This window comes from Schaalia hyovaginalis (assembly GCF_014208035.1).
In the GTDB taxonomy this organism is placed as follows: Bacteria; Actinomycetota; Actinomycetes; order Actinomycetales; family Actinomycetaceae; genus Pauljensenia; species Pauljensenia hyovaginalis.
The window spans coordinates 341989-399659 of the sequence record NZ_JACHMK010000001.1 but is presented as its reverse complement, the minus strand read 5'-3'; the positions used below and the strand labels follow the sequence as shown (position 1 = coordinate 399659).

The following is a 57671-nucleotide window of genomic DNA, read 5'->3' as shown; positions in this document are numbered from 1 at the left end:
GAGTTTTCTGAAAAATGGTTTCATCTTTAGAGGTATTGCATACGAACGCGGAGGACGCCCGACTCGGTGCCGGCGCGATCGGCTTCGCCGCTCATCCTTTCTGAACTCTTCGGCTCCGCCCCTTGCGGAGCCGAGACCGTCATGAACAGGGTCAATCCCTCGGCGTCGATGCGGCGCGCGCACCAGAGAAGATCCGGCATGCACTCCTCGTCGATCGCCCATCCCGTCCTCGTCGCCTTGGCCCGCAGTTCATGCGAGAGCCCGTCGGCCGTGGCGGGGACTCCGGATCCGGGGGACGGGGCGATCTCCGCTTCGACCCATTGGGGGCGAGGCTTGTCCAGAAGGGCCCGATGCGGTGAGCGATCAACGATGCGGCTGGCCAGCCCTTCATCGGAGGCGATCACCTCCTGGCTGGACAGACGGGCGAGCTCGTCCGACGTCCCCCAGTACCCTTCGTGACGACCCCAGTCCCATGCGCCGTAGATCCCGGTCAGGGCGACGCAAGCACTGACCACTGCGATGAGCGGCATCGCCCTCACAGCCCGTCGCCCCTCACCCATGGCGCGCGGCTCACCGGGGGCGTTCCGCTGCGGCGAAAGGGGTATTCATCGTGTACGGCATGGGGTCCACCTCTGTCGTGCCGGGCGAAGGACTCGGCGTGCGCCGCACACCGATACGCCATTCCTAACACGTCCATCGTGCTCAGCGCCGGCACTTCCCCAACTTCTTCAATATTTGGATTACATGACGGGGAACACGCCATCATTCCATCCCCATCACCCGATGGGCTCGGCACCAAGATTCAGGACTCCGAGCCGCAGAAGGCGAGAAGTCGCCACCTTCGCAGAAGGCCCGCGCGGGCAAACCCGGAACCGCCGCCCCGACCAGCACGCGGCGCCCGCCCGTGCGCGCCGCGCTCAAGACCGTCGCCGGCGGCCGAGGGCGGTGAAACACTTCGGCCCGGCGCCACTCATTCGCGTGACGCCGGGCCGAAGCAAGGGCGGAGGATGGGGGATTCGAACCCCCGAGGGCTTGCACCCAACACGCTTTCCAAGCGTGCGCCATAGGCCACTAGGCGAATCCTCCAGCACGCACCGAAGTGCGCTCGACCATCCTAAACGCTAGGAGCGCCAAAACGCTAACCAGCGGCGAGCGGCGGAGCATGGGGTGCCTCACGCCGCCCCGGCTCAAGAAGCGGAGCGATAGCGGTTCACGAAGTTCGCCACGACCCTGCCCGCCTGATGGCGCCCCCTCCCCTCTCGACCGATCACGACGAGGTAGTCGACGTCGTCGGTCCCCGGATAGCCCGCATCCTCCCAGCGCTGAAGGGCATCCGAAATGAGGTCCGAGTCCAACTCGGGGTTGAACTGCGTCGCATAGAAGTTCTCGGCGAACTTCACGATCTGCGCCGGGCAGGTGATCGACTTGGCGAGCACAGTCGCGCCGGGAGGGAGCGAGGACACGGCCTCGCGATGATTGACGAAGGTGGGGAAGGTCCGCGGGAAGTCCTCGAGGAGCGGGTCCGCGATGCCATCGGCGGTCAGGAGGATCTCGACGAGCTGCGACTCCTCCGCGCATTCCGTCGACATGCTCCCCCCCATGAGGACGGTGGCGATCTCCGTGCCGTATCCGGTCGTCAGGCAGGGCGCACCCGCTTCGAGGATGTCTGCGAGGAGGTGGCGCAGCTCCGTCTCGACCCTGCGCTGCGAGGGCGTCTTGAAGTCGTCGAGCGTCGTCGCGCCAAAGGGCGAGCCCGCGACGATGATCCCCGAATAGGCCCGCACATCGATCTCCGGCAGGCCGAGCATGTCGAGCCTGACCTGCTCGAGCTCCTGCTCCTCGAGACCCGAGACGCTCAAGAAGGCGGAGTACTCCGCCTCGATCGCCTCTTCCTCAGGACGAGTAGAAACCAAGAGAAAGGATGCCATGTCTCAAGTCTAAGTAAAGTCGACTCGAGGGGTCGGGCGTTCCGCCAAATGGCGCTCCGCCCTCGTCGATTCGGACGAGGGCGGAGCGCGAGGGCAAGGGCCGCCGGGCACCCGCCCCGCCAGGACGCCGCGCCGCGGCGGGCGGCCTCAGCGGCGGCGCATGGGGGAACGGGGCTTGGGATAGCGCCGATCCTCGCCCTTCCACCACGGCATCCAGGAGGCGTATCCCTCGGCCGGAGGCACGGGCGATTCGGGCTGGAATCCCAATTCCTCCGGAGTCTCGGGAATTCGGTCGACGATGAAGTACTTATCCCGATCATCACAATGATCCAGGACGATGGTCCTAAATTCCGAAAGTTCCGGATAAAGAACGCCGGTAATCGGGTTCCGCTTGAATGCGACGATCTTGTACAGCCAATAGACGAAGAGCGCCACATTCGCGATGAGAGCGACCGCCGCACAGGCGATATTCGCCCTCGGATCCATTGTTGCAAAATTGAAAATATCCGAGGGGGGCACGAGAATCTCCGGAAGCAGCGTGTTCATCGAAATCCAGAAGACCAGGGTGAAGCACCGGAACCAGATCCACTGCCCCTTCGCCCACGTGAAGGCCGGAATCGTGCAGGCCAGCAGCAGCGCGAGCGTGCAGTACCACGTGTAGTCGGCCAGAGAGTTGTAGAGGAAGGCGTGGTTCCACAGGTCGTAGGCGATCACCCAGGGCCACACCATGTCGACCCAGATGAGACCGCGAACCTTCTGCTTGCCGGGCGAGGTCGCGATGATCTTGCCGAGGCCGGTGATCGTGATGATGTTGAGCAGGCCCGCGGCCGCGGAGAGCAGATTCCAGTAGCCGCCGATCGTGCGGAACCCGGTGGCCGGATCGATGCCGACGTGGCGCTCCTTCAGGTTCGCCGCAACCGCCTCGTACCAGGCCTGCGAATGGAGCTCGGCGCTGACGCCCCGCGCCTCGGGCAGGCCCGCGATCATGTCGATCGTGTGGGAGTCGTTCACGCCCTTCAGGCACTGCCAATCGGCGCCGCAGGCGTAGTAGGCGTCCGCGTTCCACCAGATCGTGAGGTCGCGGACGTTCGCCTCCATGATGTTCACGGCGAGCCCGATCCACAGCGCGACACCCAGCCAGATCGCGTACTTGTGGGCCTTGACCGGATTGCGCTTCGCATAGACGAGGACGATCCCGGTCATCGTCGCGGTGAGGATCATGATCGCGTACTTGCCGAAGGGGAACCACCCGACCATCGGCGTTCCGTGGATCCAGGCGTAGGGCATGAGCGCAATGCCCCCGATGGTCCAGACCGCGAAGATCGTCCAATTCCAGCGCCGATTGATCTCGGCGACGAGAATCTGCGCGAGCAGTACGACAATCCACAAAAGATAGACTTTCGGCGAACCGAGTTCCCACAGGAACAAAGAATCCACTGGTTTCCTCCTTGAAACCGCCTCGAGGCTCAATATGACCGATTATGGTAGTGGGTCAACCACAAAAAAGTGGCAATTCGGAAAAAAGTCCGCGGAAATGGATCGCATGAGGGCCCCGAAGACGAGGCCGATGCGCCGCGACGCATACACGACGACCCCACAAGGAGGATCGACGATGACTTCTTCATCCGCTCGCAGCAACAGGCTCGGCAAGCTCGTCGCCCTGGGAGGCCTGGGCCTCCTCGGAGGCATGTACGCCTTCAGCCAGCTGTCCGGCAAGGCGACGCCCGAGGAGCAGGCATGGCGCTACCCGGGTGATGACCTCATCGACGCGAACTACGACAACGGCTACTCCTCGACCTACGCCATCACGATCGACGCCCCGGCCTACGCGGTGTGGAGGCTCTTCAAGCAGATCGGGGCCGAGAAGTCCGGATCCTTCTCCTCGGAGTTCCTCGAACGGACCTTCGCCCGCCTCCCCTTCTTCAACTCCTACGAGATCCAGGAGGAGTTCCAGCAGCCCGACTCGATGATGCCGGGCGACATTGCCGCCTTCGACTTCCACGGCATGTCGATGGAATGGGCCGATATCGTCCCCGGCAAGTACATGGTCCAGTGGGTCGACACGAAGAACCCGCCGAAGGCCCCGGGCTCCTACGCCTTTCGCTTCCCCGGCATGACGCACTTCGCCGCGGCCTGGTGCTTCTACGTGGTGCCGCTCGAGGGCGGGCGCACGCGCCTCATCAACCACTGGCGGATCGGCTACGAGCCGGGCTCCGCCGCGATGACCGCGCTCAACTGGGTGAACATCGAGTTCATCGGCGGCTGCATGACGCACCTGCAGAACCTCTACGTCAAGCGCGTCCTGGAGTTCCGCAAGAAGCAGCACTTCACGGGCCGTTTCATGAGGGGCATGCTCGGCGGCCGCTTCTTCGGCTCCTCGACTCCCGCGGGCCGCTACGACGGCACGCCGCTCTTCGAGGACACCTACACCCAGTGGTTCCGCTACGGCCGCTCGGCGCCCGCCGTCGCCGAGATCCGCCCCCCGGTGACCGAGGATCCCTCGTGGCCGCCGACGGGCCCCGGCACGCCCTGGGAGCACGATGTCGATGCCGACTACTTCGAGGGCTGGAGCGAGCCCGAGTTCTCCTGGGATGAGCAGATCCGTCAGAAGATGGAGCGGAGCTACCTCCCCGATTGGGGCAAGGAGCAGCGATGACGGGCGGAATCATCCCTCCGGAGTATCCGACGCTCTTCTTCTTCGAAGTCGGCGAATGGTGGGACTACGCGACGCTCGCCGTCGTCGTCGCGGCTCTCGCCTTCACCGCCTGGCTCGCTCAGCGCAACATGTGGGCCGTCCTCGCCGTGTTCATCGTCATCCCCGTCGCCCTCACGATCTTCTGGTGGCCGACGTCGACCGCGGGCACGGCTTCAGCCGGGTGGTTCCCGATCGTCAAGCAGTACTCCGCCCTCGCGGGCTCCCTGTGCCTCGTCGCGCTCCAGGTCTTTCCGAGGCTGCGGCACAACAGGTGGTATCTGCTGATCCCTCCCGCGATCCTCGCGCTCAACATCGCCGAGGCCGTGGTGCGCGATTTCCAGTGCTATTTCATCCACGGCGTCGATCCCTCGCAGGGCATGGTCACCTGGGGCGGGCCCTGGAACATCATGAACGGCATCGCGGGCATCCTCAATCTGCTGGCGATCTCCGGCTGGATCGGCATCTTCGTGTCGAAGGGCAAGGAGCGGGCGCTGGTATGGACCGATCTGACGATCTGGTGGATCGTCGCCTACGACGTGTGGAACTTCGCCTACGTGTACAACTGCCTGGCTGATCGGGCCTGGTACTCGGGCGTGGCGCTCCTCGCCTCGTGCACGATCCCGGCCTTCATGAAGTTCGGGCGCGGGGCGTGGATCCAGTACCGGGCCTACACGCTGACCTTCTGGTGCGCGGTGGTCCTCACCTTCCCGCATTTCATGCAGGACTCCATGTTCGCGCACCGCAGCGCGCACAACCCCTACGCCCTGTTCCTCGTGTCGGCGGCGGCCCTGGCGATCAACGTCTTCGTCTTCGCCCGGCACATCCACAGGATCGCGACGCTTCGCCGCAACCCCTTCGTCCAAGAGGTCTATGCGGATACGCCCGAGTCCATCGGATGGATCCGCGATCTCGCCTCGGACGAGGACAAGCGGCTCATCGCCGGGCGCCTGGGCACGACCCCTGAGAAGGCGGGGTTCTTCGCCTCGGCCTGAGGCGGCGGATCCCGGCCCCTCGGCGGGGCGCTCCCCGGAAGCCGGACGGCGCGGACCGTCCTTCTTCCGGGGAGTCGTCGTGTTCCGGCGGGGTTCTTCGTCCGGGGGTCAGGCCCCGGGCTCCGTCCGGTTCAGCGCCGGTCCTCGGCCCAGAGGCTCTCGGGCGTGGCAGCCGGGAAGAAGTCGGCGCCCTGGACGATCGCGTCGAGCCGGTCGAGGATGTCGTCGAGGGCGAGGCGGATCCCCCCCTGGACGACGGCGTCCGCTCCGAGGGTCGATACGACGACTTCGGGCGCGAAGGGGCAGAGCCGATCGAGCGCTTCGGTCAGGCGCGGGAGGAAGAGGTCGGCGTCGGCCGAGTACTGTCCGCCGACGACGAGGCACTGGGGGGCGAGGGCGAGGATCATCGCGGCGGCCCCCAGGGCGAGGACTTCGGCGTATTCGTCGAGGGCGCGCAGGGCGCGTGAATCCGATCGGCGGGCGGCGCGGATGAGGTCCTCCCTCGTGGGGCTCGCCCCCTCGTAGAGGGCGTCGGCGAAGACCTCTTCTTCGAGTTCGCGCCAGCGGAGCTGGGGGAGTTCGCCGATGAGGCCGGCCGCTCCGAAAAGGCCCTCGTGGACGCGGTGGTTGATGACCGAGGCCGCGCCGGTGCGCCTGCCCGCGAGGATGTAGACGACGTCGTCGAAGGCCGCGGCGGCGCCCCTCCAGGATTCCCCTCGCGCGCCGAGGGCGCAGTCCCCGGCGCTGCGCACGCGGGTGCCGAGGGCGGCGCCGACTTCTTCGTCGAGGCGGACGCCCTTCCATCCGGGCATGCCCTCTCCGCCGAAGTAGGCGACGACGCCCTCGTGGACGACGCCGGGGGAGGCGAGGGTGCAGGTCCACACGGGCAGGCCCGGGTTCCTCGCGAGGACCCTGCGGCCGAGGCCGATGGAGGCGTCGAGGCGGTCCGGCGCGATCAGGTCCTCGGCGAGTTCGATCCTCTCGGCGGCGAGGATCGCGCCGGAGAGGTCGGCGGTCATGGCGGTGGCGTGGTGGGCGCCGATGTCGATGGAGAGGACCTGGCCGAGGGCGGAGTGGAGGCCGATGTGGGCGGCCGGCCTTCCGAGCCTCGGGGCGGCCGGGGTGACGGCGACTTCCTCGAGCCATCCGAGTTCGACGAGGTCGGAGACGACGGCTTCGGCGGCGACGCGCGTCACACCCGTGGCGGCGGCGATATCGGCGAGCGTGCGGGGACCGTCGATGCAGCTCTTCAGGGCTGCGGACATGTTGGCCCTGCGCTGGATCCGTCGCGGTGCTCTCATGCTCCCCTCCTCCTGGGCTTGACTTAATTAAGAAACTTACGTTATATTCGAAGAGATTTCACAGCGAATGAGGATTCAATGATGAACCACTCGACAGCACCGTCGACCTCCGCGCCCCGCACACCCGGGGCCTCCTCTCGCGCGCGCCGCACGACGATCACCGCCTATCTCTTCCTGGCACCCGCCCTCATCGGCTTCCTCGTCTTCTACCTCGTGCCGATGGTCAAAGGGCTGCAGATCTCGCTCACCGACTGGGACCTCATCACGGCGCCCGAATTCGTCGGATTCGGCAACTACGCGAAACTCCTCGCCGACGAGAACTTCGGCCACAGTCTAGCGATCACCGCCGTCTACGTGATCGTCAACATCACCACCCAGACGGCCGCCGGACTCGCCATCGCCGTCCTCATGCAGCGGATCAGCCACTCCACCCTGATCCGCTCCCTCCTCCTCGTCCCCTGGCTGGTCCCGAACGTCACCATCGCCGTCATCACGCTCTTCATCCTCGACCCCAACGTCGGGCTCCTCAATCACGGGCTCGAACTCCTCGGGACCGAGCCCATCGCCTTCTACGGCGACCCCGACATCGCGATCCTCACCGTCGCCCTCGTCAACTCCTGGCGGAACATGGGCTACACCGCACTGCTGATCTTCGCCGGAATGCAGACCATCCCCCAGATGGTCTACGAAGCCGCAGCCCTCGACGGGGCCTCGGCCGCCCGCACCTTCTTCCGGATCACCCTGCCCCTGACCCGGCCGATCCTCGTCATGGTCGTCATCGTCTCGATGATCGGATCCTTCCAGATCTTCGACACCGTCGCGGTCGCCACCAAGGGCGGGCCGATCGGCTCCACCAGGGTCATCTACTTCTACATCTATCAGAAGGCCTTCGAACAGGGGCAGATGGGCTACGCCGCCGCCATGTCCGTCGTCCTCCTCCTCATCATCCTCCTCATGACACTTGTCCAACTGCGCTTCTCCCGCGCAGAGCAATCGGATCTCGGGTGACGCCATGAATTCCACCGGTCGAATCGAACGCATCATCGGATGGGCCCTCATGGCCCTCCTCCTCGCCATCACGCTCATCCCCTTCGCCTGGGCGATCCGCACGGCCCTCATCCCCAACGCCGACGTCTTCAACGGCGACTACTCGCCGATCCCCCAGCGCCTCACCGACGTCAACTTCCGCAGGGTCCTCGGCCTCGTCTCCCTCGAGGAGGACATCGCCGCCGGAGGCACCGGCGCGAAGATGTACTTCTGGCTCTACCTGAGGAACTCCTTCATCTTCACCGGCATCCTCGTCATCGGGCAGGTCGTCACATCAACGATGGCCGCCTACGCCTTCGCGCGCCTGCGCTTCCCCGGACGCGACCTCGTCTTCGGGATCCTCCTCACCGGCATGATGATCCCGCCGATCTTCATCGTCCTGCCCAACTTCGTCCTCATCAAAGACCTCGGGCTCCTCAACAGCTTCGCCGGCCTCCTCGCCCCCTACGTCCTCGTCAGCCCCTTCGCGATTTTCTTCCTCCGCCAGTTCATGCTCGGCCTCCCCAAGGAAGTCGAAGAAGCGGCCATGCTCGACGGGGCGGGCTCATGGACGACCTTCAGAAAAGTCATCGTGCCCATGACCTCGGCCCCCATCACGACCGTCGCGATCATCCAGGCCGTCTTCGCCTGGAACGAATACCTCTGGCCCCAACTCGTCGGCCAGCACCACACGGTCCGCCTCCTCAACGTCGCCCTGGCCGCCTTCCAGCAGAGCTCCCCCTCCACCCGCCCCGACTGGACCGGCCTCATGGCCGCGGCCACCCTCCAGACGATCCCGATGTTCATCATCCTCATCGTCCTCGGACGCAAGCTCGTGTCCTCCATCAGCCTCACCGCAGCCAAGTAATCCATCCCGCGCACACCGCGCACTTCTCGAAGGAGAGAACACAATGAGACGCCACCTCGCATTCCTCGCAGCAGCGGGGCTCACGGCAGGAGCCCTCGCCGCCTGCACCCCCGCCGAACTCACCGAGAACGGCTCCGAGTCCTCAGCCGCCTCCACCGGGATCACCTACTCCCTCTGGGACCCCAACCAGCAGACCGCCTACCAGAAGTGCGCCGACGCCTTCGAGAAGGAGAGCGGCATCCACGTCACCATCGACCAGAAGGGCTGGGACGACTACTGGAAGAACCTCACCGTCGGCATCAACTCCGGAACCGCCCCCGACGTCATCACCAACCACGTCGCCCACTACCCCGAGCTCGCCTCCAAGGGCGTCCTCACCGACCTCAAGCCGATGATCGACAAGGACGGGATCGACCTGTCCCAGTACACCGGCGACCTCGCCTCCCTGTGGGACTACGACGGCAAGACCTTCGGCATCCCCCAGGACTGGGACACCATCGCCCTCGTCTACAACGTCAAGGACGTCACCGACGCGGGCCTGAGCGCCGCCGACCTCGCCGACCTCGACTGGAACCCGCAGGACGGCGGCTCCTTCGGCAAGCTCGTCGCCCGCCTGACGATCGACGAGAACGGCGTGAGGGGCGACGAGCCCGGCTTCGACAAGACGAAGGTCGCCACCTACGGATGGGGCCTCGAGACCGGCGGCGGAGTCGTCGGCCAGGGCCCCTGGTCGTGGCTCGCCCTGTCCAACGGATTCACCTACCTCGACAAGAACCCCTTCGGCACCCACTACAACCTCGACGACCCGAAGCTCGCCGAGGCGCTCACCTGGTGGCAGAAGCAGATCGACGCCGGATACGTCACCCCCGTCGAGAAGGCCGGCAACCTCGGCCTCCAACCGATGATGGAGCAGAACAAGGCCGCCCTCGTGCCCGACGGCTCCTGGAGGATCAACACCTGGTCCCAGTCCGAGGCCCAGGAATTCGCCTTCGCCCCGCTGCCCAAGGGCCCCGAAGGCCGCAAGACGATCATCAACGGGCTCGCCCCCTCGATCACCGCGGCCTCGAAGCACCAGGACGAGGCCTGGCAGTGGGTCAAGTACCTCACCTCCGAGAAGTGCCAGACCGTGATCGCCGCCGAAGCCGTCGTCTTCCCCTCGATCACCGCCCAGTCCGAGGCCGCGGCCGCAGCCCACAAGGCCGCCGGAGTCGACGTCTCCGCCTTCCTCGACATCGCGAAGGACCCGGAGGCCCTCTCCTACTACCCGATCACCTTCAAGGCGGATGAGATCAACACCGAGGCCGACCTCGTCATCGAGAAGATCGAGCGGGGCGAAGCCGACCCGGCGAGCGCCCTCGCCGAACTGGCCGCCAAGGTCAACGCCCTGCTGAGCGAGTGATCCGAGATGACGACCCCGACTCCTCTCGAACTCCTCGTCACCCGCGAGGATTCCGCTTGGCGACTCATCGGCGCCCCCGCGGGCACCCGCGCCCTCGGAGGAGCCGGGGTCGTCGTCGAGGCCCCGCGCCTGAACATCACCCACCCGGCGGCCCCCGACGCCCAGATCTACCGCCACGGCTGGACCTCCTGGTCCCCGACCGCGTGGTGGCGCCTCGACCGGGACCCCTGGCGGGTCTGGGGCAATCCCGAGCGCACGGCGACCGCCGAGGACGCCGCGACCGACACCGCCGAGCGGCACCGCTCCTACCTCCTCGGCGCGATCGCCGTGCCGAGAGCCGTCGGCGAGGAGCCCCTCTATCTCCTCGTCGGCGCCCTCGGCGGGGCGAGCGGCCTCATCGACCTCCTCCCCGGCAGGATCGAGGCGCGCCCCCTGGACTCCGAGGATCCCGCCCCCGGGCGCTGGTGGATCGGGGTCGGCGCCGAGGACGAGGTCTTCGCCGCGTGGACGCGCGCCCTCGAAGGCTCCCTCTCCGAAGCGGGGCGCCTGCTCCCCCGCCGAGAGGAGCCGGGTCCCGTGTGGTCCTCCTGGTACTCCTGGTTCGAAGAGGTGAGCGCCTCGGCGATCGACGCGGAGATCGGGCCCGCGCAGCGCTCCGGCTACGCCGTCCTCCAAATCGACGACGGATGGGAGCGGGGCATCGGCGATTGGGAGGCGAACGACGACTTCCCCGAGGGCATGGGGGCGATCGCCGAGCGGATCCGCGCCGCGGGCATGACCCCGGGCCTGTGGATCGCCCCCTTCATCGCCTCAGCCGAATCGCCCATCGCCCTCGACCACCCCGAGTATTTCGTCTCCGATGAGGCAGGAGCTCCCGCGATCGCCGGATACAACTGGGGGGCGCCCTACTACGCACTCGACTGCACCCGCCCCGAGGCCCTCGACTGGGTGCGCGACACGGTGTCCCGCGTCGCCTCGTGGGGGTACGGCTACCTCAAGCTCGACTTCCTCAACGCGGCCGCCATCCCCGGTTCACGGCATCGGCGCGTCGGACGGGAGGAGGCCTACAGGACCGGCCTGCACGCCCTGCGGGAGTCGGCCCCCGAGTGCTACATCATGGCATCGGGAGCGGTCATCGCCCCCTCCATCGGGATCGTCGACGGGATGCGGGTCGGCCCCGACACCGCTCCCTACTGGGACAACACGGAGCGCAAGAAGGACCCGAGCGGCCCGGGCGTGCGCAACGCCCTGCGCAACTCACTCGCCCGCTTCTGGCTCTCCTCCCTCACCGACATCGATCCGGACGTGGCGATCTGCCGGACCCACGGTTCCCTGCTCAGCGAGGAGGCCTGCCAGATCACCCGAGATATCGCCCTGGCGACCGGCGTCGTCGGCTGCTCCGACCCGGACGCCTGGCTCACCGACCCCGAAAGGGAACGGGTCGCCGAGCTCTGCGCCTCGGCGCGCCGGGGGGCGCGGGTCGAACGCCTCTCGCGCTACCGCTTCTCCATCGATTCGCGCCTCGTCGATTTCGAGCCGTGGATCTCCCCGAGCGTCAGGATGAGCGACCGGATCCTTGCGAAGTAGCCCTTCCCCCCGTCGGCCTCCCCGCCCCTGCGCACAGCGGGGCGGGGAGGCCGACGGGATGCGGCGCTCGTCTCAGAAAGCCGAAGGGCCTCCTTCGCCGTGCGGCCCTCCCGGTATCCTGAGGTTCCGACCGGTGAAACGGCCACGCCCATCAGGCACTGCCCATCGACTGATCGGAGAGCTCACTCATGAGCAACACCCCCCGCGGCTTCTTCCGCTGGAAACTTCACGGCAACGGAACGACGATCTCCCCCGGCGAAGTCGTCGCCGCAGGCGAGCGCCTCTCCTGGCCCCGCACCATCGGGATCGGCGCCCAGCACGTCGTCGCGATGTTCGGCGCGACCTTCCTCGTCCCCCTCCTCACCGGATTCCCGCCGGCGACGACGCTGTTCTTCAGCGCCATCGGCACCCTCCTCTTCTTCCTCATCACGGCGGGACGACTGCCCTCCTACCTCGGCTCCTCCTTCGCTCTCATCGCGCCGATCGTCGCCGTCTCCGAAACCCTCGGCATGAACTACGCCCAGGGCGGCGTCATCGCGACCGGCGCGACCCTCGCCCTCGTCGGAGCCATCGTCCACTTCGCGGGCGTCCGCTGGATCGACGCGCTCATGCCCCCGGTCGTCACCGGCTCGATCGTCGCCCTCATCGGCCTCAACCTCGCGCCCGCCGCGTGGAACAACGTGAAGGAGGCGCCGCTCACAGCCCTGATCACGATCGTGTCGATCTGCATCATCACCGTCCTCTTCAAGGGCATCATCGGCCGCCTCTCGATCCTCTTCGGAGTCCTCATCGGCTACCTCGCCGCCGTCCTCCAACACCAGGTCGACTTCTCGGCGATCTCGCAGGCCGCATGGTTCGGCCTCCCGCAGTTCCACGCCCCCGCATTCGACCCCTCGACCCTCGGCCTCTTCGTCCCGGTCGTCTTCGTCCTCGTCGCCGAGAACGTCGGCCATGTGAAGTCCGTGTCGGCGATGACCGGGGAGAACCTCGATGACGTCACCGGCCGAGCCCTCCTCGCCGACGGCCTCGCGACGGTCCTCGCGGGCTCCGGCGGCGGCTCGGGCACGACGACCTACGCGGAGAACATCGGCGTCATGGCCGCGACCCGCGTCTACTCGACCGCCGCCTACGTCGTGGCCGCGGGCTTCGCCTTCGCGCTCTCGCTCCTGCCGAAGTTCGGCGCGATCATCGCGACGATCCCCGCCGGGGTCCTCGGCGGGGCCGGTACCGTCCTCTACGGCATGATCGGCATGCTCGGCGTGAGGATCTGGGTCCAGAACCGCGTCGACTTCTCCAACCCCGTCAACCTCAACACCGCCGCCATCGCCCTCGTCGTCGCGATCGCGAACTTCACCTGGAGCCCGGGCGGCATGACCTTCGAGGGCATCGCCCTCGGCACGGCCGCCGCCCTCGCGATCTATCACGCGATGAAGTGGATCTCGAAGATCCGCGGCACCAACCTCGAGCAGGCCTCCCCGGCCTCGGCGCCCGCGGGCACGGAGCTGGAATCCGAGGCCTACGCGAAGCGGCACAGGGCGGCCCCCGCCGCCGAGTGAGGCTCTTCCCCCTCGTATTCACGCAGGAGGGCCGGTCGTCCTTCGGGGCGGCCGGCGCTCGCTTCTTCCGTCGCCGAGGGCGGGGCCGCTGCGCTGCGGGCCCCGGTCCCGAGGGGGCCTGGGAGGGGAGCCCTCGACAAGTATATAAATGACATGTAATCTATTGAGATGTTGAAAGATCGGGTCCGCGCCGCAAGCGCCCTCCTCGACGCCCTCATCAGCGCGGAGATCTCCGTCTGGAATCGCCTCGAGCACACGCTGAGCGCCTCCGAGCGCGCCACCAGCCTTTGCCGCTACTTCACCCTCCGCTCCATCGACGCGGTGAGCGAGCGCGACGCGAAGGTCAACGACATCGCCCGCGCCCAGAGGATCACCGTCGGAGCCGCATCCCGCCTCGTCGACCGCCTCGTGAGCGACGGCCTCGTCGACCGCCGCGCCTCCCCGGCCGACAGGCGCGCCACGAGCCTCGCCCTCACCGCCGAGGGCCGCGACCGCATGAGCGCCTCGCACGCCCCGATCATCGACACGCTCGAAGAACTCCTCGCCCGATTCGACGACGCCGAACTCGCCGCCCTCATCCGCTTCCTCGAGCGGCTGACCGACGCTGCGGAACGGCCCCGAGCATGAGCGGCACGATCTCAGACCCGATGCCCGCGACCCGCCCCGGAGGGGGCCTGCGCCTCGGCGGAGCGCCCTCCCGGAAGAGGAGGCACCCATGATCGTCTTCGACACGGTCTCGCACACCTACCCCGACGGCGCCCGGATCCTCGACTCCGTGAGCCTCGAAGCCCCGGCCGACACTACCACCGTCCTCCTCGGCACCTCGGGTTCGGGGAAGACCACGCTCATGCGGATGGTGAACCGCATGATCACCCCGACCTCCGGACGGGTCTTCGTCAGGGGGAAGGACGTCGCGGGGGAGGACCCGGTGAGGCTCCGCCGCTCGATCGGCTACGTCCTTCAAGACGGCGGCCTCTTCCCCCACCGGCGGGTGCTCGACAACATCGCCACGGTCCCGAGGCTCGAAGGCATGTCCCGCAGCGCCTCGGCGGAGCGCGCGCTGGAACTGCTCGACCTCGTCGGACTCGACCGCTCCCTCGCCCGCCGATTCCCCGCCCAGCTTTCGGGCGGACAGCGCCAGAGGGTCGGCGTCGCGCGCGCCCTCGCCAACCGGCCCGACATCCTCCTCATGGACGAGCCCTTCGGCGCCCTCGACCCCCTCGTGCGCGCCGACCTCCAGAACGAGCTCAAATCCCTCCGCGAGCGCGTCGGCACGACGATCCTCTTCGTCACCCACGACCTCGACGAGGCCTTCGCCCTCGGCGACCAGATCGCCCTGCTCCGCTCGAACGGAACGCTCGCCCAGGTCGGGACGGGGCGCGAGCTCGTGTCCCGACCCGCCGACGAATTCGTCCGCTCCTTCGTGGGAGCCTCGGCGGATCGCGCGCTCACCGCCCTCGAGACCCCGGCGGGGCGGATCGTCACCGATGAACTCGGCCGCCCCCTCGGGCGCCTCAGCGCCCCCGACGAAGCCGAGCGCCGATGAGCTGGCTCCCCTCCAACCTCCCCCTCGTCGGCGCCCTCGCCCTCGCCCACCTCGCCATCGCCCTCCCGGCGATCGCGGCCGCGATCCTCGTGTCCATCCCGCTCGGCTGGTGGGCGCATCACTCGCAGCGCTGGGGCGCTCCGCTCCTCACGGGCCTCTCGCTCCTGTACGCGATCCCCTCGCTCCCGATGTTCTTCCTCATCCCCGTCCTCATCGGCATCGCCTTGAGGTCGAACCTCAACATGATCATCGTCCTGGCGCTCTACGGGATCGCCGTCCTCGTCCGCCAGGCCGCCGACGCCTTCGCATCGCTCCCCCGCGACGTCCTCGAATCCGCCGATGCGGCGGGATACCCCGCATTCCGTCGATTCTTCGCCGTCGAGCTCCCCCTCGCGCTCCCCGCGATCATCGCGGGCATCCGCGTCGTCATCGTGTCGACCGTCTCCCTCGTCACCGTCGGCGCGGTCATCGGCATCCGCTCCCTCGGCACCCTGTTCACCGACGGCTTCCAGCGCGGACTCGCCTCCGAAGTCGCCGTCGGCCTCGCCGCGACGATCGCCCTCGCACTCGTCCTCGACGGCCTGACGGTCGCCCTCGGCACCCTTTCCACCCCGTGGACGAGGGCGGAGCGCCGGAAACCGGAGGACGCGGAAGGAGCCGCCGCATGAGCATCCTCCGCGACGCGTTCGCATGGCTCGCCGATCCGGCCCACTGGAGCGGACCGAGCGGGATCCTCATGCGCCTCCTCCAGCACCTCGGCGTCACCGGGGCCGTGGTCATCACCGCGGCGCTCATCGCCCTGCCCCTCGGCATCGCCATCGGGCACACCGGGCGATTCCGCTTCCTGGCGACCTCGGGCGCCGGAGCGGCGCGCGCCGTTCCGACGCTGGGCCTGCTCACCCTGGCCGCGCTCTGGCTCGGCATCGGACTCAAAGGGCCCTTCCTCGCCCTCCTCGTCCTCGCCGTCGCACCCGTGCTGTCGGCCGCCTACGCGGGGATCGAATCCGCGGACGCCCGCACCGTCGACGCGGCGCGCGCCATCGGCCTCACGGAGTTCCGCATCATTCGCGAGGTCGAGCTCCCCGCGGCCCGCAACCTCATCCTCGGAGGGCTGCGCTCCGCCACCCTCCAGGTCGTCGCCACCGCGACCCTCGCCGCCTACACGGCCGATTCCGGCCTCGGGCGCTTCCTCTACACCGGCCTCAAGACGCGCGACTACGGGCAGATGATCGCCGGCGCGATCCTCGTCATCGCCCTCGCTCTCGCCCTCGACGCCGCATGGGCCCTGATCGGGCGCGCAGCGCGCGCCCGCAGCCGGGCCTTCGACACAACCCCCGCATGACGGAAAGGACCCTCTTCATGCGCACTCCCCGTCTCATCGGACTCGCCCTCGCGGGAACGGCCGCACTCGTCCTCGGCGCTTGCGCGGACTCCGCCACGCTGGAGGGCAAGGCCTCATCGAAGGCCATCGTCGTCGGCTCTCAGGACTACTACTCGAACGAGATCATCGCCGAGGTCTACGCCCAGGCCCTCGAAGACGCCGGATACGAGGTGGACCGCCAATTCCGCATCGGCCAGCGCGAGGTCTACATGCCCGAGCTCCAGGCGGGCTCGATCGATCTGCTGCCCGAATACACGGGCAATCTCCTCCAGCACCTCGACCCGTCTGCGAAAGCGACGAGCGCCGATGACGTCATCGCCGCACTGCCGGGCGCCCTGCCCGACGGCCTGCGCGCCCTCGACGCCGCACCCGCGAGCGACCAGGACTCCTACGTCGTGACGCGCGCATTCGCGCAGGAGCACTCCCTGAGGTCGATCGGCGACCTCGCGGGGATCGAGGGTCTGATCCTCGGGGGGAATTCTGAGCTGGAAACGCGCCCCTACGGCCCGACCGGCCTCAAGGACGTCTACGGCGTCACCGTCTCCTTCGCCCCCATCGAGGACTCCGGCGGCGCGCTCACCCTCAAGGCCCTGCGCGACGGGTCCGTCCATCTCGTCGACGTCTACTCCGCCGACCCCGCGCTGGCCTCCGAGGATCTCACCGTCCTCGAGGACCCCGAAGGCATGTTCCTGTCCTCGCGGGTCGTGCCCCTCGTGTCGGACGCGATCGACGAGGGCGCAGCCACCGTCATCAACAGGGTGTCGGCGGCTCTCGACCCGGACGACCTCATCGGGATGAATCGCCGCTCGACCGAGGAGGCGGCGTCCGCCGCGGCGATCGCGACGGCGTGGCTGAACTCGGAGGGCCTGCTGGGCAAGTGAGGCGCCGCCCGGGAGACCCGGCTCAGCGGACGGACCCCGCGACCCCGAGGTAGTCGATCCAGCGCTCGAAGTGATCGAGGACGTCGTGCGCGACCTGGTCGCTCGTCCAATTCATCACGTCGTAGCCCTGGCCGCCGCCGCGCGGCCTCACCTCGAGACGGACCGTCGTGTCATCGTCCTCGGGCATCGACACGCCGAAGGCGGGCACCGGGGAAACGACCATGCGGACCGTGTACCGGAAAGCCTCGGCATCGACGGGCGCGCCGCCGAGGAGGACGTCGAGGAGGCGCGCAACGAACTGCTCGAGCACCTCCGGGCTCGCCGACACCGCGAGGGAGGCCCTTCCGAGGAACTCGCGCTCATCGTCCGGATCCTCCGCCTCCGGCCCTTCAACGACGACCTCCGCGATGAGGCCCTCAGACCGCAGGGCTTCGGCGACGGCGTCGAGCGCGGGGACGACCCGCGTATCGAGGGCCCTCTTCGCCCGCGCCGGGCTCACCGCGTCGAAGGTCCTCGAGAGGCGGTCCCGCCAGGAGAGGCGGACCCGGCCCGCGGCCGTGCCCGACATGCCGATGAGACCCGAGGCGAGCGCCCTCGTCCGCGCCGCCGCCCTCGTCGCCTCCGAGCGGAGGGCCTTCCACAGGGAGGCGGCGATGAGGATGAGGACGAAGGAGAAGGGGAGCGCCATGACGATCGTCGCCTGCTGGAGGATCGGAATGCCCCCGGCGAGGAGCATCGCGATCGTGAGCGCACCGGTCGCGGCCGCCCAGAAGATCCGCAGCCAGGGGGCGGCGTCGCGCCGGTCGGGAAGGTCCCGGGTCGACAGGTTCGCCATGACGAGGGAGCCCGAATCCGAACTCGTCACGTAGAAGAGGACGCCGACGAAGAGCGCGAGGGCGATGAAGGCGCCGCCCAGCGGAAGGGAGTCGAGGAGGGCGTAGAGGCCGCCCTCGGGGGTCGCGTAGGCGATCTTCTCGAATTCCGCATCGCCCGAGCGGATGAGGTCGAGCGCGGTGTTGCCGAAGATCGACACCCACATGAGGACGTAGGAGAAGGGCAGGACGAGGGCGCCGATGACGAACTGGCGGATCGTCCGACCGCGCGAGATCCGGGCGAGGAACATGCCGACGAAAGCCGCCCACGTGATCCACCAGGCCCAGAAGAAGAGCGTCCAGCCGTTGAGCCAGGCGTCGGGCCGATCGTAGGGGAAGGTCTCGAGGGTGAGCACCGGGAAGCGGGTGAGGAAGTCGCCGATGTTCGCGACGAGCGCGTCGAGGAGGAAGGCCGTGTTCCCCGTGATGAGGACCCACAGGGCGAGTCCCATCGCGAGGAGGACGTTGATGTTCGAGAGGATCCGCACACCCCGGTCGACGCCGCTGACCGCTGACACGGTCGCCATGAGGACGGCGAGGGAGACGAGCCCGATTTGCGCGGCGATCCCCTGCTCGACGCCGAAGAGGAGCGTGAGCCCGACGTTGAGCTGGACGACGCCGATGCCGAGCGATGCGGCGATGCCGAAGACGCCTCCAACGAGGGCGAACACGTCGACGATGTCGCCGAGCGCACCGTCGACGCGCGAGCCGAGGAGCGGGCGGAGCGTCGAACGGACGGCCAGGCGGTCGCGCTTGCGGTAGGCGAAGTAGCCTAGGGCGATGCCGACGACGCCGTAGAGGCCCCAGCCGGAGATCCCGTAGTGGAAGAGGGTCCAGGTCACGGCGCTCCGCGCGGCTTCGACGGTCTCGCCCTGCCCTGTCGGGGGCGCGATGTACTGGGCGACCGGTTCGGCGATCGCGTAGAACATGATGCCCGTGCCGATGCCCGCGGCGAAGAGCATCGCCGCCCAGGAGAAGGTCGAGAAGTCGGGGGTCGAGTTGTCCGGGCCGAGCCGGATGTTCCCGAACCTCGTGACGGCGAGGACGCCGAGGAGGACGAGGGCTGCGGTCGTGAGGAGGATGTAGAACCAGCCGAACCAGCGCCCGGTCCAGGCGACGGCCGCGTCGAAGGCGCTCTGGACGGCATCCGGGTTGAGGATCGCGGCGAGGCAGACGCCGACGATGATGAGTGCGGACAGGGCGAAGACCGGCCGGTTGAGCCGGGGTTCGACCGCTTCCGGCAGCGCTCCGGACAGACGGGGGTCGTGGTGGCGGCTCCCGGATTCCGCGTTGATCGGCGAAGTCGGGGCTGTGCTCCGCGGGGTCGGCGACTGCGCTGCGGTCGGATTCATGGGCGCTCTTCCGGTCGGGGATGGGACTCGACGCCGACGCTCGCGGACGAGGGCGGCGCCTTGTCCAACCTTTCACGGACCCTCCGCGCCCGCAACCGCTCGAGGCGGCCCCCTCAGCAGAGCGCGCCTTGGGAGCAGTGCGCCGATGCGAGGCGAATCGCCTGTTCGACGATGACGCTCGGCCGTTCGGCCTGCTCAGTTCGAGAGGGAATCCGCGATCGACGAGGCCGCCTCGAAGCCGGAATCGTCCCTCGTATCGTCGTCGGGGGATCCCGGGTCCGCGCGAGGGGGCTCCTCTTCGCGCGCATGGGGATCCTCCAGGTCGAGGAATTCCGCGTCGTAGCCCTCGGGCAGCTCGCGCGCCCTGGTCCACCGCTGAAGCTCGCTCAGGGTGGGCGCGTGCGTGAAGGAGCCCATCGTCTCCGTCGATCGCGCCGAGGCGAGCAGGGCCATCGACACCGCCGCCCTGGCGCCCAGTCCGTTCATCCGCGCGCAGACCAGCGCCGCTGAGAATGCGTGCCCCGCGGACGTGGTGTCGATCGTGTGGGCCGGAGCCGCGGGCAGGAGGATCTCCTCATCGTCGATGATCGCGAGCGCGCCGCGCGGCCCGAGGGTCACGACGACCTCGGGAACCGACCACAGGAGCTGGCGGGCGGCCTGGCGCGCGTCCGCCTTGCGCGTGTAGTTCTTCGCCTCATCCTCGTTGAGCGTGAAGGCGTCGACCTGTTCGAGGGGATCGAGGTCGTCGCCGCTCCACCGTCCCGTCGGATCCCACCGGCATTCGGCGAGGACCCAGGTCCGATCCGATCCCGCCCTGTTCGGGCCCTTGAGGGATCCCGGTCGGCGCCACTTCGCGATGGTCTCCAGATTCTCCCCGAGGACGCCGAGCTCGCCGACGAGGGCGTCCGGCGGAACGAGCATCCCCTTCAGCGAAGGGGCCGAGAGGTCCCCGTAGGTCGTCAGCGCGCGATCGCCGTCGAAGCCCAGGGCCGCGGTGATCGCCTGATGCGGAACCCGCGTCGCATGCTCCACATCCACCGAGTGGGTCGCGAGCATCCTCCTGACGATCGCGCCGGCCTCATCGACCCCGATCGAGCAGACGAGCTCCGTGTTCAAGCCCATGCGGGCGAGGGCGACCGCGCGGTTCGCCGATCCGCCCGGCGCGAGGGAGGCCGTTCGGGCGATCTGCTCCTCCCCGGCCCTCGGCGCGTGGTCGAGGGGGCCCATGACGAGGGCGAGGACCAGTGGGCCGAGGACGCACACCCGCGGGGCGCCGGGGATCTGCGCTTCCCCTTCAGTCATGAGCCGCTCCTTCTCTACCTCTACGCGCTCTGCGCGTCGCTTCGGCCCACTGTAGTGGCGCCCGGACGGGGGCGCGCCGACCCCGTCCCCGGGATCGATGCCCCGATGCCCGAGGAGCTGCGAATACGCCACACCTTTATCAAAGCTTTACCATTCGTGACCAAAAAGCAATGTTCAATTGATGAACCGGGAAAGAAGTCCCGCGCGGATCCGGTTACCCTCGAGCCCAGAGCCCGCGCCCCCGCGCGGGTGGGACCCATCGATCAAGGGAGTTCTTCATGAACCTCAAGAGGACTTGGCTCGCCGTACCGGCCGTTCTCGCACTCGGCCTCACCGCGTGCTCCTCCGGCGGCACCGCCTCCGACTCGTCGGCCTCCGGCGCCGCCGCGGGCAGCTCGACCGCCGTCATCACCACCAACGGCTCCGAGCCCCAGAACCCGCTCATCCCGGCGAACACGAACGAGACCGGCGGCGGCAAGATCCTCGACCTCATCTTCGCGGGCCTCGTCTACTACGACGCCGAGGGCGCGACCCACATGGAGATGGCCGAGTCCATCGAGCCGAACGAGGACGCCAGCGTGTGGACCGTCAAGCTCAAGAAGGGCCAGAAATTCTCCGACGGCACCGAGGTCCAGGCCCACAACTTCATCGAGGCGTGGAAGATGGGCGCCAAGGAGGCCATGCTCTCCTCGTACTTCTACGCGCCGATCCAGGGCGCCGATGATGAAGGCGCCGGCGATCTCACCGGCCTCGAGGAGATCGACGACTACACCTTCACCATCGCCCTCAAGGAGCCGACCGCCGACTGGTCGCAGCGCCTGGGCTACTCCGCCTACGTGCCGCTTCCCGACTCGACCCTCGCCGACCCGGCCACCGGCGGCGAGAAGCCGATCGGCAACGGCCCGTACATGGTCGCCGAGAACGGCTGGGAGCACAACGCCCAGATCAAGCTGATCCCGAACCCGGAGTACAAGGGCGACAACGTCGCGAAGAACGGCGGCGTCAACATCATCTTCTACGCCTCGCAGGACGCGGCCTACCAGGATCTCCTCGGCCACAACCTCGACGTCCTCGACGCGATCCCGGACTCGGCCTTCGCCACCTACGAATCCGAGCTCGAAGGCCGCTCCGCGAACCAGGCGGCCGCGATCTTCCAGTCCTTCGCGATCCCGATGAAGCTCGAGCACTTCTCCGGCGATGAGGGCAAGCTCCGCCGCCAGGCCCTCTCCTACGCGATCGACCGCGACACCATCACCGAGACGATCTTTTCGGGCACCCGCACCCCGGCCAAGGACTTCACCTCCCCGGTCGTCGACGGCTACAACGACGCCGTCCCCGGCTCCGAGGTCCTGAGCTACAACCCGGAGAAGGCCAAGGAGCTGTGGGCCGAGGCCGACAAGATCTCGCCCTGGTCGGGCACCTTCACGATCGGCTACAACTCCGACGGCGGGCACCAGGCCTGGGTCGACGCCGTTGCGAACTCGATCAAGAACACCCTCGGCATCGACGCGGTCGGCAACCCCTACCCCGACTTCAAGTCCCTGCGCACCGAGGTCACCAACCGCACCATCACCGGCGCCTTCCGCACCGGCTGGCAGGCCGACTACCCCGGCAAGTACAACTTCCTCGCCCCGCTCTACGGCACGGGCGCGGGATCGAACGACACCGACTACTCGAACGCCGACTTCGACGCCCTCCTGACCAAGTCCGCGTCCGCGCCCTCCGTCGAAGAGTCCAACAAGCTCCTCGATCAGGCTCAGGAGATCCTCTTCAAGGACCTCCCGGTCATCCCGCTGTGGTACTCCAACGTCGTCGGCGGCTGGGCGCCCACGGTCGACAACGTGGTCTTCAACTGGAAGTCCGTCCCGGTCTACCAGAACATCACCAAGGCCGAGTGACCTTCGCGCGGGCTCTCAATGCACGGGAGCCTCACAGCTGAATCCCACCCGGGGGGCGGGCGGACGCGAGTCCACCCGCCCCCCGGGCTTTTCAAGCCCGAGCAGGTCGAGAAGAATCCGCGACCACGACGCCCGCCCCTCCCCGGCTCCGGCCCGGCCCCGATCAAGGGGCCCTTTCAGGGATTCCGACCGCCCCTCGGGGCCTCCTCGCACCGGTCCGACTCCCGTTTGCCGAGTGTTTACCCTATGATGCCCTAAGTATGCACCGGCACCACCGGTGCCAGTCGCCCCAGTGACGACGCCACCGAAAGCGGGAGGACCACTCCCGTTCCACTGTCAGAAGGACTGTCCATGCTTCGCTACATCGGACGGCGGCTCCTCCAGACCATCCCGGTCTTCTTCGGCGCCACGTTCCTGATCTTCGCGATGGTGTACCTCATGCCGGGTGACCCCGTCGCAGCCCTCGGAGGCGACCGGGGCCTCTCCGACGCCGCCTACGCCGAAATCGCCGCGAGGTACAACCTCGACAAACCCTTCTGGATGCAGTACCTGCTCTACCTCAAGGGCGTCTTCACCCTCGACTTCGGCACCACCTTCTCCGGACAGCCCGTCACGGCGGTCATGGCCCGCGCCTTCCCGATCACCGTCAAGCTCGCCCTCTACGCCCTCGCCATCGAGGGCATCCTCGGCATCGCCCTCGGCGTCATCGCCGGAGTCAAGCGCGGCGGGATCTTCGACTCGACGATCCTCGTCCTCTCCCTCCTCCTCATCTCGGTGCCGACCTTCGTCCTCGGCTTCGTCCTCCAGTTCATCCTCGGCGTCAAACTCGGGGTCTTCCCCACGACCGTCGGCGCGAACGTGACCCTCCAATCCCTCACGATGCCCGCCATCGTCCTCGGCGGCGTCTCCCTCGCCTACGTCATCCGCCTCACCCGCCAGTCGGTCTCCGAGAACGTCTCCGCCGACTACGTGCGTACGGCCCGCGCGAAGGGCCTCGCCAACGGCACGGTCATGACCCGCCACATCCTGCGCAACTCCCTCATCCCCGTCGCCACCTTCCTCGGCGGCGACCTCGGCGCACTCATGGGCGGCGCCATCATCACCGAGGGCATCTTCAACATCTCCGGCGTCGGCGGCACCCTCTGGCAGGCCATCATCAAGGGCGAGCCCGCAACCGTCGTCTCCGTCACCACCGTTCTCGTGCTCGTCTACATCGTCGCGAACCTCATCGTCGACCTCCTGTACGCCGTGCTCGACCCGAGGATCCGCTATGAGTGATTGCATCCCCTCCGCCAACATCGAGCGCACCCGCGCCGGCCAGCGCCACTACGTCTCCGACATCGACGAGACCGGCCTGGGCGCGGTCGACGCCGTCGCCGACGACTCCGCCCCCTCATCCCTGTGGGGCGAGGCCTGGAAGCGCCTCCGCAGGCGCCCGATCTTCTGGATCGCCGCAACGATCATCCTCATCGCCCTCGCGATCGCCCTCATCCCCGGCCTCTTCACGAGCCAGGACCCGCGCTACTGCGAACTGTCCAACTCGCTCGGCGCCCCCGCCGACGGCCACCCCTTCGGCTTCAACCGCCAGGGCTGCGACATCTACGCCCGCGTCATCTACGGCGCGCGCGCCTCAGTCGCCGTCGGCGTCTTCACCACGATCTTCGTCGTCCTCATCGGCGGACTCATCGGCATGATCGCCGGATACTTCGGCGGCTGGTTCGACGCTCTCCTCTCGCGCATCACCGACATCTTCTTCGCGATCCCGCTGCTCCTCGCCGCGATCGTCTTCATGCAGATGTTCAAGGACAACCGCAACGTGTGGATGGTCATCACCGTCCTGTCGATCTTCGGCTGGACCCAGATCGCCCGCATCACCCGAGGCGCGGTCATGACCGCGAAGAACGAGGAATTCGTGACGGCCGCGAGGGCCACCGGCGCCTCCAAGGCGCGGATCCTCCTGTCGCACATCCTCCCGAACTCGATGGCCCCGATCATCGTCTACGCGACCGTCGCCCTCGGCACCTTCATCGTCTCCGAAGCCTCCCTGTCCTTCATGGGCATCGGCCTTCCCCCGACCGTCGTCTCCTGGGGCGCGGACATCTCCGCCGCGCAGGCCTCCCTGCGCACCAACCCGATGGTCCTCTTCTACCCGGCGCTCGCCCTCGCCCTCACCGTCCTCAGCTTCATCATGATGGGCGATGCGGTCCGCGACGCCCTCGACCCGAAGGCACGCAAGTGACTGAGCAGACTGAGCAGAACACGACTCCCATGACCGAGGAAGCCCGCGAGGAGGCGATCACCGTCGCAGTCCTCGACAGCGCCGAGACCGCCGCCGGCTCCGAGGCCCTCCACCCCGAGGATCTGAACCCGCTCCTGAAGATCACCGACCTCGAAGTCACCTTCACGACCTCGACCGGCGTGGTCCCCGCCGTGCGCGGAGCGAACCTCACGATCTACCCGGGCCAGACCGTCGCCATCGTCGGCGAGTCCGGCTCCGGCAAGTCGACGACCGCCGCCGCGGTCATCGGCCTGCTGCCCGGCACCGGCAAGGTCACCGGCGGCTCCATCGAGTTCGACGGCGAAGACATCACCCGCCTGTCGACCAAGGAATGGGTCCGCCTGCGCGGCTCCGGGATCGGCCTGGTCCCCCAGGACCCGATGACGAACCTCAACCCGGTTCTGCGCATCGGCACCCAGGTCAAGGAGGCCCTCAAGGCCAACAACGTCGTCCCCAACTCCGAGGTCGGCCAGCGCGTCGCCGCCCTCCTCGAAGAGGCGGGCCTGCCCGACGCCGAGCGCCGGGCGAAGCAGTTCCCGCACGAGTTCTCCGGCGGCATGCGCCAGCGCGCCCTCATCGCCATCGGCATGGCGGCCCGCCCGAAGCTCCTCATCGCCGACGAACCGACCTCCGCCCTCGACGTCACCGTCCAGCGCCGGATCCTCGACCACCTCGGCACCCTCACGCGCGAACTCGGCACCGCGGTCCTGTTCATCACGCACGACCTCGGCCTCGCCGCTGAGCGCGCCGAACAGCTCGTCGTCATGCACCGCGGCCGCATCGTCGAGTCCGGTCCCGCCCTGGAGATCCTCCAGCACCCGCGCCACCCCTACACCAAGCGCCTCGTCTCGGCGGCGCCCTCGCTGGCCTCCGCGCGCATCGAGTCCGCCCACGCCCGCGGCATCCAGGTGACCGAGGAGGAGCTGACGGGAGCGGGCAAGGGATCGACCTCGACCGAGGAGATCGTCCGCGTCGAGCACCTCACCCGCGAATTCGACATCCGCGGCTCCAAGGGCGAGGCGAAGAAGCTCCTTGCCGTGGACGACGTCTCCTTCGCGCTGCGCCGCGGCACGACCCTCGCGGTCGTCGGCGAGTCCGGTTCGGGCAAGTCGACCGCGGCCAACATGGTGCTCCACCTCCTGTCCCCCACCTCGGGCAAGGTCTTCTTCGACGGCCAGGACACTTCGCTCATGAGCGACAAGGAGCTCTTCGCACTGCGCCGCCGCCTCCAGGCGGTCTTCCAGAACCCCTACGGCTCGCTCGACCCGATGTTCTCGATCTTCCGCGTCATCGAAGAGCCCCTGCGCGTCCACGGCTACGGCACGCCCGCCTACGCCGAGCAGGAATACGAGCGCGCCAAGGCGACCGGCCGCGAGCCCGAGGAGTGGATCGCCGCCCTCGTCGAGGCCAGCCGGGCCGGACGTTCCCTGAGCGCCGCGGAGAAGAAGGAGTTCAACCCGAAGTCCCTGCGGGTCAAGCGGGTCTCCGAGCTCCTCGACATGGTCGCCCTGCCGCGTTCGGCGATGCGCCGCTACCCGAACGAGCTCTCCGGCGGTCAGCGCCAGCGCGTCGCCGTCGCCCGCGCCCTCGCGCTCAACCCGGAGGTCATCGTCCTCGACGAGGCCGTCTCGGCCCTCGACGTGCTCGTGCAGAACCAGATCCTCTACCTGCTCAACGACCTGCAGGCCCAACTCGGCCTGTCCTACCTCTTCATCACGCACGACCTCGCGGTGGTCCGCCAGATCGCCGACGACGTCGTCGTCATGGAGAAGGGCAAGCTCGTCGAGCAGAACACGACGGACGAGCTCTTCGCGAACCCCGTGCAGGACTACACGCGAGAGCTCATCGAGGCGGTCCCGGGGCGCAAGATCCAGCTCAACCTCTAGCCCCTCCGACCTCGCTGATCGACGGGTCCTCACCCGTCGAACCGTGAACGGCGGAGGTGCGCGGCATGTCGCGCACCTCCGTCGTTTTCGCTTCCCCCCGCCACCCCGGCGTGAACCCATACGGGTTCCACGGGGAAACAGGGCGGCTCTCAGCGCAGAACAGGACGGGTTCGGCGGGATGGGGCATGACAGATGTCATGCGGGGCGCCCCGACACCCGGCACTGCCGCGAACACGCCCCCGGCCCGACGATGGAGTCATGAACACAACGCCATCCGCCCACGCCGCCGCGCCCGCGATCAGCGTCCGCGACATCGTCAAGACCTTCGCCACTCTCACCGCGGTCGACCACATCACTCTCGACGTCCCTCGCGGACAGATCATGGCCCTGCTCGGCAGGAATGGCGCCGGCAAGACCACGCTCATCGACATGATCCTCGGCCTGCAGGCCCCGACCTCCGGCTCCTGCGAGCTCTTCGGCATGAGCGCCCGCGACGCGATCCGCCGTTCCCTCGTCGGCGTCGTCCACCAGAGCGGCGCGCTTCCGAGCGACTTCACGGTCGCCCAAACCCTGCGCATGTTCGCGGCCAGCCACCAGTCGACCCTGCCCCTTGACCGGGTCATGGCGGAGACCCGCCTCACGGAACTCGCCAAGCGCCCCATCCGCAAGCTCTCCGGCGGCGAGCAGCAGCGCGTCCGCCTCGCCCTCGCGCTCCTTCCGGACCCGCACCTGCTCATCCTCGACGAGCCCACCGCCGGCATGGACGCCGGCGCCCGCCGCGAATTCTGGGCGCTCATGCGCGACCAGACCGAACGCGGCCGCACAATCGTCTTCGCCACGCACTACCTCGCCGAGGCCGAGGACTTCGCCGAACGCACCGTCATCATCAAGGACGGCGCCATCGTCGCCGACGCGCCCACCGCCGAGCTGCGCCGCACGGGCACGACGAAGACCCTCCGCGTCCTGCTGCCCGCCGATTCCCGCGACGAGGCCCGACGCGCCCTCGCCGCCCTGCCCGGCGCCTCCGGCCTGGCCGTCTCCTGGACGCTGTACGAGGGCGAGGCCGATGCCGGAGAGCTGACCGTCACCGCATCCGACACCGACGAGGTCGCCCGGGCCGTCCTCGCCCTGCCCGGCGCCCACGACCTCGAGATCACCTCGTCATCCCTCGAGGACGCTTTCACCTCCCTCACCGCCTGAGCCCCAGCGGCCCGCACGCCCCGCCCTCGGCCGCCGGAACCCACCGACCGAGCACTAAGAAGGACACGATCATGACCTCCGCAAGCATCTCCCCTGCCGCGCCCATCGTCGGCGCCGACGCCGACCTCGACATCGCCCGGCGCACCCCGGGCTCAGGCTGGAGGGGCTTCGGCATCCACCTGTGGTACTCGTTCTACAAGCTGCTGACCAATCCGTACTCGCTCAGCTTCGCAATCGGCCTGCCGATCTTCATGTACCTCATGTTCGGCGCCGGCCAGGACTACTCCGACGAGTGGATCATCCACTCCAACGTCGCCGCGACGGTCCTCGTCAACATGACGGTGTACGGGACGATCATGACCGCTTCGTCAATGGGCACGAACGTGGCTCTGGAGCGCACCTCGGGCATTTCGCGCCTCCAGGCGCTCACGCCGATGTCGTCGCTCGCGCTCATCACGGCCCGCATGATCGCCTCCATGCTCATATCCATCGTCGTCACGGGCATCGTCTACGCAGTCGGCTGCTTCACCGGAGCGCGCATGGAGGCCGCGGCATGGATCGGGTCGTTCATCCTCATGATCGCCGTGTCGGCCCTGCCGATCGTGCTCGGCCTGGCCGCCGCCTTCTCGGTGCGCTCCGACGGCGCTTTCGCTCTGACCAGCGCGATCACCGTGCTCGGCTCCTTCGTCGCCGGCATGTTCATCCCGCTCGAGCAGATGGGCTCCTTCTGGGCGAAGATCGCGCCCTGGTCGCCCTTCTACGGCCTGTCGCGGATCGTCCAGACACCGTTGTACGGCTGGGACGGCTTCGAGTGGGCATGGCTCGCGAACTACGCAGCGTGGACCGCGTTCTTCGCGATCATCGCGGTGCGGGCCCAGCGTCGCGACACCGGCCGCTGACGATCTTCGGATGACGAGGGCGAGGAAGAGGGCGGGGACGGGTTCAGCGGGCGATGCGCCGGGGGCGCCCCCGCCCTCGGGTACTCTCAACAGCGGAACAAACGAAGGACTCCGAAGTGAAAGACCAGCTCACCCCTGCGAGTGCCGCAGCCGCCCCTGAGGCCGTTTCCTCCCCGGCTCCCGGGCGCAACATCGGTGCCGGCCCGGGCAAGCGCGCCAGGCGCACCATTCCTCCGCGCGTCATCGCACTGTTCTGGTCCGCCCCCTTCATCGTCTTCCTCGCCTACCCGATCATCGGCGCTGTTCAGGCGGGCCTGGACAAGCCGGGTCCGCTCCTGCTGCTCTCAGAAACGCTCGCCCTCGGCATCGTGTACATCGCGGCCTGGCTCGTCCTCGACTCCGCGCCGCGCGATGCCTCTCATTGGAAGCGCTACCTCGTCATGGTCGGGCTCATCGCCGCCCTCCAGGTCGTCATACTCGTGACGACTGCGCCATTCGGCGGCTCCGGCGCAGTGTTCCTGATCTGCTACCTCGTATCCCCCATGGCGCTGCTCAGCCCGCCGCGCTGGATGTTCCCGTCACTGGCGCTGGGCCTGGCTCTCGCGGCGATTGAGATCCTCGTCCGGCCCTCGGAGGGCTACTTCCCTCTCGTCGTCATCCTCATGACGGCGAACGTCACGATCCTGTCGCGCCTGGCGATGGACCACGAGCGGCTCAAGGACGTCGAGACGAAGCAGGAGATCGCCCTGTCTCGCGAGCGTGAACGCGCGCGCATCGGTGCGGATCTGCACGACATCCTCGGCCAGACGCTCACCGGCATCACCGTCAAGGCGGATCTTGCCGGGCGTCTGCTCGACGCGGGGCGCGTTGACGAGGCGCGCGCCCAGCTCGACGACCTGACGGAGATGTCGCGTGCGGCCCTGAGCGATGTGCGCGACGTGGTGGCCGCGAATCGGACGCTGCTTCCGGACACGGAGATCGAGGCGGCGCGCGAGGTCCTCGAGACGGCTGAGGTGCGCTTGGTGGTGATCCGCGAGGGCGAGCCGGCTCCGGGCGCGCCCTCGACGCTCGTCGCCCACGTCATTCGCGAGGGGTGCACGAACGCCTACAAGCATGCGGCACCGACCGTCGTGACGGTGACCGTGCGCGCGGATGGGGCGTCCGTGGTCAATGACGGCGTGAAGCGGCGCGGGATGCACGCCATGAGGAGCGCGCTCGGGTCCGTCGAGTCGGCCGGAGATGCCGGGGGCGGCGTCGGCCGAGGAGGCACGGGCCTGGACGGGCTGCGCGAGCGGGTCGGGTCGCGCGGAACGCTGACCTGGGGCGGCCAGGGCGATGCGTGGACGCTTGATCTTCGGCTTCACCAGGTGGGAGGCGCGTGATGAACGCTGCGGGTACGGGCAGTGGCGCGGGTGCGGGCCCGATCCGGATCGTGGTCGTCGATGATCAGACGATGGTGCGCGGAGCCCTGGCGACCCTGCTGTCGCTTGAGCCCGACATCGAAGCGTGCGGCCAGGCCGGCAACGGTGCCGAGGCTCTGAGCCTGCTGACCTCGCTGGTGGCGTCCGCGCCCGGCGGGGCCGCAGCGCCCGTCGACGTGGTGCTCCTCGACGTGGAGATGCCCGTGATGGACGGGATCACCGCCTGCGCGGCGATCCGCTCGAAGTTCCCCAAGGTCCGCGTCCTCATGCTCACGACATTCGGTCGGCCGGGATACGTTCAGCGTTCGCTCGACGCGGGAGCCACGGGTTTCGTCGTCAAGGACGCCCCCTCGGCGCAGCTCGCCGATGCCGTCCGGCGCGTGGCCTCGGGATTGAAAGTCCTCGACCCGACTCTCGCCCTCGAAACCCTGGAAAGGGGCGCCTGCCCGCTCACCGATCGGGAGGTCGAGGTTCTTCGCGCCGTCGCGGGCGGCGGGACGATCGCCGATATCGCCTCCGAGCTCGGCCTCTCGCAGGGGACCGTCCGCAACCACGTGTCCTCGGCGATGCTCAAGACCTCCGCGAGGACCCGCGCCGAGGCCGTGCGCATCGCGACGGAGAACGGGTGGTTGTGATGGAGAACGGGTGGTTGTAGGGGCGCCCTTGGATCGCTCCGCCCCCGCGCGGCGCAGTAGCGAGTCCGGCCTCCGCTAGTCACGATCCGCCGGGCAGGACGCGAGGATTCTCGCCATCGCGTCGCGCTCCTGCGCTGTCACCGACAGGCCCCAGGTCGATTTCACCTCGATCTGCCGGGTCACGTAGGCGCAGCGGAAGTCCGCGTTCGACGGCAGCCACTCATCCGCCGATGAGGCGCCCTTGTCCTGGTTCGCCTGCCCGTCGACCGCGAGCAGGTTCGCCGGGTCGTTCGCGAAGCGCTGGCGCGTCGGCGCATCCCACGCCCAGGCGCCCGAACGCCACGCGTCCCCGAGCGCCACGACGTGATCGATCTGGACGAGCGCGGAGGTGTCCTGACCGCGTTGGAACTCGATGACGGACCCCGTGTAGGGCTCGGCGAGGGTCCCGGACAGGACCACGCAATCGTGCGTGCCCGGCTTGAAGACCGGCCGGGCGAGATCGCGGGCGAGGATGTCATTGCGGGTGTCGCAGCCGTTGCGGTCCTCGTCCGCCCACGCCTGCCCGAAGGCCCCCCTGTCGTATTCGGGGATCTCCTCACCGGCCCCCTCGCGCAGGCCGAGGCCCATGAGCAGCTGGCCGCTCGGAGTGGCCGCGACATCCTCGAGGGGCGCGGACGAGCCCGGCAGCCGGCCCGCGCTCAGGTCCTTCCACAGCTTCGACGCCGCCTCGGGCACACCGGGGATGAGGAACCAGGCGAGCAGCGCGGCGGCGAGGAGCACGACCAGGGCATCGCCGATCGTCGGCCCCTTCTTCCGTTTGCGTCGCGTCACCCTCGTCCCCTTCCCGTCCGCGCGTCCCGCCTCGGCCTGCGCGTCGCTTCAGCCCGCGCGCGCCGCAGCGCCCGCCGCTGCGGGCCCATCCTTCCAGACCCGATTCTCACCCTCGCCACCGGCATCTGCGGCCCCGCCCTCGTCCGCCTGTGGATCACCCGCGCAAGACGAGCGCTCCGCGCCCGATCGGGCGCGCAGAAGCCGCACCCCTCCGCTCACGCCCTCGGCGCGCAGCGGGCCGCGCTCCGCCTGAACAGGGGGCGGAGGATCAGCCCCTCCGCCTCCTCAGTGCCTCCTTGGCGAAGAAGACGGCGATGATGATCAGGGTGAGCACCGTCATCGAGACGAGCTGGGCCCTCGCCACCGGATTCCAGGCCATGATCCCGCCGACACCGACCAGGGCCGCGAGCACCAGGCGCGGCAGCCACGGCCAGCCCGGCGCGCGCAGCGCGATCGCGCCCTCGGCCTCCAGGACCGGATGGAGGCGCACCTGGGCGACGAGGATGAACACCCAGATGATGAGGAGCACCATGCCGACCGCGTTGATGAGGATCCCGAGGAGCTGGGACGGCAGCAGCCAGTTGAGAGCCACGGACACCAGGGAGAAGAAGATCGACACCCACACCGCGCGCCGCGGGGTCCGCCCCCGGGCGATGTCGCCGCCCGCGCCCTGGGAGGCCACGAGCCCTCGCAGGTCATCGGCCTCGCCCGAAGGCGAAGCGGGGGTCGGGACCGAAGCGCCCGCCTCGACGACCGCGCCCAAGCGGCCCGCGTCGGCGCCGAGGAGCCAGCGCACGCCCATGCCCCGCGCCGACAGGGAGTAGGCCATACGACTCGAACCGTAGACGTTCGCGGAGAAGGCGGAGATGAGCGCGATGAAGACGACGACCTCCATGATGCGCGCGACCGCCGGGATCCCCGCCATCTCCAGGACCGCGGCGAAGGGGCTCGTCCGCATCGCCTCCGAGTCCCAGGGGAGCAGGCAGATGAGGAGGACCACCGAACCGACGTAGAAGACGAGGATCCGCCCGATCACGGAACGGATCGCAGAAGCCATCGCCGACTTCGCGTCCTCGGCCTCGGCGGCCGCGATCGTGACGATCTCAATCCCGCCGAAGGAGGTGATGATCGCGAGCAGGCCGACGGCGATCCCCGCGAAGCCCTTCGGGGCGAAGCCGCCGTGCCCCAGGATCATCTCGGCCGGAGCCGCGCCACGGCCCGGTATCAGGCCGACGAGCAGGCCGATCCCGATGAGGAGGAACACGACGATCGCCGCGACCTTGAGGCCCGCGAGCCAGGCCTCCACCTCTCCGAAATCGCGCGCTGCCAGGAGATTCACCCCGCCGAGCACGACGACGATAACGAGGGCGACTGCCCACTGCGGGACGGAGGGGAACCACGACACGAAGATGCCTGCGGCGCCCGTGATCTCCATGCCGAGGACCATGATGAGCATCGCCCAGTAGAGCCACCCCGAGGTGAAGCCCGCCCAGCGGCCGATCCCCACCTCGGCGTAGGTGGAGAAGGAGCCCGTCGACGGCAGCGCGGAGGCGAGCTCTGAGAGGGCGTACATCACCGACACTGCGATGAGGGCCGCGAGCGCGTAGGACACGAGGACCGCGGGGCCCGCCTCGGCGATGGCGACGCCCGTGCCGAGGAAGAAGCCCGCCCCGATCGCGCTGCCGAGCGCCATCATCGACAGGTGCCTGGTGCGGAACCTCCTCGGCCCGCCTCCGGCGACCCGATCTGCGGGCGCGTGAGGAGCGGACGGGGCGTCTGTCGGGCGAGCGGATGAGGAATGGGCGCCGGAAGCCGCCGAAGCGGATCCGGACGCGTGGGGACTCGTGGTCACTGTGCGCCTACTCCCGGGCGGGTCGCCCGTCGTCGTTCGGGCTGGTCGCCCTGTTGCTTCGGGCTGGTCGCCCCGTTGTTCGTCTTCACGGGCGCGGGGCCCGTTCTCCGTGCGCATCGTGCGGAGGGCCGTGTCATGGGCGGACTCCCTCGATGAGCGCCGGATCATCATTGCGCACATTACCGACTCTGGGCGACACCCTCCTGGGCGCGAGGTCCGGGACGGGGATCGCCTCGATGAGCCCGCGCACCTCCGCGCGGTCCGAAAGCGCCGGGTCGAGCCAATCGGCGAACATGTCGCGCGGCACGACGAGGGGGCTGCGGTCGTGGATCGCGCCGAGGGCGTCGGGCGCGGGCCGCGTGAGGATCGCGAAGGTGAGGAGCCAGGCGTCGTCGCCGCGATCCGGATCGGCGGGCGGTGCCGGATCGCGCCAGGCCTCGTAGACGCCCGCGAAGGCCATGAGGGGATCGTCCTCGCCCGCGGAGAGGAACCAGGGCTGCTTCTTCCCCGCGGCCCCCGCCTGCCACTCGAAGTATCCGTTCGCGGGCACGAGGCAGCGCCTGCGCAGGGCGGCGGCCCTGAAGCTCGGCTTCTCGGTGACGGTTTCGGCGCGAGCGTTGATCATCGGACGGCTCGGATCCTTCGCCCAGCTCGGCACGAGTCCCCAGCGCAGGGGGCGGAGTTTGCGGATCGCAGCGCCCTCGCGCTCCGCGGGATCGGGGGACGAGGGCGGGGCTGCGGGCCGGATCCCCTCGACGGACGAAGGTGATGACTTCGACGGGGAGGCGGCGGGAGGATCTGCGAGGAGGCGCTCGTAGACGACGCGCGCGGATTGACCGGGGGCCAGGTTGTAGCGGGGGCCCGCGCCCTCGCCCTCGAGGAGGTCGGCGTCGAAGAAGTCGATGCCGAAGAAGGAGACGAGTTCATCGTCCTCGACGAAGATCGAGAACCGGCCGCACATCCCTACTCGGCCTCCGCGATTCCCCGGCCGTCGCGATCATCGGAGCGGACGACGCGGATCGCCGAACCGCGCATGAAACGGCGCAGCTGACTCGAGGTGACCGTCAGGGTCCAATCCCCGGTCGAGGGGAGCTGCCAGCGCCTCCAGTGGGACACGACCGTGAATGCCGAACCGACGATCGTCGCGACGAGCATCCCGATCGTGGACAGGGCGAAGCCGTGGAAGGCGACCATGATCGCCGCGGACACCGCCGCCGGCGTCGCATACAGATTGTTCCCCCCGAACACCTGGGGGATGTTGCCCGCGGAGATGTCGCGGATCGCCCCTCCGCCGACGGCCGTGATGATCCCGAGCATGAGCGCGGGCAGGACCCCGAAGCCCGCGTTGAGGGTCTTCAGGGCCCCCGTCGCCGCCCAGCATCCGAGGACCGTGCCGTCGGCGACGACCATCGCGATCCGGGCGGGACGAGAATCGAACTTCCACAGCATCGCGATGACCGCGCCGGTCAGGGCGGTGCCGAGGTAATACGGATCCGTGAGCGCGACAGGGGGGCCCGATTGGAGCAGGACGTCCCTCAGCATGCCCCCCGCCAGGGCGGACATGATCGCGAGGACCGCGAATCCGACGGCGTCGAAGCCCTTGGAGCGCGCGAGCCTGCCCCCGAGGATCCCGTTGAGGAGAACCCCGAGGAGGTCGATCGCGCGGAAGAAATCGGGCAGCGCGTGGTTGAGGGCATCGAGCACGTTGGTCATTGTCAGGTATTTCGAGGATGTTGCGCATCTCGGGTCACGCCATGCAGGAAAGTCGACCAAGGCACCCCCATTGCATAGTTGATCACAGGAGAGCGTCGATCAGGCTCCTGAGCACATTCGTTGTCGCAAGTGCGTGTGGAGTCTGAGACGATGGACCCGGCAAAACCGTTGAGAATCAACTCCTCACAATCGGAAAGTAGAGGCTTCATGTCGACCACGGGCGCAACTGCTTCAACGCCCTACACCACGCTTGAGCTGTGTGCAGGCGCGGGAGGTCAGGCGCTCGGGCTAGAGCAAGCAGGGTTCGCTCACTTAGCCCTAGTCGAATTGGAGGACTGGGCGTGTAACACTTTGCGACACAATCGCCCCGACTGGAACGTCGTTCACACCGATCTCAATGAATGGGTTCCCGAGGATGACCTTAAGAACATCGACCTCCTTGCCGGAGGCGTCCCCTGCCCGCCCTTCTCCGTTGCCGGACGACAGCTTGGCAAAGAAGATGAGCGAAATCTTTTCGACCGAGCAATAGATCTCGTTGGCGACTTGCACCCTCGCGGAGTGATGATCGAGAACGTGCGTGGACTCCTTGACCCCAAGTTCAGCTCCTATCGAGAAGAGATTCTCCACCGTCTCAGTTCAATGGGGTACCATGGCGAATGGAAACTCATTCACGCCTCTGACTTCGGGGTACCTCAGCTGCGCCCTCGAGCAATCCTGGTCGCCCTCAACAAATTCGATAAGCAGTTTTTCATCTGGCCTCAGCCACTTCCAGTGGATACTCCCACCGTCGGAGAGATCCTCGTTGATCTCATGAGCGAACGTGGGTGGAAAGGTGCGATTCAATGGGCCGAACAAGCCAATCGGATAGCACCGACACTCGTTGGAGGTTCCAAGAAGCACGGAGGACCTGACCTTGGTCCTTCACGGGCACGCCAAGCGTGGGGTGAGTTGGGAGTAACTGGCACCTCCATTGCTGACACAGCTCCCGATCCCGAATTTGAAGGAAAACCTCGCTTAACCCCAAAAATGATGGCACGCATACAGGGATTCCCCGATTTCTGGCACATCACTGGAAAGAAGACAAACGCCTGCCGTCAGATTGGTAACGCATTTCCTCCACCCGTTGCCAAAGCAATCGGTTCAGCGATTATTTCAGCCTTTCAGACAGCAGATTCTCAAGGCTTCCCAGGACGCGATCGATGATGATGCCTTTCAGAGGCATCGGTTAGGTAGCTAAGGACTGCTTCTCGAACAGCAGGACCACCGAGACGAACAGTGTCATACACCCGATCAAGTTGCGTTCGAGTCCGAGATCCTCGCCGGAGCCATTCAAGAAGTTCCATGCGTTCAGGGAATCTGAGCGACTTGACAGACTCAAGAACCGCCTGAGGATCGAGCGCACTCCCCGTATCGGCACGAGCAGACTCATTGCATCGACGACATTCCGTCTGCAAATTATCGAGACTGGCACTTCCACCATGAGAGTTGGCAATGACGTGCCCTGCAGTAAGTACTACGACACTCCCATCTTCATACTTCTCACCGGCCGCAAGCCCGCAAATTACGCAGCGCCCACCATCTCGCTCGAAAACTTGACGCCTCAATTTAGACGAAATTGTCGCCTTCTTTGGCCGAGGCCCTTCACCGGGCCACCAGCCGTAATCAAGAAGCTCACACTCCTCCCCTAGGCTCGGGTCTTCCTTTGCAGACAGATATCTCCATCCCATCTCTCGAAGCTCACGTTGACGGCGTTGGAAGTGTTCGTCATCTATACCCAACACAAGGCGAAGTTCTCGAGTACTGAACCGTTCGCCAATTTGCACATTCCACCTGAGCCAAGAAGCCAATCGAGGAGTACTTCCACACGCGCCCACTGGCCCGTCGCTCTTCTCTCGATCCCACCACAGCTTGCCGTCGTAAGGGCAATACGCCTCTTCTGGGTAGCTCTTCTGTTCAGACATGACCTCATAATAGAAGCCCTACTGAAAAGCACGTAACGGTTCGTGAGGACTGTGGACTGTCATCCATATGCCCCGTACAAGTCAGAGGCGCACAACATGCTCCACGCGCACAGAAACCTCTTTCTCCTCGACGGCGAAAAAGTCAGGCGGCCGTCGTCCCGAAGAGGAGACCGAGGACGTAGGTGACGCCGGCGGCGCCGTAGCCGATGAGGAGCTGGCGCAGGGCGCGCGGGGCAGGGGACTGGCCGGAGAGGATGCCGACGACTCCGCCCGTCCCCAGCAGCGCGAGCCCGACGATGAGGGCCGCGAGCGCGATCGCCCCCAGACCCGACATGCCGAAGATGTAGGGGACGAGCGGGAAGAAGGCGCCGATCGCGAAGAAGCAGAAGGAGGAGGAGGCCGCCCTCCAGGGCGTGCCCACCTGTTCGGTGGCGCCGTTGGCCGCGTCGCCTCCGCCGAGGGCCGCGTGCACGGCGATCGCCCCGGATTCGGTGATGGCGGGACGGGCGAGCTGGGCGAAGATCGTCGCGGCGTGCGCGTCCGCGTCTTCGGGGCTCTCGCCGCGAGCCCTGAAGACGAGGGCGAGCTCGTTGGCGTTGACGTCCAGGGCGGGCACCGCCTGATGGGCGTCCGGATCCGGGATCGACGCGTCGAGGAGCTCGCGCTGACTGCGCACGCTCACCCATTCACCCGCCGCCATGGACAGGGCGCCCGCGAGGAGGCCGGCGACGCCGGTCGCGAGGACGAGGCCGGGGGCCATCCCGGTCGCCGCGACGCCCAGGACCAGGGCGAGGTTGGAGACGAGGCCGTCGTTCGCCCCGAAGACGGCGGCGCGGAAGGTGCCCGCGAGGGCCTCGCGGGAGCGCGCGGTGAGGCCGCGTATGACCTCCCCGTGAATGTGCTCGTCGGCCGCCATCTGAGCGGGGGCGTCCTCGTCGATGTCGTAGGTCGTGCGCTGCTCGGCCCGCTGGGCCATCGCGAGGATGAAGATCGTCCCGAACATCTGGGCGAGCCAGGCGGAGATCCGCACGCGCAGGCGCGGCTTCGGAGCGGGCAGGGCGCGCTCGCCGAGCAGGGCGAGCCAGTACTCCTCGTGGCGGCGCTCGGCCTCGGCGAGCTGGAGGAGGACCTCCCTCTCCCAGCCGGTGCGGCGCTCCGCGAGGGAGCGGTAGGTGCGCGCCTCCATCCGCTCCTCGGCGAGGTGGCGGCGCCAGCGACGGATCTGGGCCTTCGTCGGCGCCTGGGCGCCGCCGACGGCTTCGGGGCCGAGGGCGGGAGCGGGTGCCATGGGGGCGCTCATCGAGCGCGAGTCGAAGGGGCGGGGGCCTGGCCCCCCTCGGCGTCGACGTCAACGACTCGGGAGGGCGGGGTCGAGGGCGGGGCTCCGAAGAGGCGCTCCTTCACGGCGTCGGCGACCTTGTCGGTGACGCGTTCGCCCTGCGCGCGCACGATGTCGGAGACCTTCTCACCGGCGCGATCGAGGGGCTTGGCCACCGGGGGGAAGCGACGGGCCCTGGCCGCGGCCCGACGGATCTTCTCGTACTGTTCGCGCCCGGCACGCGTGCCGAGCACGTAGCCGGCTCCGAGGCCGAGGATCAGTCCGAACTTCGTCCCCATCGGGTCTCCTTCACTCAGGTGCTCACCCCGGGGCGAGGCGCTCCAGGGTCGGCTCAAGCCTAACCGCCCTCACCTCCCGCCCTGAAGCCCGCTCGGAAGCTCCGCCCGGTGCGACGGCTCACGTTACAGATGAGCGCTTGTCGGGAAAGGGCTCGCCCTCGTTTCCGCGGGCCGCTACGGTGGAGGCGTGGTCGAGACGAAGATTCCCACACCCCGCGGCGTTGAGCTGGCGGGGACGTTCGTCAACCCCGTCGATTCCGGGGACGCGGCGGTGCTCTTCTCGCACTCCTTCCTCGCCGACCGGCATTCGGCGGAGCACTTCGACCGTCTCGCGCGCCGCTACCGCGCGGCGGGCTACGCGACCCTCGAGTTCGACTACTCGGGCCACGGCGAATCGGGGGACGACATCATCACCTTGGACGCCGAAGTCGAAGACCTCCGGGCCGCTTCGGGGTGGCTCGCCGATCAGGGCTTCGCGCGCCAGCTGGTGCACGGCCACTCCTTCGGGGCGACGGTCGCCCTCGCCGCGCGTCCGACGGCCGTACTGGCCTACGTGCTGTCCTCGCCCTCGATCGCCCCGATGTCGATCGATTGGACGCAGATCTTCTCCGATGAGCAGCTCGGGGACCTCGAGGAGATCGGAGCGACCTCGATCCCCGATGACTCCCCGTCGAGGCGCCGCAGTTTCACGATCTCCAAGCAGACCCTGGCCGACCTGTCCTTGTGCGACCCGGTCGCCCTGCTGGACGGATTGGATCAGCCGACGCTCGTCATTCACGACTCCACCGACGCCGATCTCGGCCTTCTCGGAGCGACGCAGGAGGTCTTCCACTTGCTCCCGGACGGATCACGGGTCGAGGTCGCCGACGCCCGCTTCGGTCTCGGGGAGAACGTCGAGGCACTCGACGCCCCCTCCGTCGAGTGGGCGAAGCGCTGGGTGCCGGTCGTGCGTTCGCGGTGAAGCCCGCTCGGGCGAAGCGCTTCCTCCCTCAGTCGTCGAAGAATGCCTCGACTTCGGCCCCGACCTTCGGGTCCTCGCGCCACGAACGCGTTCCGAAGCGCGTCGTCGAGGCGCCCGCGATCGCCGAGGCGAAACGGATCAATCCCTCCGGTGTTTCGGGCAGCGGCCGACCGGCCCGGTGAAGCACGGCGAGGGCCCAGGCGAAGGCCCCGTGGAAGACATCACCCGCGCCGAGGGTCGACACCGCTTCGACCTCGTCGACTCCGGTGGTCCCGGAGAGGCCGTCCCACCACCATTCGACGGCTTGAGGCCCGCGGGTCCGGATCGTCCGGGTGATCCCGAATCCCCTCAGGAAGTCGGCGACGCCCCCGCCCTCTGCGGTGGACAGGAGCGGCGGGCGGAAGTCGGCGGACACGACGGCGATGTCGATGAGGGGCAGGAGGGGCAGGAACCATCCCTTCCAGGAGCCGCCGTCGAGGACGCGCTGGTGAGAGGGGCGCGCCTCGAGGCGGGCGAAGGGATCGTCGTCGGGACCGGGTTCGGGGGCGACGCCGACCTGGAGGACGAGGGAGGCCAGATCGGGGTTGTGCCCGTCGACGAGGACGACGTCCGGCGAACCCGCGGATCCGAGCGCGTCCTCCAGGAGCCGCGCGCCGAGGGGAGCGTCGACCGGGATGCGCGCGTTCGTGGAGGCGACCATGCGACCGCCCGGGTGCTCGATGATCGAGGAGATCGCGGGTTCGCGCACCGAGGATGCCGGATCGCCGGCGTCTCGCACATCGACCCGGCAGTTCGCGAGGTCTTCGGCGAGGGTTCTCGCGATCGCGCCCTCGCCCAGGGCCGTGAGGAGGGTGACCGCCGAGGGCGCGTCGGCGTTTAGATCGGGCTGCAGGGCGTCGAGGGCCGCGATGGTGACTGCGGCGTTCGTCGCGGGGCCGCCTGCCGCCATCGCGTGGTCGATGCAGGTCGTTTTCGTGGTCGTGTTGGGCTTGTGGTCGAGGGCGTGGATGACGTCGAGGGTCGTCAGTCCGGCGAGGAGTGCGTGCATGGGCTCATTGTCGCAAAGCGGATCGCGCGAACGGCACGAATACTCCTCTTGCTGTCATGTCAGCGGTGATCGAAGACCAATGATCGGGGCTATTGACGCTGTGCTGACACCATATGTTTGTCCCCCGTTCATCGCGGCCGATACACTGCCCGCGAGTCGGCGGCCGTTTGGAAGGTCATCATGGATCTTGAGTTCGATCGCGAAGCTGTGGGTGTGAATGCCCGAAAAGACTGGAGGGACTGCGAGGAGTTCGGCAGAATCGGATCGTTTCTTTCAACGATTCCGACAGCCTCTGTGGCTCTGAGTCTGCCTGTCGGTGGCAACAGTGGTGTGAGCGCATTGCGGCAGGCGGCCGCAGACTTTGTTCGGGATATGCGGGTGGTCGCTTTTGAGTTCAATGATGCCTGTGCAGTCTTGGGTGCCGGGCAGGAGTCCGTGATCGGTGCTTTCGATGTCTCGGAGTATCAATCCACGACCGGTTTTGCCCAGATCGCAAAGCGCTTGGGAGGTGGCCAGTGACAAGCGGAGCCGAAGCGATGCCCCTCCCTGACGATGTGAGCGGCGCGTGTGAGACCTTACGTGAGGACTTGTGGGCCGTTGCCACCAGGATCTCTCATACGCAGGTCGCCGCCGACACGGCTGCGGGTGTGCCCGGATGGTCAGGCGAAGCAGCCGACGCCTACATCGATTCTGTTCAAAGACTCGGTGAGCATGCTCGCAGCTTCGCGGAGGCTTTCGCCGGGCCGAGGAATGCGATCCTCGCGTGGTCTGAGGCTGTCGCTCATGCTCGCAGCGTCACGGTCCCCGATTTCCAAGCGCGTTATGACCAGGCGCAGGCTGACTATGACAATGCCGTCAACGCCCTCAATGATGAGGTCCGCGCTCGTATCGCTGCCGGAGAGGACGTCTCCCGGGCGGAGATTGATATGCGCGTCGATTCCCTGAAGGGTATGCGCGATGACACCCGCAACGAGATCATCGGCGAGTACAGCACCGCGATGGATACTCTCGACGGTGAGGCGCAGACTGCCGCGAACGCCTTCATCGGGGCCGCGAGCTCCCTCATTGGAGAAGGGCCGAAGCGCACCCGAAACGAGATCGGTGCCGCACTCTTCAATGATATCCCCCTGGTTGACGGGCAAGCCGAATGGGAATACGCCCAAGAAATCGCACCGCGCATCGCCGCCGCCTTGCGCGATGAGGATCTCACCGCTGATGATCTTCGGGCGATTCAGGACACGTACGGCGCCCTACTCGAAAACCCATTCATAGCGAATGCGCTCATGGAAGAGCTGAGTGCGGATGAGCTCAACGGTTTCGCCGTGCGCGCCTCCGCTCTGGGGTTCGAACCCGCCAGCCCCGAGTCGGAGCTCGTCTCTACGGTCCTGAGTGAGGTCGGCACCGCGATGGTCTTGTCGACAGGAGGGGTCAATGCCACGGGGGTGCTCACTCAGCAGAACGAGGCTTTCCTTGCCGCTCGTGATGGCCTCCGCGGCACGCAGGGCACCACGATGGATCAGCTCGTCGCCAAGCAGATCCAGGAGTACAAGGATTCTGGTCGTACCGTCTATGACTACGCCGACCTGTGCGAGGACGCGCCCTATGGCGAACATGTCGGCTACTCGATCTTCTCCCAGCTGGCAGGCCTTGCAGCGCAGACGAACCCCGATCTTGCCCTCGGGCCCCAGTTCTACACCTCCGATAACGGTCCTTCGATGGCGGATGATCTGGTCGCCTGGGATCACGAGAATTCTGAGGGCGCATACGCTAATCGCATCAACGCCGGAGCGGTGATGCCTGGGGTCCTTCTGACCGGGTATGACGCTTCGATCCTCGATCCTGTTCATTCCCTCGCTCTGCTGTCCGATACGCCGGATTCCCTCGAGGGCGGGGCCGGTTCTGAGGCGCTCCAGGCGGCCGAGGGCGAACGCCTTGATGCGATGCGTCGTTTCCTCACGCGTGACACTCCCTTCGAGGTCGGTGATGCTTCGATGGATATGACCCGGTATCTCACGGGTCATCGGGGCCGGGGCAACGAGTTCTACGGTTTCCAAGACGGCGGCGAGGCATTCGGGAACATGATTTCCGATGCGAGCAGCCCTGATCCGAAGGCCGATCTCACCTTCCCCGACCCCGCCGACTACGGCGGCTCCAGTGATCCCGACTACCTCGAAGCCGAGCGCCGCTACCGCCAAGCGAGCGCAGATGACGAGCGACGCACCCAGATCGGCGCGAACTTCCTCTTCGGCTACGAGGACGGGCTCGACGCCGACCATGACACGTGGTGGTTCGGCGATCAGGACCAGGATCACGGCCAAGACGTCTTCGGGCATGCGAACAGCAAACTGCGTTCGTGGGCCGGAACGATCCTCGCGCCTCACATTGAAGGGATCGCCGGAAGTCTTGACGAGGTGGCCAAGCATAACGGTGTCGTCACCGGTGCCGGTGGCCGTCATTTCATCGCCTTCGACCGTGTCATGAGTCAGCGGCTGCTCGGCAAGAATGGCTTCTTCACCGACATCGGCTTCGACAACCCCGAGATCAGTGACAATGGGACTCCCGACGACACATCCGATGACTTCTATATCGGCGGACGCGCACCCGCCACCGACAATCTCCTACTCGCCGCACAAAGCGCGTATCGCGCTGATCTGGCAGATGCAGTTCAGGGCATCGGCGGCCGCTCCATCAACAATGTTACGGACGGGTGGTCGCCCCTGATGGAATCGCTCTTCACCGCGCCTGAAAATGCCAGCCAAGAAGCCATCGAAGCCCTCAACGCCCGTAACGAACGCTGGCAGGGGCTGATCCAGGCGGGGATCGGAGCCGTACCCTTTGGCGACATCCTCGAAGGGGCCATCAACAACGAAGCGACGCGCGAGGTCGCAGGGTACTTCATCGAGCAGGCGAAATCGAACGGCGTCGCCCCGGTCCTCGACTCCCTTCTCACAACCGACGCGAATAACACCACCGAGAAGACGACGAGAGAGACAATGGTCTACGACTACATGAAAGACTCCCTCTACCAGGAGATTTCCACCCACGGGGACTTCACGGGAGCACAAATCCCGCTCGAAGAACACCACCAGAAACTCGACACCTCGCAGCAGTTCCTCGATACGAACGGACACGTCATCCCCTACGACACCATGCGCCCGGAGCAGCGGACCGCCTTCCATAATTTCATCAGTGAGAATGGCGATTCCCTCAGGTACTCCGCCGCCTCCAACTACGTCGAGACCTCAGTCAACAACGCCCGCCAACTGCACGGCGATGCCCGCATCATCTACGGAGACTGACCCATGATCGTGCCCCACCACCCGAAAAGTCGACGCTTCGGCCTCGCCCTCGCCGTCGTATTCGCGGCAGCTGCAGGACTCACCTCCTGCAGCCCGGCCCCCACATCCTCGATGTCTGCCAAGGAGTCCCCCATGTCCACCCCGATGATCGTCAGCATCACCCAAAACGAATACGACCATGTGAATCTCACTCTGCCCGAAGGCTGGGCTATCGTCCAGAATGCGGCGACCAGGCCCGACTCCTTCCTCGCCACGGCCAGCGAAGGCGAAAGCGGCGGCGCGATTCGCATCAATCGAATGTCTCCGGAGTCTCTCGCCTTCTCCTTCAACTACCCCGATGAGGTTCCCTTCGACATCGACCTCACCGCCCACTACCGGCAGGCATTCACATCTGCCGAGCAGCACGAGGAGACTGCGGACGTACAAGAAGTTCCCGCCCGCACCATCGGCGATGCCCACGCCCTCGGATTCTCCTACCAGTGGACGAGGGCAGACGACCCCCACTACGAACAGGTATGGGTGCTCGCACGCCACGACGGCCTTTGGAAGATCTCTGCCCGCTCCGCAACCGGTGGCGACTCCCTCTCCCCCGAAGTCCTCACCGCCCTCGACTCCATTTCCTGGACCCCGGCAGGATCGTGAGTATGTGCTTCGTGCGGGTCGGGCACGCAAGCATGAGACACCGACGATGGGAGTGTTGATGAATGATTTGCACCGCTCCCCGAATCAGGGGCGAAAGTCCGCCCCGCGCTTCGGCCTCGCCCTCGCCGTCGCATTCGCGGCGGCTGCAGGACTCACCTCCTGCACCCTCCCCAACACGTCACCCATGTCCGCTACGGAGTCCCCCATGTCCACCCCGATGATCGTCACCATCACCCAGGAACAGGCCGATCACCTCAGCATCGACCTACCTGAAGGCTGGGCTATCGTCCAGAATGCGGCAAGCGGACCCGATCACTTTCTCGCCACGGCCAGCGAAGGCGAAAGCGGCGGCGCGATTCGCATCAACCGAATGTCGCCAAAAGTTCTCGCCTTCTCCTTCAACTACCCCGATGAGGTTCCCTTCGACATCGACCTCACCGCCCACTACCGGCAGGCATTCACATCTGCCGAGCAGCACGAGGAGACTGCGGACGTACAAGAACTTCCCGCCCGCACTATCGGCGGCGTCCACGCCCTCGGCTACTCCTACCAGTGGATTAGAACGAGCGAGCATAGCTATGAAGAGTCGTGGATTCTCGCACGCTGCGACGGCATCTGGAAGGTCGGCTTGAGTTCAGCAACCAATGCAACCACCATCCCCTTGGAAACTCTCGCCGCCCTCGACTCCATTTCCTGGACCCCGGCAGGATCGTGAACACCCAGACCACGCCAGAACCCAGGCCAGCACAAGAAGCAGCACCGCACGGCACGCGAAGACCCCACAGAACACATCGCCCGCACCGAGGGTCAACACCGCCTTCAACTCAACAACCGAAGTCTCTTAGGCTGCCCTCCCCGCCACCACCGGACCAGCCCAGACCCGCGCGTTCGTGGAGGCGACCATGCGACCGCCCGGGTGCTCGATGATCGAGGAGATCGCGGGTTCGCGCACCGAGGATGCCGGATCGCCGGCGTCGCGCACGTCGACCCGGCAGTTCGCGAGGTCTTCGGCGAGAGTTCTCGCGATCGCGCCCTCGCCCAGGGCCGTGAGGAGGGTGACCGCCGAGGGCGCGTCGGCGTTCCGATCGGGCTGCAGGGCGTCGAGGGCCGCGATGGTGACTGCGGCGTTCGTCGCGGGGCCGCCTGCCGCCATCGCGTGGTCGATGCAGGTCGTTTTCGTGGTCGTGTTGGGCTCGTGGTCGAGGGCGTGGATGACGTCGAGGGTCGTCAGTCCGGCGAGGAGTGCGTGCATGGGCTCATTGTCGCCCCAAGGCCGCCGAAAGCATCACCTTTCCCCGCCGAAAGCATCACCTTTCCCCGCCGAAAGCATCACCTTGCGTTGTCGAAGGGATCTCAGCCCTCCGTGATCCGCAGGTAGTGGACGCTGAAGGATGCGCCGACGAGCCGGAACCTTTGGTGCCTGTGCGCGAAGTCGTAAGGGTTGTCGCCCGGCTTCTGCCAGATATCGAGCCCCTTGCCCAGATCGATCCGCCACCCGTGGTCGGTTTCGATGCGCCGGTCGTGGATCGCATCAGCGAAACGAACGTTGAGGCGGACGCCGACGGCGCTCGCAGCCTGCTGGATGTCACGCAGCATCTGGATCTGCGCGACCTTGTACTCGTCCTTCGGCTCTTGCACGGTCACGAGTTCGACGTCGATTTCGTCGGCGTCGTCCTTCGCCTCGGCGAGCAGGCTGAGAAGGTCGGCGAGGTTGCGCCCCTGGTGCCTGAGCCGGATGTACGGGTCGGTGATCCTGATGCGCGCCGCCCCGCGCAGGTACGGCAGGAGCACGTCCTCGTAGGTGACTCCCCTCTGACCGGCGACGAAATCGCGATGCCCCTCGGTGGGGGCCGCGTCCTCGGCGGCCGTCGACCCGGTCGTCGCGTTCGCCTGCGTGTCCTTCGCGTCTCCGGTCTCCGCCGGCCCCGTTGGAATCTCCGAGGACGAGCCTCCGACCGGGAGAGGAGCTTCTTCGTGACCCGCGCCGTCGACGTCCTCCTTGGCGACGGACCAGTCCCGCCGATAGAGGTGGGGGTACTGGGTCTCCTCGAGCGCGGCGACATCGTGCCACGCCCCTGTCGAGTCGGAGTAGCGGAACCGGACGGGGGTGTCGCGCATCGTCGCGTCGATTCGAAGGATCGAGTCCTTGACGCGCTTGCGCCCTTCGATGGCGTATTCGAGGAGAACGCGAGTGTCCTCCTCAGAGGCCTGACCGGTCGGATGAATGAGCTTCATCAGTCCGGAGAAGGTCTTGCGTATCGCGTCTTGGTCCCGGGTCGAGAGGGACGGGTCGAGGGCGAAGTAGGCCTTGTACTTGTCGGAGTAGTCCTCGCTGCGCTTCGCCCGGAGGATCTCGGCGAGGTAGTCGACGACGAAGCCGTATCCAAGCGAGAACATCTCGGTGCGGATGGGCGCGACCTCCCAGCCCGGGATGTAGTGGTGGATGCGGTCGAGCCAGGCCGGGTCTCGGTAGGAGTCGGGGAGCTCGTCGAATAGGTCGGAGTTCTTCAGCATGTACGGGACCGTGTGCGTCGTGTTGCCGATGAACGCCATCGAAGCCTCGGCGCCGTAGATGCTCGTGCCCCGCGAGAAGGACTTGTTCGCGAGGTAGTTCTTCATGACGTTGACGAGGTTCTGGTCGGTCCGCTTGTTTGCAGCGAACTCGTCGAAGGCGACGCAGTCCCAGTAGCCGACGAGCCCGATGCGTCCGCTCGCATTGTTGACGAAGAGCTTCGCGACGGTGACCTCGCCGCCGGAGATGAGGATTCCGTTCGGCGAGAATTCGCTGAAGGTGTGCGATTTGCCGGTGCCCTTCGGCCCGAGTTCGACGAGGTTGTAGTTACGCTCGACGAAAGGGATGAGTCGTGTGAGGGCGATGAGCTTGCCCCGGTCGCTGAATTGCTCGGGGTTGAGGCCGATCGACTGCATGAGGAGGTCGATCCACTCCTCGGTGGAGAAGGCGCTGCGCGCTTGGAGGTATTGCTCGATGTCGACGGCCGCAACCTGGATCGGCTTGAGCGAGGCGAGGATCCACGGCACGGCTTTCGCGTCATCGGAGTGGAAATACTCGATATCGCAGATGCACCACACGCCGCCGACGAGGAGCTTCGGGTTCCTCGTCACTGTGGCATCGTCGACGATCACTCCCTTGATCTGAAGATTCTCGAAAGCGGCCTCGTGGACGTCGTTCTTCTCGTTGAGGGTGACGGTGACCTTGTCGATGACGCGGTGGCGGCCTTTCCGGCGGATCTCGGATTTCGCGAGCATGTGCTCGTTCCGGTTGACGTAGTGGGCCGCGAGGATCTTGCGGACGGCATCGATTCCGGCGACGATCGTCGATTCGTCGTCGGAGGTGGCGTACTGGCCGAGGAGGTATTCGAGGACGTAGGAGGGGACGACCGCGTTGCCGCGGACGGCTTTGACGAGGTCCTTGCGGACGACCGCGCCGGCGAACTGCGCGTTGATCTTCTCATCGAGGGCGGATTTGACGGGTGCCGCGGCCGACTGCGGTGCCGGGTCGGGTGCGTTCATCGCGTCGAGGGCGTCGTCGAGGGTGCTCATCGCAGTCTCCTAGAAGTCGAAGTCGGTCGTGAACGATCGCCGCAGCGTGTAGTTCGCGGTCGAGAAGGTGCGCCATTGCGTGGTGTTGGGGATCGGCTCTTCGAGTCGGAGTTCGACGCCGCGGCGGTTGTACTCGTCTGCGTCCTGGGTGAGGTAGAGGACGGCGCTCTGATACCGATCGTGCTGGTTCTCGGAGGTCGAGTCGAAGGTGAGGATCGGCTGATCGGAGATGAGGACGTCGCCGATGTAGAGGCCGAGGCGCACGCGCAGCGGTTGGATCTTGTCGGTGATCGCCTCGCGCTGAACGAGCTTGATGGCGAGCTGTCCCGTCGTGATCTTGTCGGTTTCCGGCATGAGGTCGACGGCGACGGTTCGGACGTCGCTCTTGCGCTTCTTGTTCACCGCGATGACGGGTACGACGATTTCTTGGAGGGAGGCTCCGCCGTGGACGTATCGTGTGCCTTTCCCGGGCTGCGGGATCCGATGGATGGACTTGGGGATCTGGATGTCGAGGTCCCCGGTGAGCCCTGCCTGTGCTGCGGTGAAGGTCATGAAGGACGAGGACGGGTGCAGCTTCTTGCCGAGGGCGAATCGGCGGGTCGAGTAGCTCACCTGGGCGCCCTGGGGCTTTTCGGAGAGGAAGTAGGACTGCTCGAGCGGAATGTCCTGATAGAGGAATCCGTGGTCGGCGGTGACGAGGATGTTGGTCGCGTTGGCGCTGGTCCATCGCTTGAGGAGCTGGATGATCTCGTTCATCGCCCTGTTGGCGGCTTCGAAGACTCCCTGTTCGGTCGTCGCGTCGTCGCCGGTCGCGTCGATGACGTTGTGGTAGACGTAAACGACCTGGTTGGCCTTGTAGAGCTCGCGCAGGTCCTCGATCGGCATGGTGAGCACGTTTTGAGCGCCGATCGCGGTTCCTTTGACGGTCTGCAGGATCTTCGCCCGGTTCACCGTGCCGTCGGTGCGGTGCCCGTCTGCGAAGACGGGCGTGCTGCTCGGGTCGATCTCGAGGCTCGAATGCGGCAGGAGAGCCGCCATCCCGAGCTGCGTGTAGCTGGGGAGGGAGCCGAGGACGGCGCCGAGTTCGGCGTTGTAGCGATCTTCGGAGCGGATCTTCGAGGCGAGCTCTTCTGCGATCTCGTAGCGAAGGGCGTCGGAGATGATGACGACGGCTTTCGAGCGGCCGCCGCTGAGGATCGGCGCAACGCGCTCGTCGAAGAAGCGCCGTTGGGGGGGCAAGACGGGCGTCTTCCACTCGTGAAGAGTGTCGAGGACGGCCTGCCAGGCGCTTCCGAGGGCGTAGAGGTACCGGTTCGCGTACTGCTTGTCGATTTCGGCCTTGAGGGCGATGAGGGGTTTCTGGTATTCGGCGGATCTCCCGGCGACGATGAAATGGCGGTAGTGCTGGTCGATTCGGAACCACTCGGACTGGTACGTCGTCAGTCCTTCAGCGACTGAGTCGATGGTGTCGGGGAGTGCGGCGATGGCGGCGAGCAGCTCGGCGGCGCTTTGAAGCGCGGTGTAGAGCGGCTCGTACGTGTCGTACCAGAGACCGTCGCGTCGACGACGGACGATGGTCTCGACGTCGCGTGGGCCTATCGTCCGTTCGGCGATCGCGGCCGCGAGCTCGGCGACGATCTTCTGCTCGATCTCCTGGAAGGTCGTCTGGTCTTGGAGGTCATCGAGACTCCGGTTCTCGATCTTGGCGGTGACGCCGAGATCCTTGGCAGCTCGAGTCGCGAGAGCCTTCATGGCCTCGCGCGTGCGCACGTCGTAGATGAGGCTCCGGTAGTCGTTGCGGATGTTCCGGTAGGCGTCGGGGGTATCCGAGGCGAAGTCGTCCATTGCTCGGGCGAAGATCCACAGGATGAAGTCGTCGACGGTCGGCGCGTCGCTCCGGTATCCGTAGATGTCGTGCAGCCCCGCCCAGAAGAATTCGTCGAGGCCGTAGGCTGTGAGGTCGTCGATCTTCGCGTGTTTGGAGTCTGCGGCCTCGAGGAGGATTTCCCGCATGATGTCGGAGAGCCGGTGACTAGCGGATTTGAGGAGCACCTGGCACATCTTGGCTCGGAGGAGTGCGGGGTCGTCGCCGTCGATGTGGAGCTTTTCGAGCGCCTGCTTGCGAGTGGCCGCTGCGAAGAACTTCGGGTGGGCTTCGATGATGGGGAGGAGGTGCGGGTTTTCGATCCCGAGTTCCTGCTGGATGATCGCGGTCTTGTCGGCGACGAAGATGCCGTGGGTGAGTTCTTGATCGAGCAGCCAGTCACCGGTCCCAGCGGGGATTTCTCCTGTGCGGTAGACGAGGTACTTGCTCTCCTGGTCGGTGAGCAGGCGGTGCTTGATGCCGAATTCGTCGCCTTGGACACGCAGAAGCGTGACGTCCTCGGGAACGAGCTGTTCCGCACTGTCGGCGTAGTCGCCCGCGGCGTCGTGCCAGAAGAGGATCCGCTGCGTTTCGAAGCGTTGGCGCAGGTGGCGGGTGATTTGGTCGCTCATTCGCGGTTCTCCGTCTTCTGCTCGAGTTCTCGGAGGATTCGGGCGTCGTCTTCGTCGGCGGCGATCGCCTGCTGGTGTCGTCGTTCGGCATCGAATGCGTCGTAGCGTTCTTCGGCGAGTGCCTTGGCGACCTTCGCGCGCACTGTGCCGGAGTGAGTGAGGAGTTCGCGCTCGTTGAAGCTGAGGAAGGCGTCGAGGCGTTCCTCCCACTCGCGCATCGTCATCGTCTGTCGGCGCTTCGCCTGGTCCTCTGCGTAGTCCAGGTACATGGTGACGATGCGGTCGAGTTCTGAGATCTCGGTCGTCTGGAGGTAGTTCTTGGCGGTCGTCACGTCGCGCTTGCGCACGACGCTTCCGCTCCACGAGGTGAGGCCCATGTTCGAGGCCGTGGGGTCGGAGCGCAGGTAGATGATCTCCGCAGCGGTGTGCCCCGTCACCGCCCAGAGCATCTTGTTCTGGACCTTCGCGAAGAACGCCTTCGCCGCGTCGCTCGACGGGTCGTAGTCGATTGCCGTCGTGTAGAGGTCGCGGACTTTCTGGTAGAAGCGCTTCTCCGAGGCGCGGATGGCGCGAATGCGCTCCAACCACTCGTCGAAGTAGTCCCAGCTGTCCGAACCCTTGAGCTTCGCGTCGTCCATGGCGAAGCCCTTGACGAGGTAGTCCTTGAGGATGCTCGTCGCCCACTGCCGGAACTGGACTGCACGAGGAGTCGTCACGCGGTAGCCGACAGCAAGGATCATGTCGAGGTTGTAGACCTTGAGCTGCCGGCGGACGTCTCGCTCGCCTTCTCGACGAACTATTAACTCTGAGTGAATAGTTGCTTCGGTGACTTCTCCGTCCTTAAGAACGCGTCCGATGATCTGAGCAACGTTGGGGATCGAGGTTCCATACAGCTCCGCCATTTCGGCTTGAGTCAGCCATACCGTTCCTTCCGAGGCGCGCAGTTGCATCTGCGCCCCGTCGTCGGCGTTGTAGAGGATCACCTCGCCGCTCATCCGCTCACTCCTCGTTCTCGGTCAGTCTTCCGCCTTTTCGAGCCCTTTGATCCGCTTGAGCGCATCCCCGAACTTCGGGTAGTTGGTGCGCACGCCGTCGTCGAGGTCGATTTCGATGTTCTTTGTCGCTGTGGGGAAGAGGACGTCGTGCTCGTACTCGTTGAGTTCGATGAGGACGGCGCGCAGACGATCCGCTTCTTTCGCATCATTGTCGCGCTCGGCACGGGCGAGTGCGGACTCGAGCTTCGTCACGTACTCGCGGAGGTAGGTGAGGACTCGGGACACCGTCGAGGGCGTGTAGCGGTGCATGTAGATGAGTGCGTTGAACGAGCCCTTGGGGCTGGAGAAGAGCCAGTAAATCGGACGTTTCTTGTAGCGCTGCACGTGGTCGTCGTAAAACTTCGAGGAGGCGCCCCTCTTTCCGGGCTTGACGAAGTACTCGCGCAGGTTCTTCAGGCCCAGGAGATCGACGATGTAGCGGAGGTTCGCTTCGAAGTGCTCCTCGCCGAAGACGGTGCGGAGGAAGAGTCGGAATCGTTCGACGATGTCGTCTTCGAACCAGTCGGCGTCGAGCATGGGAATGACATTGTCGGCGTCGGGCATGAAGGTCGGCGAGGGGATCTTCTCCAGGTAGTCCTCGAGGGTGGATCCCTGGTCAGCGAGGATCAGTCCGGGGGCGTCGAGGCTGTAGCGGCCGAGCATGCATCCGACGGCGTAGGAGATGAGGTCGATGATTGCGGATTGGTCGAAGAGGACGTCGCGTTCTTCGGGCGTTTTGTTCGGCCACCGGAAGGCTGAGTTGTTGGTGAGCGAGACTCGTTCGAGGGGCACGTAGGAGGGCACTTCGTCCTCGAGGCCGTAGAGTTTCGCAACCGCTTCATTGTTCTCGATTTCGAGTCGCTGCTGTTCGAGGGAACGCTGTTTCCATTCCTCGCGGTGCTGGGCGACGATGTCTTCGAGAGTCTTCACTGATACCTCGCGAGTGTTCATCGGACGGCTGTTCCCGTGTTCATCAGAGAAAAAAGCTCTCGGGGTAGCCATTCGGGTAGCCGGTGTGCGGGTTCAAGGTTACCTTCCGAGCCCGAGCATTTCAGCCGACGCGGCAAGCGCTGCGCGGGTCCGGGTGCGGTCGGTGTGGAGGTAGGTCTGGGTGCTGAGAATCGTTGAGTGACCGAGGATCGCTTTGATCGTGGTCTCGTCGACGCCGCTGGCGAGGAGGAGTGTGGCCGCTGTGTGACGCGCTTCGTAGAGCAGGGGGCGTCTTCTCGTTCCATCGGGCAGCGTCACCTTGACCCCTGCCTCGTCAACGATCTCGTACCACTGCCCACGGTCGAATTCCGCAGATCGTGGTGATCCGTTCTCCCTCGGCCACACGAGGTCGTGCGGCGAGGGAGCTCGTCCCTTCCAGCTCTTCAGTGCATCGACGAGGGCGGGGGCGAGGGGTACGACGCGGGTGCCGGCACGGGTCTTGGGGCGCACGAGGTGGTAGGCGCCTTCGAGGTGCCGGTATTCGAAGCCTCTGGGAACACGGAAGCCACTCGTCGGCTCTCTGTGCCTCCTATACGGCAGGGCTTTGAGCTGCCAGGCGAGGATCATTGTTTCCGTATCGAGGTCGATCTGGTCCCACGTGAGTCCGAGTGCTTCGGCGGGCCTGAGTCCTTCGACGAGGGCGGCGATCCATCGTGAGCTGTCGGGACGAGCCTTGGCGATGTCGAGAATCCGCATGGCTTCTTCGACGCTCAGGGCTTGGCGGGGGGATGTCCCAGCGCCCGGACTGCTTGCGTCGCGGGTCCGGTGACTAACCTGGTATCCCTCGGCCACGGCGTCGGCGAGCAGCTTCTTCAGCACGACGTGAGTGCGCTGCATTGTGGGGAGCGCGAGTCCTTGCTCCTCTTGAGCTCGCGTGACGGCACGAATATCAGCCGGTGTGAGGACGTCGAGCCTGATGTGCCCGATGATAGGAATGATCCATCTGCGGATCGAGGACTGGTCTGAAACAAAGGTGCCGGGTCGGACGAGGCGTTGCCTGTGTTCAAGCCATTCGTCCGCCCATCGCTTCAGGCTGATCGACGCGAAGGATGCCGTCGGGCCTTCCACCGCGATACGTTGTTGTGCGTGAGCGAGTCGGGCGCGCACTTCGGATTCTGTTCGCGCCTTGAAGGTGAGCCGACGTCGCTTGCCGTTTGCCGACCATCCCACGTCGATCGCTGCCACCCATTGGCCGCGCGAGTTGCGATAGATGGATCCGGTTCCTTTTCGCCGAGGTCGTCGTTGTCCCATGCTCATCATCTTCTGAATTGACGAGTTGCAGGGGGTAGCCAGTGGGGTAGCCATCTGCGCGATGACTGGTGCATCCATGCCACTGAAGCCTCCAATGGACTGAGCACCAATCTCCGTAAACGAGTCACGGTTCATGAAAGAGACCTTCCCGGAGGGGAAGTCGGATCTGTTCGCCGCATTCATCGAGCGATGTCTGACTCTCCTTCGCCCGCACGGCTTCATGGCTCAGGTCACCATGCAGTCGTGGATGTTCCTCTCCTCATTTGAGAAGCTGCGGAACAAGCTGCGACGCTGCGCATCGATTGTTGCGATGCTCCACATGGATAACATGGTGATGCGCATTGCCTTCGGGACTTCCGCAACCGTATGGGAAGTTGGCGGAGACCCGACGCATCCAGGGAAGTACACGTGGATGGAGCTCTCCGATATCGAAGGGGACAAGCCTCGTGTCTTCCCAGCGCACAACGAACGCAACGCGCGCGCGGGCGACGATGGGTTCTTCTCTGTCGCACAGAAGGACATGGCGGTCATCCCCGGATCTCCGATCGTCTACTGGCTGAGTGAAAAGATTCGAGCATCCTTCTGGAACTTTCCTCCGTTAGACACTCGTTCAAGATCTGCCAAAGGCCTAGTAACAGCGGACAATGAAACCTTTGTTCGCCTATGGTGGGAAATTGAACTTCGCGACTTCGGTTTTGGTTACGCCGACAGGGAAAGTGCCAAACGCTCGAAGAGGCGCTGGTTCCCCTATGCGAAAGGAGGTGAATTTCGTCGCTGGGCTGGAAATCTGGAGTCAGTTGTCGATTGGGAGGATGATGGTCGACGTATTCAAACAACAATGACAAGCGATGGTTCCCGAGTTCGAGCAACCAACTTGAATTTAGACAGAATATTTAAGGAAGGTATCGCTTGGACAGTGGTGACTTCGGGTCAACAGGCATTTCGTCTAGTTCGGGCGGGGGCGTTATTTGACGCGGCTGCAGGAGTATGTCAATCAACAACTAACGAGGAGCATCTGGCACTTCTCAACTCAAATGTTGCGAACACTATCCTGTCGGCAATCAATCCTACATTGAACCTTCACCCTGGTTACTTAGGAGCAATACCAATACCAAACGGCATAACAATGTGCACGATCGGCGACGTTCGCGCATTGATTAGAAATTCACAGGACGATTGGGATGGGTTTGAGACTTCGTGGCAGTTTGCATCGAATCCCCTCGTAGCTATCAGCCAAGAGCTTCACTCTTTGCAACGATAACTATCGGATTCAAAGTGAATCCCCAAGAAGTCTCAAAGGAATCCCAGTCTTCTTGCGAACTGGTTACGAGAGTCGCCACTCGATCGATCATTTCATTTGATACGCCCTCTATTGGCGGCAGACTAGCCACCTGCCCCACTTCGAAGTTCAAAGTGGGAGCAAGGGCTGACAGTTGTTCAAATGCGAGCTGAGAGTTGGCGAAAGCGAGCAGTGCAATTCGTTCTCGACGACTCTCGGTAAACATGGATGTTCCAGCCACATCGAAGACGAAACCAGGTGGGTATGCACGGAAAGCCGGGGCGCCACTACTGATCTTTGACCATGAAACTGACGGCGAAAAGTAGGAGTCTTGATTCTTGGCTACCCAATCAACATTTCCATTTAAGTAGGGGTACCTCCGAGCGATCTCTGCTTTGATTTCGCAGCCGTCGGATTGCCAGTTGACAACGTGCTCGTGATTCCCGTACCAGCGGCGGAACGATCCCCCCTTGTTGTAGGGGAACCAGCGGAGGCCCGACCTGAGAGCGCTCGCACGTGACAAGCCGAAACCTATCGCGCGATGGGATGGCTCCCACCATAGCCTGGTGAAGCGCTTGTTATCAGTCGTGGCCAACCCCTGTTTGGGATCCGCGATGTCACGCAGTGATCGCTCAGACCTGAAGGTTGCCCGCATCTTTTCACTCAGCCAGTAGACGATCGGGGATCCGGGGATGACGGCGAAGTCTTCGGGCGAAGCGCCGTGGAATCCGTCCTCGGCTTCCCTCGTATGCCGGGCGCGGTCAAGCATCGTGATCTTCTCGGCCTCGGACTTGCCGTCGACAATACGGACGAACGAGCCTCGTCGCGCAGAAGCAGCTGTCCGTCCCAAAGACTGAACATTTTCAATGACGAACGCCGTCGAGGAGACAACTTCGCCGCCGATGGAATCGAACGCCCGGGTACCGAGATGAAGCATGGAGACGATCCACTGCTTCCGCAGCATGGTGCGCCGTAGCTTTTCAAAAGAGCTGAGGAACATCCAGGACTGCATCGTGATCATCGCCGAAAGCCCCTGCGGGCCGGCGAGGCGGGTGCATCGCTCGATGAATGCGGCGAACAGATCCGACTTCCCCTCCGGGAAGGTCTCTTTCATGAACCGAGAGAGCAGGTCGTTCATCTGCTTCGAACCCATGTACGGCGGGTTCGCGATGACGACGGAGTAGCCGGGCAAGAGATACTCCGCCTGAGTGATCACACGTTTCGCCTTGTCGAGCGTCTCCTCAACGAGCATGTCACCCGCTCCATCAAGCATCCTAAGACGCAGCGAGGCGCTTGCCACCATGGAGGGGTCCGCTTGGATGAGCGAGCCGAAGGTATCGGCATGCTCGAACATGTTCCAGAAGGCCTCTTCTGCCTCGCGATCCCCCGCTCCCGACGCGAGGAAGTCGAGCTCATCGGGACGGAAGACGATCGGTTCGAGCACTTGGATCCGAGGGGCAACGGCCTCCTTGAGGAAACGCTTCCTCTTCGACGCGGCCTTCATCGACAGGGCGAAGGAGGCAAGCGCACCGGCACGCTGATCAATCTCCGTGCCCCGCAGATTCTTCTCGAGGATCAAAGTGGGGATCGAGGAAGGCGCATAGCCCTCCTCCTCGTAGATCGCGTAGAGCAGATCAAAAGCGTAGGTGAGCATATGCCCGGAGCCGCACGCCGGATCGATGACGGTGATCTCCTCGGGCGAATCGATCCGAAGGAAATCGTTCTCCTCATCGACCGGTTCGATGTAGTAATCCATCCGCTCGATCAACGTCGAATTCGGATGATTGAGCATCCACAAACGCCCGATGGAGTTCTCCGCGAGGTAGCGGACGATCCAGTGCGGCGTGAAGAGCTGCGTCGCCGCAGGGATCTCCTCAGCGCCCGCCTTCTCGTTCTTCTTGAACCCCGCGAAGACCTCGTCTTTGCGCTCCGAGATGTAGAACTGGTAGAGCCACCCGATCACCTCGACGTCCTCGCATACCTCGGCGGACAGCACACTGCACGCGCGATCGAGAACAGACCCCTCAGCAAGGAGATTCCCCGGAATGAGGAGCTCCGAGAAGTCGCCCTCAGCCTCGAACATGGACGGCATCGCGCGATTCCAGAAACGGCAGTAGCTCGTGAGGAGAAGAGCGTACGCCTCCGCCTGCGCCTCGCCGCCCGGGCTCGGCAGCACGGTGCCGGAAAGCAACCCGAAAATCGTCGCCGCTTCCGCAGGACGCACGACCTCACC

48 protein-coding genes and 1 tRNA gene (1 of these 49 running past the window's edge) are annotated in these 57671 nt (G+C 66.2%); 27 read left to right on the top strand and 22 right to left on the bottom strand.

Annotated elements, in window-relative coordinates; genetic code table 11:
• Positions 1-26: 26 nt before the first annotated feature.
• From HD592_RS01735 to HD592_RS01720, 4 genes are all read right to left on the bottom strand, one after another.
• Positions 27-539 carry a hypothetical protein gene (locus HD592_RS01735; protein WP_184451463.1) on the bottom strand — a complete coding sequence of 171 codons (513 nt, stop codon included), beginning with the start codon at positions 537-539 and terminating at the stop codon, positions 27-29.
• Between the two features lie 462 nt (positions 540-1001).
• Positions 1002-1086, bottom strand: a tRNA-Ser gene (locus tag HD592_RS01730).
• A gap of 101 nt (positions 1087-1187) precedes the next feature.
• Entirely contained in the window at positions 1188-1928 is a 741-nt protein-coding gene (locus HD592_RS01725; RefSeq protein WP_184451462.1) for a glutamine amidotransferase-related protein, read from the bottom strand.
• A gap of 147 nt (positions 1929-2075) precedes the next feature.
• Positions 2076-3365: a DUF5692 family protein gene (locus tag HD592_RS01720; RefSeq protein ID WP_184451461.1), complete on the bottom strand. Its 1290-nt coding sequence runs from the start codon at positions 3363-3365 to the stop codon at positions 2076-2078.
• A 250-nt stretch (positions 3366-3615) separates the two neighbouring features.
• On the opposite strand from HD592_RS01720, the gene HD592_RS01715 reads away from it, so the two are divergent.
• Positions 3616-4584: a hypothetical protein gene (locus tag HD592_RS01715; protein WP_407822410.1), complete on the top strand. Its 969-nt coding sequence runs from the start codon at positions 3616-3618 to the stop codon at positions 4582-4584.
• On the top strand, positions 4581-5615 hold the full coding sequence (locus HD592_RS01710; RefSeq protein ID WP_184451459.1) for a DUF5692 family protein: 1035 nt from the start codon (positions 4581-4583) through the stop codon (positions 5613-5615). The genes HD592_RS01715 and HD592_RS01710 overlap by 4 nt, the downstream gene beginning before the upstream one ends.
• 131 nt (positions 5616-5746) lie before the next feature.
• On the opposite strand, the gene HD592_RS01705 is transcribed toward HD592_RS01710, so the two are convergent.
• Entirely contained in the window at positions 5747-6916 is a 1170-nt protein-coding gene (locus tag HD592_RS01705; protein WP_184451458.1) for an ROK family protein, read from the bottom strand.
• Between the two features lie 78 nt (positions 6917-6994).
• Between HD592_RS01705 and HD592_RS01700 the strand changes: the two genes are divergently transcribed.
• From HD592_RS01700 to HD592_RS01655, 10 genes are all read left to right on the top strand, one after another.
• Positions 6995-7924 (top strand): carbohydrate ABC transporter permease, encoded by a 930-nt coding sequence (locus HD592_RS01700; protein WP_221437793.1) that lies wholly within the window; start codon positions 6995-6997, stop codon positions 7922-7924.
• Positions 7925-7928: 4 nt separating this feature from the next.
• Positions 7929-8810, top strand: coding sequence for a carbohydrate ABC transporter permease (locus HD592_RS01695; RefSeq protein WP_184451457.1), 882 nt, complete (start codon positions 7929-7931; stop codon positions 8808-8810).
• 43 nt (positions 8811-8853) lie between these two features.
• Positions 8854-10209 carry an ABC transporter substrate-binding protein gene (locus HD592_RS01690; RefSeq protein WP_184451456.1) on the top strand — a complete coding sequence of 452 codons (1356 nt, stop codon included), beginning with the start codon at positions 8854-8856 and terminating at the stop codon, positions 10207-10209.
• A gap of 6 nt (positions 10210-10215) precedes the next feature.
• Positions 10216-11796 carry a glycoside hydrolase family 36 protein gene (locus HD592_RS01685; RefSeq protein WP_184451455.1) on the top strand — a complete coding sequence of 527 codons (1581 nt, stop codon included), beginning with the start codon at positions 10216-10218 and terminating at the stop codon, positions 11794-11796.
• Positions 11797-11984: 188 nt separating this feature from the next.
• Positions 11985-13352, top strand: coding sequence for a uracil-xanthine permease family protein (locus HD592_RS01680; protein WP_154475422.1), 1368 nt, complete (start codon positions 11985-11987; stop codon positions 13350-13352).
• 168 nt (positions 13353-13520) lie between these two features.
• A complete protein-coding gene (locus HD592_RS01675; RefSeq protein ID WP_184451454.1) occupies positions 13521-13979 on the top strand; it encodes a MarR family winged helix-turn-helix transcriptional regulator in 459 nt (152 codons plus the stop codon).
• An 88-nt stretch (positions 13980-14067) separates the two neighbouring features.
• Entirely contained in the window at positions 14068-14898 is an 831-nt protein-coding gene (locus HD592_RS01670; RefSeq protein WP_184451453.1) for an ABC transporter ATP-binding protein, read from the top strand.
• The gene (locus HD592_RS01665; RefSeq protein WP_184451452.1) at positions 14895-15566 is read left to right on the top strand and encodes an ABC transporter permease; all 672 of its coding nucleotides are present in this window, start codon (positions 14895-14897) and stop codon (positions 15564-15566) included. The genes HD592_RS01670 and HD592_RS01665 overlap by 4 nt, the downstream gene beginning before the upstream one ends.
• Entirely contained in the window at positions 15563-16240 is a 678-nt protein-coding gene (locus HD592_RS01660) for an ABC transporter permease (protein ID WP_184451451.1), read from the top strand. The genes HD592_RS01665 and HD592_RS01660 overlap by 4 nt, the downstream gene beginning before the upstream one ends.
• Positions 16241-16257: 17 nt before the next feature.
• The gene (locus tag HD592_RS01655; RefSeq protein ID WP_184451450.1) at positions 16258-17160 is read left to right on the top strand and encodes a glycine betaine ABC transporter substrate-binding protein; all 903 of its coding nucleotides are present in this window, start codon (positions 16258-16260) and stop codon (positions 17158-17160) included.
• 22 nt (positions 17161-17182) lie between these two features.
• Here HD592_RS01655 and betT read toward each other — a convergent pair whose 3' ends face one another.
• Both betT and HD592_RS01645 read right to left on the bottom strand, forming a co-directional pair.
• Positions 17183-19384, bottom strand: a complete 2202-nt coding sequence (gene betT / locus HD592_RS01650) for a choline BCCT transporter BetT (RefSeq protein WP_184451449.1) — start codon at positions 19382-19384, stop codon at positions 17183-17185.
• Between the two features lie 195 nt (positions 19385-19579).
• On the bottom strand, positions 19580-20686 hold the full coding sequence (locus HD592_RS01645; RefSeq protein ID WP_184451448.1) for a carbohydrate kinase family protein: 1107 nt from the start codon (positions 20684-20686) through the stop codon (positions 19580-19582).
• Between the two features lie 278 nt (positions 20687-20964).
• Here HD592_RS01645 and HD592_RS01640 point away from each other — a divergent pair, with 278 nt between their 5' ends.
• From HD592_RS01640 to HD592_RS01605, 8 genes are all read left to right on the top strand, one after another.
• The gene (locus HD592_RS01640) at positions 20965-22584 is read left to right on the top strand and encodes a peptide ABC transporter substrate-binding protein (RefSeq protein WP_184451447.1); all 1620 of its coding nucleotides are present in this window, start codon (positions 20965-20967) and stop codon (positions 22582-22584) included.
• A gap of 351 nt (positions 22585-22935) precedes the next feature.
• Complete coding sequence (locus HD592_RS01635) at positions 22936-23862, top strand: ABC transporter permease (protein WP_184451446.1); 927 nt, start codon at positions 22936-22938, stop codon at positions 23860-23862.
• The gene (locus HD592_RS01630; RefSeq protein WP_184451445.1) at positions 23855-24823 is read left to right on the top strand and encodes an ABC transporter permease; all 969 of its coding nucleotides are present in this window, start codon (positions 23855-23857) and stop codon (positions 24821-24823) included. The genes HD592_RS01635 and HD592_RS01630 overlap by 8 nt, the downstream gene beginning before the upstream one ends.
• A gap of 29 nt (positions 24824-24852) precedes the next feature.
• Positions 24853-26748 carry a dipeptide ABC transporter ATP-binding protein gene (locus HD592_RS01625; RefSeq protein ID WP_184454327.1) on the top strand — a complete coding sequence of 632 codons (1896 nt, stop codon included), beginning with the start codon at positions 24853-24855 and terminating at the stop codon, positions 26746-26748.
• Positions 26749-27006: 258 nt separating this feature from the next.
• Positions 27007-27948, top strand: coding sequence for an ABC transporter ATP-binding protein (locus HD592_RS01620; protein ID WP_184451444.1), 942 nt, complete (start codon positions 27007-27009; stop codon positions 27946-27948).
• A gap of 71 nt (positions 27949-28019) precedes the next feature.
• A complete protein-coding gene (locus tag HD592_RS01615) occupies positions 28020-28847 on the top strand; it encodes an ABC transporter permease (protein ID WP_184451443.1) in 828 nt (275 codons plus the stop codon).
• 116 nt (positions 28848-28963) lie between these two features.
• On the top strand, positions 28964-30229 hold the full coding sequence (locus tag HD592_RS12445; protein WP_184451442.1) for a histidine kinase: 1266 nt from the start codon (positions 28964-28966) through the stop codon (positions 30227-30229).
• Complete coding sequence (locus tag HD592_RS01605; RefSeq protein ID WP_184451441.1) at positions 30229-30903, top strand: response regulator transcription factor; 675 nt, start codon at positions 30229-30231, stop codon at positions 30901-30903. Before HD592_RS12445 ends, HD592_RS01605 begins: the two co-directional genes overlap by 1 nt.
• Positions 30904-30978: 75 nt before the next feature.
• On the opposite strand, the gene HD592_RS01600 is transcribed toward HD592_RS01605, so the two are convergent.
• The 4 genes from HD592_RS01600 to HD592_RS01585 all read right to left on the bottom strand — a co-directional run bounded on the left by HD592_RS01600 (position 30979) and on the right by HD592_RS01585 (position 35299).
• Positions 30979-31734, bottom strand: coding sequence for a GmrSD restriction endonuclease domain-containing protein (locus HD592_RS01600; RefSeq protein WP_184451440.1), 756 nt, complete (start codon positions 31732-31734; stop codon positions 30979-30981).
• A 268-nt stretch (positions 31735-32002) separates the two neighbouring features.
• A complete protein-coding gene (locus tag HD592_RS01595) occupies positions 32003-33430 on the bottom strand; it encodes an amino acid permease (protein ID WP_184451439.1) in 1428 nt (475 codons plus the stop codon).
• Positions 33431-33719: 289 nt separating this feature from the next.
• Positions 33720-34547 carry an SOS response-associated peptidase gene (locus HD592_RS01590; protein ID WP_184451438.1) on the bottom strand — a complete coding sequence of 276 codons (828 nt, stop codon included), beginning with the start codon at positions 34545-34547 and terminating at the stop codon, positions 33720-33722.
• Between the two features lie 2 nt (positions 34548-34549).
• Positions 34550-35299 carry a trimeric intracellular cation channel family protein gene (locus HD592_RS01585; protein WP_184451437.1) on the bottom strand — a complete coding sequence of 250 codons (750 nt, stop codon included), beginning with the start codon at positions 35297-35299 and terminating at the stop codon, positions 34550-34552.
• A 207-nt stretch (positions 35300-35506) separates the two neighbouring features.
• On the opposite strand from HD592_RS01585, the gene HD592_RS01580 reads away from it, so the two are divergent.
• On the top strand, positions 35507-36502 hold the full coding sequence (locus HD592_RS01580) for a DNA cytosine methyltransferase (protein ID WP_184451436.1): 996 nt from the start codon (positions 35507-35509) through the stop codon (positions 36500-36502).
• On the opposite strand, the gene HD592_RS12555 is transcribed toward HD592_RS01580, so the two are convergent.
• The 3 genes from HD592_RS12555 to HD592_RS01565 form a co-directional block, all read right to left on the bottom strand.
• On the bottom strand, positions 36475-37026 hold the full coding sequence (locus HD592_RS12555) for an HNH endonuclease (RefSeq protein WP_425503117.1): 552 nt from the start codon (positions 37024-37026) through the stop codon (positions 36475-36477). The two genes, HD592_RS01580 and HD592_RS12555, sit on opposite strands and share 28 nt — an antisense overlap.
• Before the next feature lie 376 nt (positions 37027-37402).
• Positions 37403-38548 carry a VIT1/CCC1 transporter family protein gene (locus tag HD592_RS01570; RefSeq protein WP_184451434.1) on the bottom strand — a complete coding sequence of 382 codons (1146 nt, stop codon included), beginning with the start codon at positions 38546-38548 and terminating at the stop codon, positions 37403-37405.
• 8 nt (positions 38549-38556) lie between these two features.
• Positions 38557-38877, bottom strand: a complete 321-nt coding sequence (locus HD592_RS01565; protein WP_184451433.1) for a YtxH domain-containing protein — start codon at positions 38875-38877, stop codon at positions 38557-38559.
• A gap of 187 nt (positions 38878-39064) precedes the next feature.
• Between HD592_RS01565 and HD592_RS01560 the strand changes: the two genes are divergently transcribed.
• Positions 39065-39838: an alpha/beta hydrolase family protein gene (locus HD592_RS01560; RefSeq protein ID WP_184451432.1), complete on the top strand. Its 774-nt coding sequence runs from the start codon at positions 39065-39067 to the stop codon at positions 39836-39838.
• Between the two features lie 28 nt (positions 39839-39866).
• On the opposite strand, the gene HD592_RS01555 is transcribed toward HD592_RS01560, so the two are convergent.
• Positions 39867-40886, bottom strand: coding sequence for a PfkB family carbohydrate kinase (locus HD592_RS01555; protein WP_184451431.1), 1020 nt, complete (start codon positions 40884-40886; stop codon positions 39867-39869).
• 180 nt (positions 40887-41066) lie between these two features.
• On the opposite strand from HD592_RS01555, the gene HD592_RS01550 reads away from it, so the two are divergent.
• The 4 genes from HD592_RS01550 (at position 41067) to HD592_RS01535 (ending at position 45542) form a co-directional block, all read left to right on the top strand.
• Positions 41067-41405, top strand: a complete 339-nt coding sequence (locus HD592_RS01550) for a hypothetical protein (RefSeq protein WP_184451430.1) — start codon at positions 41067-41069, stop codon at positions 41403-41405.
• A gap of 17 nt (positions 41406-41422) precedes the next feature.
• The gene (locus tag HD592_RS01545; protein ID WP_184451429.1) at positions 41423-44185 is read left to right on the top strand and encodes a hypothetical protein; all 2763 of its coding nucleotides are present in this window, start codon (positions 41423-41425) and stop codon (positions 44183-44185) included.
• 132 nt (positions 44186-44317) lie between these two features.
• Positions 44318-44827 carry a hypothetical protein gene (locus HD592_RS01540; RefSeq protein ID WP_184451428.1) on the top strand — a complete coding sequence of 170 codons (510 nt, stop codon included), beginning with the start codon at positions 44318-44320 and terminating at the stop codon, positions 44825-44827.
• Between the two features lie 205 nt (positions 44828-45032).
• On the top strand, positions 45033-45542 hold the full coding sequence (locus tag HD592_RS01535; RefSeq protein WP_184451427.1) for a hypothetical protein: 510 nt from the start codon (positions 45033-45035) through the stop codon (positions 45540-45542).
• A 126-nt stretch (positions 45543-45668) separates the two neighbouring features.
• Here the strand turns inward: HD592_RS01535 and HD592_RS01530 are convergent, their stop codons facing one another.
• From HD592_RS01530 to HD592_RS01505, 6 genes are all read right to left on the bottom strand, one after another.
• Positions 45669-46079, bottom strand: coding sequence for a carbohydrate kinase family protein (locus HD592_RS01530; RefSeq protein WP_184451426.1), 411 nt, complete (start codon positions 46077-46079; stop codon positions 45669-45671).
• Positions 46080-46180: 101 nt separating this feature from the next.
• On the bottom strand, positions 46181-48388 hold the full coding sequence (gene brxL / locus HD592_RS01525; protein WP_184451425.1) for a BREX system Lon protease-like protein BrxL: 2208 nt from the start codon (positions 48386-48388) through the stop codon (positions 46181-46183).
• A 9-nt stretch (positions 48389-48397) separates the two neighbouring features.
• The gene (gene pglZ / locus HD592_RS01520) at positions 48398-50884 is read right to left on the bottom strand and encodes a BREX-1 system phosphatase PglZ type A (RefSeq protein ID WP_184451424.1); all 2487 of its coding nucleotides are present in this window, start codon (positions 50882-50884) and stop codon (positions 48398-48400) included.
• Positions 50881-51879 carry a virulence RhuM family protein gene (locus tag HD592_RS01515; protein WP_184451423.1) on the bottom strand — a complete coding sequence of 333 codons (999 nt, stop codon included), beginning with the start codon at positions 51877-51879 and terminating at the stop codon, positions 50881-50883. The genes pglZ and HD592_RS01515 overlap by 4 nt, the downstream gene beginning before the upstream one ends.
• Positions 51880-51900: 21 nt before the next feature.
• Complete coding sequence (locus HD592_RS01510) at positions 51901-52848, bottom strand: BREX-1 system adenine-specific DNA-methyltransferase PglX (RefSeq protein WP_184451422.1); 948 nt, start codon at positions 52846-52848, stop codon at positions 51901-51903.
• A 99-nt stretch (positions 52849-52947) separates the two neighbouring features.
• Positions 52948-54294 carry a tyrosine-type recombinase/integrase gene (locus HD592_RS01505; protein ID WP_221437792.1) on the bottom strand — a complete coding sequence of 449 codons (1347 nt, stop codon included), beginning with the start codon at positions 54292-54294 and terminating at the stop codon, positions 52948-52950.
• Here HD592_RS01505 and HD592_RS01500 point away from each other — a divergent pair.
• On the top strand, positions 54293-55420 hold the full coding sequence (locus tag HD592_RS01500) for an Eco57I restriction-modification methylase domain-containing protein (protein WP_184451420.1): 1128 nt from the start codon (positions 54293-54295) through the stop codon (positions 55418-55420). The two genes, HD592_RS01505 and HD592_RS01500, sit on opposite strands and share 2 nt — an antisense overlap.
• Here HD592_RS01500 and pglX read toward each other — a convergent pair.
• Positions 55389-57671 carry the 3' portion of a BREX-1 system adenine-specific DNA-methyltransferase PglX gene (gene pglX, locus HD592_RS01495; protein ID WP_184451419.1) on the bottom strand. Its footprint extends 342 nt past the window's final position, so only the last 2283 of its 2625 coding nucleotides appear in the window; the start codon falls outside the window, past its right edge; the stop codon is at positions 55389-55391. The two genes, HD592_RS01500 and pglX, sit on opposite strands and share 32 nt — an antisense overlap.

What these genes read in the sequence shown, in the direction of transcription:
- HD592_RS01530 (WP_184451426.1), bottom strand. Translation starts at nt 46,079, where the DNA reads ATGCACGCACTCCTCGCCGGACTGACGACCCTCGACGTCATCCACGCC.
- HD592_RS01710 (WP_184451459.1), top strand. Translation starts at nt 4,581, where the DNA reads ATGACGGGCGGAATCATCCCTCCGGAGTATCCGACGCTCTTCTTCTTC.
- HD592_RS01550 (WP_184451430.1), top strand. Translation starts at nt 41,067, where the DNA reads ATGGATCTTGAGTTCGATCGCGAAGCTGTGGGTGTGAATGCCCGAAAA.
- HD592_RS01670 (WP_184451453.1), top strand. Translation starts at nt 14,068, where the DNA reads ATGATCGTCTTCGACACGGTCTCGCACACCTACCCCGACGGCGCCCGG.
- HD592_RS01535 (WP_184451427.1), top strand. Translation starts at nt 45,033, where the DNA reads ATGTCCACCCCGATGATCGTCACCATCACCCAGGAACAGGCCGATCAC.
- HD592_RS01625 (WP_184454327.1), top strand. Translation starts at nt 24,853, where the DNA reads ATGACCGAGGAAGCCCGCGAGGAGGCGATCACCGTCGCAGTCCTCGAC.
- betT (WP_184451449.1), bottom strand. Translation starts at nt 19,384, where the DNA reads ATGAATCCGACCGCAGCGCAGTCGCCGACCCCGCGGAGCACAGCCCCG.
- HD592_RS01500 (WP_184451420.1), top strand. Translation starts at nt 54,293, where the DNA reads ATGAAAGAGACCTTCCCGGAGGGGAAGTCGGATCTGTTCGCCGCATTC.
- HD592_RS01725 (WP_184451462.1), bottom strand. Translation starts at nt 1,928, where the DNA reads ATGGCATCCTTTCTCTTGGTTTCTACTCGTCCTGAGGAAGAGGCGATC.
- HD592_RS01675 (WP_184451454.1), top strand. Translation starts at nt 13,521, where the DNA reads ATGTTGAAAGATCGGGTCCGCGCCGCAAGCGCCCTCCTCGACGCCCTC.
- HD592_RS01715 (WP_407822410.1), top strand. Translation starts at nt 3,616, where the DNA reads ATGTACGCCTTCAGCCAGCTGTCCGGCAAGGCGACGCCCGAGGAGCAG.
- HD592_RS01565 (WP_184451433.1), bottom strand. Translation starts at nt 38,877, where the DNA reads ATGGGGACGAAGTTCGGACTGATCCTCGGCCTCGGAGCCGGCTACGTG.
- HD592_RS01655 (WP_184451450.1), top strand. Translation starts at nt 16,258, where the DNA reads ATGCGCACTCCCCGTCTCATCGGACTCGCCCTCGCGGGAACGGCCGCA.
- HD592_RS01580 (WP_184451436.1), top strand. Translation starts at nt 35,507, where the DNA reads ATGTCGACCACGGGCGCAACTGCTTCAACGCCCTACACCACGCTTGAG.
- HD592_RS01660 (WP_184451451.1), top strand. Translation starts at nt 15,563, where the DNA reads ATGAGCATCCTCCGCGACGCGTTCGCATGGCTCGCCGATCCGGCCCAC.
- HD592_RS01615 (WP_184451443.1), top strand. Translation starts at nt 28,020, where the DNA reads ATGACCTCCGCAAGCATCTCCCCTGCCGCGCCCATCGTCGGCGCCGAC.
- pglZ (WP_184451424.1), bottom strand. Translation starts at nt 50,884, where the DNA reads ATGAGCGACCAAATCACCCGCCACCTGCGCCAACGCTTCGAAACGCAG.
- HD592_RS12555 (WP_425503117.1), bottom strand. Translation starts at nt 37,026, where the DNA reads ATGGGATGGAGATATCTGTCTGCAAAGGAAGACCCGAGCCTAGGGGAG.
- HD592_RS01645 (WP_184451448.1), bottom strand. Translation starts at nt 20,686, where the DNA reads ATGACTGAAGGGGAAGCGCAGATCCCCGGCGCCCCGCGGGTGTGCGTC.
- HD592_RS01665 (WP_184451452.1), top strand. Translation starts at nt 14,895, where the DNA reads ATGAGCTGGCTCCCCTCCAACCTCCCCCTCGTCGGCGCCCTCGCCCTC.
- HD592_RS01605 (WP_184451441.1), top strand. Translation starts at nt 30,229, where the DNA reads ATGAACGCTGCGGGTACGGGCAGTGGCGCGGGTGCGGGCCCGATCCGG.
- HD592_RS01570 (WP_184451434.1), bottom strand. Translation starts at nt 38,548, where the DNA reads ATGGCACCCGCTCCCGCCCTCGGCCCCGAAGCCGTCGGCGGCGCCCAG.
- HD592_RS01690 (WP_184451456.1), top strand. Translation starts at nt 8,854, where the DNA reads ATGAGACGCCACCTCGCATTCCTCGCAGCAGCGGGGCTCACGGCAGGA.
- HD592_RS01705 (WP_184451458.1), bottom strand. Translation starts at nt 6,916, where the DNA reads ATGAGAGCACCGCGACGGATCCAGCGCAGGGCCAACATGTCCGCAGCC.
- brxL (WP_184451425.1), bottom strand. Translation starts at nt 48,388, where the DNA reads ATGAGCACCCTCGACGACGCCCTCGACGCGATGAACGCACCCGACCCG.
- HD592_RS01555 (WP_184451431.1), bottom strand. Translation starts at nt 40,886, where the DNA reads ATGCACGCACTCCTCGCCGGACTGACGACCCTCGACGTCATCCACGCC.
- HD592_RS01590 (WP_184451438.1), bottom strand. Translation starts at nt 34,547, where the DNA reads ATGTGCGGCCGGTTCTCGATCTTCGTCGAGGACGATGAACTCGTCTCC.
- HD592_RS01700 (WP_221437793.1), top strand. Translation starts at nt 6,995, where the DNA reads ATGATGAACCACTCGACAGCACCGTCGACCTCCGCGCCCCGCACACCC.
- HD592_RS01640 (WP_184451447.1), top strand. Translation starts at nt 20,965, where the DNA reads ATGAACCTCAAGAGGACTTGGCTCGCCGTACCGGCCGTTCTCGCACTC.
- HD592_RS01630 (WP_184451445.1), top strand. Translation starts at nt 23,855, where the DNA reads ATGAGTGATTGCATCCCCTCCGCCAACATCGAGCGCACCCGCGCCGGC.
- HD592_RS01545 (WP_184451429.1), top strand. Translation starts at nt 41,423, where the DNA reads ATGCCCCTCCCTGACGATGTGAGCGGCGCGTGTGAGACCTTACGTGAG.
- HD592_RS01695 (WP_184451457.1), top strand. Translation starts at nt 7,929, where the DNA reads ATGAATTCCACCGGTCGAATCGAACGCATCATCGGATGGGCCCTCATG.
- HD592_RS01585 (WP_184451437.1), bottom strand. Translation starts at nt 35,299, where the DNA reads ATGACCAACGTGCTCGATGCCCTCAACCACGCGCTGCCCGATTTCTTC.
- HD592_RS01620 (WP_184451444.1), top strand. Translation starts at nt 27,007, where the DNA reads ATGAACACAACGCCATCCGCCCACGCCGCCGCGCCCGCGATCAGCGTC.
- HD592_RS01515 (WP_184451423.1), bottom strand. Translation starts at nt 51,879, where the DNA reads ATGAGCGGCGAGGTGATCCTCTACAACGCCGACGACGGGGCGCAGATG.
- HD592_RS01685 (WP_184451455.1), top strand. Translation starts at nt 10,216, where the DNA reads ATGACGACCCCGACTCCTCTCGAACTCCTCGTCACCCGCGAGGATTCC.
- HD592_RS01680 (WP_154475422.1), top strand. Translation starts at nt 11,985, where the DNA reads ATGAGCAACACCCCCCGCGGCTTCTTCCGCTGGAAACTTCACGGCAAC.
- HD592_RS01595 (WP_184451439.1), bottom strand. Translation starts at nt 33,430, where the DNA reads ATGATGGCGCTCGGCAGCGCGATCGGGGCGGGCTTCTTCCTCGGCACG.
- HD592_RS01505 (WP_221437792.1), bottom strand. Translation starts at nt 54,294, where the DNA reads ATGAACCGTGACTCGTTTACGGAGATTGGTGCTCAGTCCATTGGAGGC.
- HD592_RS01635 (WP_184451446.1), top strand. Translation starts at nt 22,936, where the DNA reads ATGCTTCGCTACATCGGACGGCGGCTCCTCCAGACCATCCCGGTCTTC.
- HD592_RS01540 (WP_184451428.1), top strand. Translation starts at nt 44,318, where the DNA reads ATGTCCACCCCGATGATCGTCAGCATCACCCAAAACGAATACGACCAT.